This window comes from Achromobacter sp. T5-5, from assembly GCF_055397965.1.
This window is the reverse complement of the sequence record NZ_AP027919.1, coordinates 3,384,896-3,442,429: the sequence shown is the minus strand read 5'-3', so window position 1 is coordinate 3,442,429 and position 57,534 is coordinate 3,384,896. Positions and strand designations below refer to the sequence as shown.

Genomic DNA, 57,534 nt, shown 5'->3' with positions numbered 1-57,534 from the left:
GCCGGTCTGGTCCGTGACGCCCTGGCCGACGGCCCGACCGATCTGGTCGGTGGCGCTGCCCGCCGCGAACGGCACGATGAAGGTGATGGGCTTGGCGGGGAATTGCGCCATGGCCGAAAGGGGCAGGGCGGCGGCCAGCAGCAGGGCCAGCCGGCCCTTGGTAGCAATGCGCATGTGTGTCTCCTGTGGTGTTTTCTTATCGGAACTGCAGTCAGGCGGCCGCGGGGCGGTCGCCGGGTATGTCTGGCAGCCGGCTCGCCAGCTCGGGGCTGACCTCCACCGTCATGTCCAGCAATCTGAAAGACAGGCTCTTGCCGTGCGTGTCGAGGTTCAAGGCATCGTTGACGCCGCCGTCCAGGACGCCCTCCAGCACGAAATTCATGGCGTTCAGCATCGGCAGGGCGTAGCGGGTGACCCGCTTCGGATGGCGATAGGCAAACCATTGCGCCACGCGCGATTCGGTCACCTGCTCGGCCAGCACGTCATAGCATTCGGCGTCCCAGGCGATCAGGCTCAGGTTCGAAATGTCGCCCTTGTCGCCGGAGCGGCCATGGGCCAACCGGTACAACGGCACAGCGAGCAAAGTCTGGGTCATGGCGCGATTTCCTCCAGGAAATTCCAGCCGCTCCGGACGGCCTCGCGGGGAATGGTGCAGGACATCATGTTCAGACGCGGGCGCAAGGCGGTGCGCACGCCGCCGCCGCCGGCCGGACCGCAGGTATAGAGCGCGGTCACCTCGCGCAGCACGCGCTCGGCCTGGGCGCGGTCGGCGTTTTCCGTCGCCAGGCGTAGCCGCACGTCGCGGGCGTGGCTGTCGGGCGTTGCGCGCCGCATCGCGCCCGCGTCGTCGCCCAGGATGCTGATGGCGCCGATCAGGTCGGCGCGCAACTTGTAATCGGCGCCCAGGCGCTTTTGCACGATGTCGGCGGCGAGCCGGGCGCGGGCCTCGGCCTGCACGCCCGCGTACGAGATCTCGGCCTCGGCCAGCCACCCCCCGCGATAGCAGACGTTGACCTTCAATTCGTCGGGCCGCGCATGGCCCGTGATGCCGTGGACCGCGACGCGGTTGCCGCCCAGCTCGACCACGCGCGCCTGGCTCAGGTCGGCGACCACGTCCGGCGTCAGATAGCGCGCGGGATCATGGACTTCGTACAGCAGTTGTTCCTTGACGGTGCGCGCGTCGACAGCGCCGCCCGTGCCCTCGGCCTTGCCGATCACGAACTCGCCATCGGCCTGGATCTCGGCGATCGGAAAGCCCGCGGCGTGCACGTCCGGCACCTCCTTGAGCCCCGGCACGCAGAAATAGCCCCCGGTGACCTGCAAGCCGCATTCGAGCATGTGGCCCGCCATGGTGGCGCGCCCCAGCCGCGGCCAGTCGGCGGGATCCCAGCCGAAATGGGCCAGCGCCGGTCCCAGGGTCAGCGACGGGTCGGCCACGCGCCCCGCCACCACGATCTGCGCGCCGGCGGACAAGGCCTGCGCAATTTCCGCGGCGCCCAGATAGGCAGTGGCGCTCACGATGTCCAGGCCGTCCAGCGCGGCGCCCAGGCGCTCTTTGAGTAGGGCGCGATGTTCGGGCCCATTGAGCGCGTCGCCATGCACGACCGCGATGCGCGGGACGGGCAGGCCCTGTTCGCGCGCCAGTTCGGCGATGCGTCTTGCGGCGGCGGGCGGATTGGCCGCGCCGAAATTGCTGACGATGTTGATGCCATGGCGCAGGCAATCGGCCAATATCGGGCCGACCAGCTCGTCCAGCAGCGGCTCATAGCCGCGGTTGGGATCGTCATTGCGCGCCAGTTGCGCCAGCGCCAGCGTCCGCTCGGCCAGCGTCTCAAAAATCAGGGTGCCGCCGCCGCGGGCGGCAAGGGTGCGGACCACGGCAGCGGCGCCGTCGCTGCGGTCGCCGGAGAATCCGGAGGCGCAGCCTATGAGCAGGGGAGGTTGAGACATGAGCGGGTCCAGACGCGTTCAGGGTTGGAACGACTATAGGCAAGCCGCGATCATCCGTAAAATAGAAAAATCGGATCGATTAATCCAAGAAAGCCATGAATCTATCCTCTCGCCAATTGCGTGCCTTCGTGGCGCTTGCCGATGAAAAGCACTTCACCCGCGCCGCGCAGCGCTGCCACCTGACCCAACCGGCGTTCAGCGCGCTGATCCGATCGCTCGAAGACAGCGCCGGCCTGCGGCTTTTCGACCGCAGCACGCGCCACGTCGAACTGACCGCCGAAGGACGGGTGCTGGACGCTTCGGCGCGCCGCCTGCTGGCGGACATGGACCTGGCCATGGGCGACCTGCGCGACCTGGCCGACCGCCGCCGGGGCAGGGTGACACTGGCCGCGCTGCCCTCGCTGGCCGCCGGCTGGCTGCCGACCCTGCTGGCGCGCTTCAAGCAGGCGCATCCGGGCATCGTGCTGGACCTGCGCGACGCCTTGCTCGATCCCTGCCTGGACATGGTGCAAAACGGGGTGGTCGACTTTGCCGTGGCCTCGCGCCGTCCTGATATGACGGACCTGGACAGCGAATTCCTGCACGCCGACCGCTATTTCCTGGTCTGCCGCGCGGACCATCCCCTGGCGCAACAACCGCGGGTGCGGCTGCGCGACGTCCTGCGCCATCCCCTGATCCAGCTTGCGCGCGGCAGCAGTGTGCGCAAACATCTGGACGAAGCGCTGGGCGCCGAGGCCCCGCTGCCGGTCTTCGAGGTGGAACACCTGGCCACGGTCACCGGATTGGTGCGCGCCGGCCTGGGCGTATCGGTCGTGCCCGCCATGACGCTGTTCCATTTCCGCAGCGAGGACCTGCGCGTCGTGCCGCTGGCGGGCCGCGCGCTGACCCGGCCCCTGTACCTCGTGCGGCGCAAGGGCCGCAGCCTGTCCGTGGCGGCGCAGGCGCTCGCCGACCTGCTGATTGCGCACCGGGGGGACATCGGCGGCGCGGGCCATCGGCCCGTGGCGCACGACCCGTCCTAACCCATCTATACGGCGAACCGCCACTTTCGCAAACGTCTATTGCTGATTAAACTCCGATAGTTGTAGCTTCTATCCGTCACCAGAAGGATTCCGCCCATGAGCAAGCAAATCATTCATACCGACGCCGCGCCCGCTGCCGTCGGCCCTTACTCGCAAGCGGTTGCCGTCAGCGGCACCAAGACCGTCTATCTCTCGGGCCAGATCGGCCTGGAGCCGGGCACCGGCGACCTGGTATCCGAAAACTTCGACGCCCAGGTGCGTCAGGCTTTCGCCAACATGCAGGAGGTCATCAAGGCAGCAGGCGGTACGCTGGACAACGTGGTCAAGCTCACGCTGTTTTTGACCGACCTGGGCAAGTTCACGGCGGCCAACGCCATCATGGCCGAGATCATCCCTCAGCCGTTCCCGGCGCGCTCCACCATCGGCGTGGCCAGCCTGCCCAAGGGCGCGCAGTTCGAAGTCGAAGCCATCATGGTCCTGTAAGACGCGCCCGGACGTTTCATTCCAGGGGTTCGTTCCTACATGCCGGCCGCAGCAGTGGCCTCCAAACGCACCGGCGCCGACAAGAACGGCGCCGGCAAACCGATGACGGATACGGAGCGCAAGCTTCGTAACCTGGGCCTGGTGCTGCCCGAGGACTTCGTGCTGCACCTGCCGCTGCGCTACGAAGACGAAACACGCGTCATCCCCATCAGCGCGCTGCGGCCCGGCTTTGCCGGCCAGGTCGAAGGCGAAATCACCAAGTCCGAGGTCCTGTACCGGCCCCGGCGCCAGCTCACCGCCACGCTGGTGGACGACAGCGGCGAACTGCAATTGCGCTGGCTGAACTTCTATCCCAGCCAACAAAAGCAAGTCACCGTGGGCAAGCGGCTGCGCGCCCGCGGCGAAGTGCGCGGCGGCCTCTTCGGCCGCGAAATGGTCCATCCGCGGCTGACCAGCGCGGACTCGCCGCTGCCGACCGCGCTGACGCCCGTCTATCCCACCACCGAAGGGCTGCCCCAGCCGACCCTGCGCCGCGCCATCGCGCAGGCGCTGGACCGGGCGGACCTGTCCGACACGCTGCCCGACGAGGCGCGCGCACTCTACGACCTGCCGCCCTTCGAACCCGCGATCCGCGCATTGCACACCCCAGCGCAGGGTGAATCGGAACAGGCCTTGCTCGACCGCGTGCACCCCGCATGGCGCCGGATCAAGTTCGACGAATTGCTCGCGCAGCAGCTTTCGCTGGCGGCCGCGCGCGCGGCGCGCCGCATCAAGGAAGCAGAGGCGCTGCCCGCGCAGACGGGGGGCGGCGGCCTGGTCGCCCGGCTCTACGAGGCCCTGCCGTTCAAGCTGACGGGCGCGCAACAGCGCGTCGTGCAGGAAATTTCCGCGGACCTTGCCAAGCCGTATCCCATGCATCGCCTCCTGCAGGGCGACGTGGGCAGCGGCAAGACCGTGGTAGCGGCCATCGCGGCCGCGCAGGCCATCGCGGGCGGCGCGCAGGTCGCGCTGATGGCGCCCACCGAAATCCTGGCCGAGCAGCACTTTCGCAAACTCGTGTCCTGGCTGCAGCCGCTGGGCGTGAACGTCGCCTGGCTGAGCGGCAGTCTCACCGCCAAGGCGCGGCGCGAAGCCGCCGCCGCGGCCGCCGACGGCAGCGTGCAGCTCGTGGTGGGCACCCAGGCCCTGATCCAGGACCATGTCGAGTTCCATCGGCTTGGCCTGTCCATCGTGGACGAACAGCATCGCTTCGGCGTGGGCCAGCGCCTCGCGCTGACACGCAAAGGCGAGACCGTGCGCGGCCGCATCGTGCCGCACCAGCTCAACATGAGCGCCACCCCCATCCCGCGCACCCTGGCCATGACCTTCTTCGCCGACCTGGACGTCTCCGTGATCGACGAATTGCCGCCCGGACGCAGCCCCGTGGTCACCAAGCTGGTCTCCGACGCGCGCCGCGAAGAAGTCATCGCCCACATCGCCCAGGCCGCGCGCGGCGGGCAGCAGGCCTATTGGGTCTGTCCGCTGGTCGAGGAGAGCGAGGCCCTCGAACTGCAAACCGCCGTCGACACCTACGAAGGCATGCGAACCGACCTGCCGGACCTGCGGATCGGCCTCGTGCATGGCCGCCTGCCGCAGGCCGAGAAGGCCGCGGTCATGCAGGCCTTTCGCGACGGCGACATCGACCTGCTCGTCGCCACCACCGTCATCGAAGTCGGCGTGGACGTCCCGAACGCCTCGCTGATGGTGATCGAACACGCCGAGCGTTTCGGCCTGGCTCAATTGCATCAGTTGCGTGGCCGGGTAGGGCGCGGCACGGCAGAGTCCGTCTGCGTCCTGCTCTACCAGACGCCGCTGTCCCAGGTGGCGCGCGAACGTCTGCGCGCCATGTTCGAAACCTCGGACGGCTTCGAGATCGCGCGGCGCGATCTGGAGCAGCGCGGCCCGGGAGAATTCCTTGGCACGCGCCAGTCGGGCATGGCGCTGCTGCGCTTTGCCGACCTGGAAACGGACGCCGCGATCGCCGAAGACGCGCGCGACGCCGCCGTCTGGCTGCGCGCAGAACATCCCGCCGCCGTCGAGGCGCATCTGGCCCGCTGGATGCGCGGCCGCGAAGACTTTCTGCGGACCTGATCATGCGGCCCGACCACCACCTTGAATCCTCAAGCACCGGCCACGGGGCCGGCGCGTAACCCCGGGGGCGCAGTCCACCATGACTCTCACCGAACTGAAGTACATCGTCGCCGTCGCCCGCGAGCGGCATTTTGGCCGCGCGGCCGAAGCCTGTTTCGTCAGCCAGCCGACGTTGTCGGTCGCCATCCGCAAGCTGGAGGACGAACTGGGCGTGACGCTGTTCGAACGCGGCGGCTCCGAGGTCGGCGTAACGCCCATCGGCCAGCGCATCGTCGCGCAGGCGCAGAAGGTGCTGGAGGAGAGCGCAAGCATCAAGGAAATCGCCAGGCAGGGCCACGACCCGCTGGCCGGCCCGCTGCGCGTCGGCGTCATCCACACCATCGGGCCCTACCTGCTGCCCAAGCTGGTGCCCGTGCAGATCAGCCGCACGCCGCAGATGCCGCTGCTGCTGCAAGAGAACTTCACCGTCCGTCTCGTGGAACTGCTGCGCCAGGGCGAAATCGACTGCGCCATCATGGCCTTGCCGCTGCCCGAAGCCGGCCTGGTCATGCAGCCGCTCTACGACGAACCCTTCGTCGTCGCCGTGCCCAACGACCATGAACTGGCCCAGCGCAAGTCCATCGACGCGCAAGACCTGAAACAGCAGACCATGCTGCTGCTGGGCAGCGGGCATTGCTTCCGCGACCAGGTCCTGGAGGTCTGTCCCGAGCTGTCGCGCTTTTCGGCCGCCAGCGACGGCATCCAGCGCACCTTCGAAGGCTCCTCCCTGGAAACCATCCGCCACATGGTCGCCGCCGGCATCGGCGTCACCGTGCTGCCGGTCACCGCCGTGCCCGAACATCCGCCCGCCAACAGCCTGCTGCGGTACCTGCCTTTCGACGGCCAGGTGCCCGAACGCCGCGTGGTGCTTGCCTGGCGCCGCAGCTTCCCGCGCCTGGCCGCGATCGAGGCGCTGGCGCAGGCCGTCTACGAATGCGAGCTGCCGGGTGTGAAGATGCTGGCTGGCGAAGCCGCGGCCATGCAGGACTGACCACGCGTGACTGCACCCGTATTCGTCAGCGCGATGGTTTTTTGCGCCGCGTCAAACGGTCGCAGGCCATCTTGAGATCGGGCCCGCGACAACGCCCGTTCTGTCGTGTTTGCAGTGGTATTCTTATTCCCGCCTTTTTCCATAGGAGCTAGCAATGGCCAAGTCCACCAAGAAGACCTCGAGCGTTCCGCGCATCAACATCGGTATTTCGGACAAGGACCGCGCCGCGGTCGCAGGCGAACTGTCCAAGCTGCTGGCTGATTCGTACACGCTGTACCTGATGACGCACAACTTCCACTGGAACGTCACCGGCCCCATGTTCAACACGCTGCATCTGATGTTCATGACGCAGTACACCGAAGAATGGAACGCGCTGGACAGCATCGCCGAGCGCATCCGCGCCCTGGGCCACTATGCGCCGGGCACCTACCGCGAATACGCCAAGCTGTCGTCCATCGCCGAGCCGGACTCCGTGCCGGACGCGCTGGAAATGGTGCGCCTGCTGGTCGACGGCAATGAATCGGTCGCCAAGACCGCCCGCGCCGCCTTCGAAAAGGCCGACGCCGCCAACGACCAGCCCACGGCCGACCTGCTCACGCAGCGTCTGGACGTGCATGAAAAGAACGCGTGGATGCTGCGCAGCCTGCTGCAGTAAATTCAATTCGTAGTTCGCTTACAATAGCCGGCCGTCGCACCCGTCAAGGGCGACGACCGGACTTTGTGAACACTGACAATGGCCGCCGAGAGGCGGCCATGTCTATGCGACGTGCCACAGTTAACGCCCCAGACGCCATCTTCTGCCACCATCTCTTGCTCCGCGCATTCGTTGCGTTGGCTCCGCGCGTCGCTGTGCATCCTGTCGCAGCAAGCCAAAGACCTACCCCCCCAAGCCGTTCCATCCTCTAGCGCCCAGTCCCGCCTGTCGCCGCGCGCCTTCGCCCGGTCTCTGACGGACATGCGAGCCGGCACAAGCGCCGCCACGGCCGCGCTGCGCCGTCATCCGTCGCGGCCCCTTCATCCCCAACCAGGCAGGTCATGAGTAGCAGTAGCAGTAGCAGTAGCAGTAGCAGTGAAGTCCGTGAACCTGGTTTCCCGAGTTGTGTGCTGATTACTGGAGCGACTGGCGGCATAGGCGGGGCCTTGGCGTTAGAGTACGCGGCCGGCGGCACCCGGACTCTCATTTTGCAGGGCCGCAACGCTGCGCGCCTGAGCGAGTTGAGTGCAGCCTGCCAAGCCCACGGCGCGCGTGTCGTCACGCAAGAACTCGACGTGCGCGACCACGAGGCGCTGATGACGTGGTTGTCGGCCGCCTGCGAAGCCGACATGCCGGAACTCGTCATCGCCAATGCGGGCGTCAACATCAATACCGGCGAGCAACAACAGGGCGAGGCGTGGCAGGACGTGCACCGCCTGCTCGACGTCAACGTCAAGGCCGTGTTCGCCACCGTGCACGGCGTGTTGCCCTCCATGCGCGCGCGCGGTCACGGCCAGATCGCACTGGTCAGTTCGCTGGCCGCCTGGCGCGGCCTGCCGGAAACCCCCAGCTACAGCGCCAGCAAGGCTGCCGTAAAAGTCTACGGCGAGGCCATGCGCGATGCGTTGGCCGCTGAAGGTGTCCGGTTCAACGTCATCATGCCGGGGTATGTCGAGTCCCAGATGTGCTTCGACATGCCCGGCCCCAAGCCATTCCTGTGGAAGCCGGAAAAGGCAGCCCGAGTCATCCGACGTGGACTGCAGGTGAACCGTGCCCGGATCAGCTTCCCGTTTCCCTTGAATCTGGGGTGCTTTTTGCTGTCGGTGATCCATCCCGCGGTGTCTGGATGGATCTTGAGAAGGCTGGGTTACGGTGATTGAGGCTTTCTGGATACCGCTGCTGCCGCCGTATTTGATTGGGTTGGTGCTGTCGTGGGTAGTCGAGACGTTGCTGACGCCGCGTCCGGTCGCCCCATGGCGCCGGCCTGCGGCCGCGATCGGCGTGCATGTGGGGGTGTGGACGCTGGCGTTTGCTTTGGAACTTGCGCTATTCCGGCGGCCGTACTTCGGCGTAGCCAACGTGTTAGCCATCCAGCTGTTGATTGTGCTGGTCAGCAACGCGAAGTACCGCGCATTGCGTGAACCGTTCGTTTATCCGGACTTTGAATACTTCACCGATGCGATCAAGCATCCGCGGCTGTACCTGCCTTTTTTCGGCTTGGCACGAGCGCTGGCTGCCGGGGGAGGTTACGGTGCCGCGTTGTGGGCGGGATTGGCGCTGGAAGACTCGGTCACAGCGGGCGCCGGGCTGTGGCTGGTGTCGTTTGCCGACTTGCCGCAGGAGCATATGTTCGATCCTACGGCGCCGGTCGTGCTGTTTTTTGTGCATGCCTTCGGCCTCGCAGCCGCAGGATTGGCCCTCGCCATGGTGGTTGGCAGCCGCAATCCCGTCACCTTCGATGCCTCGGAGGATTTGCAGCGGCTCGGCATGGTGGGCGTACTCTGGGCATACGGCCGTAGCGAGCGGCAGCGTACGGACGCCTTGCGCGGCCAGGCGCCGTTCGCGTCGGCCAAACCCCCAGACGTGTTGCCCAATCCGCTGCCTGACCTTGTTGTGGTCCAAAGCGAGTCGTTCTTCGACGCTAGACGCGCCTATCCACGCGTAATGCGGCAGGATGTGTTGGCAAATTTCGACCTGCTCAAGTCCGAAGCCTCCATGCATGGGCAACTGAAAGTCGCTGCTTGGGGCGCCAATACCGTGCGCACAGAATTCGCGTTTCTTGCGGGCATGGGTATGGATGTCCTCGGTATTCATCAATACAACCCATATCGCAGGCTTGCTGCGCAGGAATTTCCCACGATGGCGTCATACCTGAAATCGCTCGGGTATCGGACCGTCTGCGTGCATCCTTACCATCGGTCTTTTTATCGCCGCGACAAAGCTCTGCCGTTATTGGGCTTTGATGAGTTTATCGGAATTGAAGCATTTCAAAATTCCAAACATGATGGCCCTTATGTGGGCGATCGGGCGTTGGGGGCGCATATTGCTTCCATATTGAAAGAAAAATCGATCCGACCCCTTTATTTACACGTGATCACGATGGAGAACCATGGTCCGTTGCATTTGGAAAATGTAATTCCAGGCAAGGTCGCGGATGTGCTTCAAGGTTCGATGCCGGCAGGAGGGCAGGACTTGGTGACCTATTGCCGGCACCTACGAAATGCAGACGCGATGTTTGGAGACTTGCGAGAATGTTTGCTGGCGCGTAAAGCGTCGTCTGTGTTGTGCATTTTCGGTGATCACGTACCCATCATGCCAGACGTATATCGGGAGATTGGTGTGCCGGACGGCACCACTGACTACGTGATCTGGCGGTCAGACAGACCTGCTTCACGTCAAAGTGCGGCGCCCCAGGATGTGGCCCTGCTGGGAAATGCGTATCTGAAAATCGCGGAGGTCATGGCGGGTTAGCCACGTTTTTATCGAAAGCCTGGTGTTATTAAACTTCTCAAGGGCGCCGCGATACATTAAGATATATGTAGTGACATTTAGACATAAAATGCAGAGTGTGGACGTGTTTGAGCCAGTGTGTGTAACGGCCATTTTCCTCGTTGGCGTACAATCCTGACGCTGAGTCGAGTGATGACCTGTGGACGCACGCGTCCTGCAATATTTTTAAAATAATTTGCTGCAGTTTGTAGTGCCCTACAACATTAGATGATGAATTTCGAACAACTAAAATCCAAGCGCCTGTTTTTATGGATCGTCGGAGTACCCCTCATTCTGGCAGTCGCGTATTACAGCTTTTTCGCGCTTGACCGCTATGTGAGCATGGCGCAGGTCGCAGTAAGGCAGGTTGGAAATAATGAAGCACCCCAGATGCCGGGATTGGCCGTCATGTTGAGTGGTCTGAATCCGACATCCAGGGAGGAAACGCTTTATTTGCGAGAGTTTCTGACCTCCCAAGATATGCTGAACGTGCTTCAGCAAAAGCTGAATTGGTCTTCTCACTATGCAGGGCGCTGGCAAGATCCGTTCTACTGGTTGTCCAGGGACGCGCAACGCGAGGATCTGCTTGAATACTACCAACGCATGGTCGATGCGCATTTTGATGAGCAGACAGGCCTGTTGAGTGTCCGCGTTCAAGCATTTGATCCCAAGTTCGCCGAAGAAGCCCTGAAGGTTATGCTCGGGGAAAGCGAGAGGTTTGTGAATGAACTGTCGCACCGGATGGCCCGGGAGCAGATGGCGTTCGCGCAAAGCGAATTGGCGAAAGCTCGCTCAGCCTATGAAGAGCGTCGCGAAGACATGCTGAAATTTCAAAGCAGCAATAATCTGCTGGATGCCGAGGCGACCGCTAAGGCGCGAGCCGAAATTATTGCGGAGTTGGAAGCCAATCTCACAAAAGAACGCACCGCTTTGAAGGGGCTTACCGGAACATTGAGCTCCGATACGCCGCAGGTACGGCAGCAGCGCAATCGTATTCGCGCCCTGGAGCAACAACTTGCGGCCGAGACACAACGACTGGTTTCGCATAAGGACGGCGACCGGCTCAATGTGGTTGCATCCCGATATCGCAATCTGACGATCGATGCCGCAATTGCGGAAGAGGCCTACAAGTTTGCCGTCAGCTCGGTTGAATCTGCTCGCATCGAGGCCAGCAAGAAATTGCGGAGTCTGGTCAGAGTGGTCTCGCCCAATGTACCTGATCGGGCTATTTATCCCGAGAGAATCTACGGCCTGGTAACCCTGTTTCTTGCGCTCCTGATGCTGTATGGCATCGCCCGCTTCGTCATTGCGACGATCGAAGACCATCGCGATTAATTCCCGCTAAAAAAAATGACCGTCTTATCTTCTCGCACGGTGGTGCGTAGTTCAGTGTTTTGCCTGTCGCTCCTGCTGAGCGGCTGCGGCAGCTTATTGTCTTCGGCTGGGCCGTCGCGTTTTGCCGTGATGAACAGTGAGAGCTCCCAGGACTACACGCTGATCGATTTGAGCGCTGAGACCATCGCGCCCTACATGCGGCCGATGGAACCACCCCTGAACCATTCGGTCGCGCTGCCCTCGATTCCGGAAATCCGGCTGGTGTCTGGAGATGTGCTGCGGGTGATGATCGCGGATTCCGCGACGGAGGGCGCGGTCTTTGCACCCTTGGCGTCCGGCGGGACCGTTTTCGATAACGTGCGTATTGATAGCAAAGGCGCGATTTCCTTGCCCTACGTGGGTAGAGAGGTAGTCGCGGGTAAAACCCTCGGCGCGGTGGAAGCCTTGATACGCCGAAAACTGAGGGGCATGGCAAGTGACGCGCAAGTGCAAGTCGCTTTGACTGGAGACCTGTCGGGATCGGTGCTTGTTGCCGGGGCTGTAAAGGCTCCCGGAAGGTTTTCTGCGCTTCAGGGACCGCTGACGTTGCTCGACGCGATAAATCGCGCCGGTGGACCCGTGCTTGAACCGCACCTGATTCGGGTGGTTGTGCGAACAGGAGACAAGTCCTATCAGTTCAATTATCACGACCTGTTGGCCGGCAATAATCAGGTTGTGCCGCCCGGCGCTGAGATTGTGCTGGAGCGCGCGCGCAAACGATTCGTGGCGATGGGTTCCGTTGGAGAGCCCGGGCTGCACGATCTGCCGTCGAACAATCCAAGCCTTCTGGAGGTGTTGGGCAGCGTTAAGGGGCTCAATGAAGTCAAAGCCGATGCTGCTGGGGTCTTTGTATTCCGTCTGGTTGAGGAGAAGGATGCCGTTACTGGCGAGGCGAAGGCGAAGGCGGAAGTTTTTCGTCTGAATTTGAAGGAGCCGGCCGCCATGTTCCTGGCCCGTCAGTTCCTGGTGCAGCCGGAAGATGCCGTCTACGTCACCAACGCGGCAATCTATGAGTGGCAGAAGATCATTTCGCCGATTGTGCAGGTGCTGGTTCTCGGTCGAACTATCAATTCAGGCTTCTGATGAGTAACAAGGCAGTCGTTAAGTTGTCATGAAAAAAAGAACGCCGCTCAAGATAGCTCGCGTCGTGACGTTTGCGCTTGTTCTCCGGGAGATCAAGGGCAAGTTCGGTGCGAATCGGTTGGGCGCATTCTGGTTCATTTTCGAGCCATTGGCCCACATTGTCGTGCTTATATCGATTTATTCGGTTCTTCGAGCAAACAACAATTACGGCGTGGATCTGCCGACTTTCCTGATCTCGGGAGTGATCCCATTCTTGTTGTTCAAGAACATTGCATTGAAGGGTATGGAGGCGGTGAGTGCCAACAGGGCACTTTTCTCGTATCGGCAGATCAAGCCATTCGACACGATAGTGGCAAGAACGATTGTCGAATGTGCCCTGATGGCATGTATTTATCTGGTTGTCGTGTTTGCGCTGGGTTTCTGGGGTGGGTATGACGTGGCAATCGTCCGTCCGTTGGAATGGCTTGGCTATCTGATTATTGGTGTCGTACTGTCGTTTGGATTGGCACTGATTTTCTGCATTATTGGTGAAGCTGCTCCCGAAACGAAGACGTTTATCCGCCTTGCGTACATGCCACTGTATTTCGTATCTGGAGTCATACTCCCCCTGTGGTTGATTCCCGGGCGATTCCTCGATGCGTTGTTGTGGAATCCATACCTTCACATCATCGAAGGGATGCGTGAAAACGCATTTGCCGTGTATCCCAAAATTCAAGGAATCAGCGTCCAATATTCGAGTTCCGTTGCCGTGCTCTTCCTGTTTGCGGGAGTTGCGCTGTACCGAGCGCGTCGTTTGAAACTGGTCGCGACATGATTGAGCTCAGAAATGTCTGCAAGTCGTATCGAACGAAGGCGGGGCGCGTGCCTGTCTTCGATAATCTTTCTCTGGTCATTCCCGAGGGTAAGAACGTAGCGATTCTTGGAAATAACGGGGTTGGTAAGTCCACTCTATTGAGGCTGCTGGGCGGTATTGACATACCGGATAGCGGGCGCATCTATACAAACAAGTCGATCTCATGGCCCGTCGGATTGAGTGGCGGTTTCCAAGGTTCGATGACGGGCCGCGAAAATGTGAAGTTTGTCGCCCGCGTATACGGCGCTGAAGGCCAGCGGATGAGCGAGGTTGTCCGCGAGGTCGAGGAGTTCGCTGAGATCGGAAAATACTTCGATCAACCGGTCAAGCAATATTCATCAGGCATGCGAGCCAGGCTGGCGTTCGGTCTGAGCCTGGCATTTGACTTTGACTATTATTTGATTGATGAAGCCATGTCTGTTGGCGACGCGCATTTTCGCGAAAAGGCTACGGCGGCCTTTCAGGAGCGGATCGACACCGCGAATGTGCTTTTGATTTCTCATGGAATGGGCCAGGTCCGCAAAATTTGCAATCATGTGCTCGTCTTAAAGAAGGGTGCAATCGAACAGTATGAAGACGTCGAGGCCGGAATTGAGGCGTATCAACGTGGTTGAGAAGAAGTGATCTATTCGCCTGGCGCTCGATTTCGCTTCTCCTGCATAGGGGCGAGCAATTGAAGGTCCTTGTGCTCTCCGACTATGACTCCCGCATCAAGTGGGGGATGGCGCTCGCCAAGAGGATTACGGACGTCGAGGATATCGATATCCTCATTGATCCGGTCGAGCGGAAGGCTTGCGAGCCCGATTTGGCCGGTGTTTCCGTCATTTATGAATCGGCCGATCCGATAGCATGGCTGACCAGTCGCGATCTTGCCGGTTATCAGGCAATCGTTGTCGCACTGGGCGGAAGAGCGAACGTCAAGGCTGTGTATGCGATTCATGCGAAGTGCGCGGACGGCATGCGGAGGCCATTGATCGTCGGCGGCTTCAATGGGGTGACGGACAGGAACGACCCGGATGCAATTTTGACCCGTGTCGGAATGGACCTCGTCTTTCTGAATTGCGCTGCGGACGAGGCTGCCTTTTCCGCGATCCTGCGTGATCTGAATGTGGATGCGCCTGCCATCGCCGTGGCGGGGTATCTGCGGGACTATGCATCAAGTGTCGGGACGTATCGCAAGGGCGATCACCGGCATATTCTCTTTGTGCAGCAACCAGGTGTTCCCAAGTCGCTGAAGGCGTACAGATTTCTCGTGGATGGCCTCATCGAATACCAGCGCAGCAATCCGGAAGTAAGCATTGGCATCAAGCTGCGGGACGAGGGGAAGCGGACGCTGAACAAAGCGCAAACATATTCAGCTTCGAAGGAAACCGAGGCTTGTCTGCGACGCGGTGGCGCTGAACGCATACGGATTGTGGATGGGCCGATAGAAGCGCTCATCGCGAACGCGGACGAAGTTTGGTCGATATCTTCCACTGCATTGATGGAAGCCATTTCAATAGGCAAGAAGGTTGTATGTATTGACGATTTCGGCATTGGCAAAAGCTATGGCAATCAGTATTTCGTTGGGAGTGGTCTGTTTAGGTCTCTCCGAGGCAAGACGCCGATTCGAGGGGAGATAGCAGAGATGGCATGGCGGGCCTTGAATGTCCCTGAGCCAGCCTCCGCATCGCAGACCAGGGAAACGGTCAAAAGGGCATTGCAGGATCTGCAATCCCAGCATTACCGGAAAAAATGTGTCTTCTACACGAACAATCCGTGGCTTGCGCGCACCCCTCAGCCTTATCGGGGCCGTGCCAGCCGATTGAGGGAGTGGGTAATGCGCAGTCTGGGTTTTTTGAAATAACAGGCCCGCGGAGGTGATTTTATGTTTGAGGATTCGAGTCGAGGATTTGAATGAGTAAAACCAGTAAGTTCTTCCGGACGCCGGGTTTGTTTTTCTCCGATCTGGTGAAGAAAAAGCTGGGAGTGCCCACTTCCGGGCAGGTTGCGGCATCGAAGGCGCGGGGTGGACCCGCCAATCCAGCGGGCAAGAAGCCAATTAGCTTCAAGACGCTGCCCCAGTATATGAGCGAAATCACTAATTTCGCGGCCAACTACAACGTCAATACCGTAAAGGTGGGCGATGAGTTTGTTTGGCCGTATTTGCGTTCGCATCTAGTCAGTCAATATATTGCCCTCAATACTCGCCGCAATCCGCATGCTGCAAGGATGCTGACGCCTTCCCGCGTGTCGATGGGCGGGCCGGAAAACTTGCCATATAGCCTGCGAAGCCATTTTTCGGCCAAGTATGACGTCAAGGAACTTGAGGAGATTCCGGACGGCGAGGGCGTCGACTTCCTCTTCTTCACGTTTACTAACGCGACTGAACAGGTTGAACTGGATGGGAAATACTTTTTCCGGGTAACGGATTCGGTTTACGAGTGCGCGAAAGCGGTCGGATCGGCACAGAAGATCGAAATTATCCGGTCAAATTCCCATGGAATTAGGAAGATCAAGGATTACTATCACAAACCTTTGCTGGTTTTTTCTCCATCGATGTACTCGTATGGTTATAGCAACAGGCTCGAGTTCAACCGTCATCTGTTCTCGGCCGCTGCTCGCTATCTGCCCTCCGTGGAATTCGACGTGGACAGCCTAGAAGCGGTCGTCGATTGGGAGATGAGCACTCGGGATTTCTACGTTCGATTGCTCAAGAAACTCAAGCCGCGCGTTGTTTGCGTGCCCGCGTTTCATATGTGCCCGCCCCTGATTTCTGCTGCGCGAAGTCTCGGTATTTCTACCGTTGATATCCAGCACGGTATCCAGGTTGGATGGAATCCACTCTATAACGATTGGAACGAGGCTCCGTCGGAAGGCTACAAGGCGCTACCCGAATACTTCATGGTCTGGTCTCGGAAGGAAGCGGAGAACATCTCGCGAGTGTTCCCCTGGGCAACCCCGTTGGTGATCGGACATACCTGGCTGGCGCGGCAATTGAAGTATGGTGCTGCGCTGCCGCATGGCATCAGCACGGCGTTGCACCGTCCGGGGCCAAAGATTCTTGTCGCCATGCAACTTGGAACAGAGATGCCAGCCTGGCTGAAGGAAATCCTAGAGGAGGCTCCGGCCGACGCCACGATACTTGTCAGAAACCACCCGAAAGCATTGAAAAGGTTCGATGCCGGCTCGTTTGCAGGCATCAGGACAGAAGCTACCGTGCTGTGTTCCAAGGAACTGGATGCAGCCCTTCTCGTGCCTGTTCTCCAGGCCACCGATGCAGTCATCTCGGAGGGGTCTTCCGTCAGTGCCGAAGCCAAACTTTTCGGGGCGACGGTTTTCCTTTGCGGCGAGACGGCCCAGAGCAATTATGCGCGTGAGGTCGAGTCCGGCGAATACCGCGTCTACTCGACACCCGAAGATTTCTTCGAAACGGTCGCTCGAGACATGGCAAATGGCGGAGAGGAACATAAAGAGAACATCGAGAGATCGCTTGATCATGCTGTCGAGTCTCTCAAGGTTTTGTTGAATGAAAGCAGGAAATTTGGAGAAGTTAATGGATAAGGTTCTGGTAACCGGCGCTGACGGTTTTATTGGCTCGCATCTGACGGAACTGCTGGTTGCTCAGGGTTACAAGGTCAGAGCCTTGTCCCAATACAACTCCTTCAATTTTTGGGGTTGGCTCGAAGATATCGAATGCCTGGATAAAGTCGAGGTTGTGACGGGGGATATTCGTGATCCGCATTTTTGCAAGGAAATCACGAAGGATATCGATGTGGTCTATCACCTGGCCGCGCTAATCGCCATTCCGTATTCCTATGTTGCTCCGGACAGCTATGTCGCGACGAACGTCACGGGCACCCTCAATATCTGCCAGGCAGCAAAGGAAAACGGGGTCCGGCGCGTTATTCACACGTCCACCAGCGAAGTTTATGGAACCGCGCAGTATGTTCCGATAGACGAGAAGCACCCACTGCAGCCGCAATCGCCTTATAGCGCATCGAAAATCGGTGCCGATGCGATGGCGATGAGCTTCTTCAACGCCTTCGGCTTGCCCGTCACGATCGCCCGCCCGTTCAATACTTATGGGCCGCGTCAGTCCGCGCGGGCCGTCATTCCCACGATCATCGGCCAGATTGCCAGCGGTCAGAGCTCCATCAAGCTCGGGGACGTCAGTCCGACGCGCGATTTCAACTACGTTGCCGACACGTGCCGCGGATTCATGGCATTGGCTGGCTGCGACGCGGCCATTGGCAAGACCGTGAACATCTCCTCAAATTTTGAGATCTCGGTTGGCGACACGCTTGAAGTGATCCGGGAGTTGATGGGACGCGACGTGGAATTCATCGTAGACGAACAACGTCTGCGGCCAGAAAAATCCGAAGTGTTCCGTCTCTGGGGTGATAACAGCCTCATTCGAAGCCTGACGAACTTCGAGCCTGCTTTCGATATCCGCCAAGGCCTGAAGAAGACGGTCGATTGGTTTGTGAAGGCCGAAAACCTCAAGAAGTACAAAACGGGAATTTACAACGTCTGATCGCTATGGAAAATATAATCGTCGATTTTGTCCGTAGCCATTACGGGTCGAAAGGCTTCATCCCGCTGCATGCGCCGGCTTTTGTGGGGAGCGAGCGCGACTATGTCGAGGACACGATTCGATCCACTTTTGTTTCGAGCGTTGGGGCATACGTGGATCGTTTTGAACGGGATATTGAGCGATTTACCGGTAGCAATCGCGCTGTCGCCACCGTCAATGGCACAGCTGCATTGCACGTGGCGCTGCGTCTATGCGGCGTGCAGCAGGGTGACCTGGTCATCACGCAACCATTGACCTTCGTCGCCACCTGCAATGCCATCAAGTACGTCGGCGCCGACCCCCTGTTCATCGACGTCGATCGGGACACGATGGGGCTATCTCCCTACGCAGTGGAATCATGGCTGTCCGAGAATGCAACCGTCGATGCTGACGGCAATTGCGTAAGCAACGAGTCGGGGCGGCGCATCAGTGCGTGCATGCCGATGCACACATTCGGCCATCCTGTCCGGCTGGAAGAACTGATGGCGGTGTGCAAGCGATGGAATCTTGCCTTGATTGAAGATGCTGCCGAATCGCTGGGTAGCTACTACCGGGGCCGGCATACCGGAACGTTTGGGCAGATTGGCACGTTGAGCTTCAACGGCAATAAGGTCATCACGACCGGTGGTGGCGGAATGATTCTGGCCTCTGAAGAGTTCGGTGCGCGCGCCAAGCACATGACCACCACCGCCAAAGTGCCTCATCAGTACGAGTACGTGCATGACGAACTCGGATTCAACTATCGGCTACCCAATCTCAATGCTGCGCTGGGCTGCGCGCAGGTGGAAATGCTGCCGGCGTTCCTTGAAGAGAAGCGCCAGCTGGCGGATGCATATGAAGCGCTGTTGGCAGGAAGCGGTCTCCAGTTTTTCAAAGAAGCGGAATTTGCGCGCAGCAATTATTGGCTCAACGCCATCATCTGCGAAGACAAGCAACAACGGGATCATATTCTCGCGTCTACCAATGGCGCCGGCGTGATGACCCGCCCGATCTGGCAGTTGATGAATCGTCTTCCGATGTATGCCAATTGTCCTCGCGGACCGCTCGACTCCGCCGAATGGCTGGTGGACCGTGTGGTCAATTTGCCCAGTTCTGTGAAAGCGGCAGTGAAGAATGATTAAAACCTTTGTTATTCGGAGGCCTGATCAGCTGCGCGACAACTACTCAGCGATTGCGCAGCTTTTCGAAGAATGCTTCAACGCGCCGCTCAGCGTGGAGCTCTGGCGCTGGCTGTATGTGGATGGACCTGGACGCCAGCCGTTTGTCGCATTGGCCATGGATGGCGACCGCGCGGTTGGTCATTATGGGGTTATAGCCATGCCCACCCGCGATGAACACGGCCAGGCATTGAACAGTTATCTGTCCATCACTTCTATGGTGGCCGCCAGCCATCGCAAGTTGGGCCTGTTCGCGAGCTTGGGATTGCTGGCGTACGAAGACGCTAAGCAGGCCGGCGTGGACTTCGTCATGGGTTTTCCCAACAAGTTGGCCATTCCTGGACGCAGGAAGAAGCTCGGATGGCAGATGCCGGAACCTGACTATGTTGCTCCGCTGGAGAAGGACGAGATTCTGGCCCTGGGTAATGAGCACGGCTTATTTGACTGCTCTGGTGTCCGTTTTGACTGGACCGACGAAACTCTGCGGAAATGGCGGCTTGCCAAGCCTGGCGTGAAGTACGTTTCAACCGATCGGGTTGCGTACAAGGATTTCGGCACCGCCATCGATCTCGTGTATTGCGACGGCCCCGATGGCCTGGCTGATGTGCCGGACGGAAAGTTAATTAATGTGCTGTTGCCAGGCGACGTGCAGGCGTACAAGTCTCGCTCCTTGTTTGAGTACCAGTATGGCGGTGTGGCCATATGCAAGGATTTCGATCCTTCGCGCGTCGAGCGGCAACTCATAATGTCTGATGTGTTTTGATTGATCAAAAAATGAAAGTTCTCGGATTCACCTCGATACGGTCTGATTACGATCTGATGTCGACTTTCTATCGCCTCTTGAATGAGGATCCCGAGATTGATCTGCGCTTGCTGGTCTCAGGAGCTCACCTGTCTCCTGAGAAGGGTATGACTGTGAGGGACGTCAGGCTGGATGGATTCTCAATTCTCGCGGAGATCGAGACGCTGATCAGCGGTGATTCGAGCGCGTCGCGTTTGAAGACGGCGTCAAATCTGCTTTCCGGCGGCCTTGACGTCGTCAAGGCGTTTGCGCCTGATCTGATCGTCTATGCCGGAGACCGGGAAGACGTTCTGATTGCTGCGATGATAGGCGGCTTTCTTGGCGTCGCGACAGCGCATTTCTTTGCTGGGGATCATGCGGTTGACGGGCATATCGACAACCCGGTCAGGCATGCCGCTTCCAAACTTTCCTCGCTTTGCTTTGCGAGCGTCGAACAACATCGGCAAAGATTGGCCGCCATCGGCGAGCCGCACTCCCGTATTCATGTCATCGGGAGTGTCGCGCTGGACAAATTTGTGGATGAGCCAGAGATCGAATTCGACGAAGTTCGCAGAGCCATCGGTTCCGGAGATGCTGGCATTGGGAAGAGGGCTGCATTGTTCATATTTCATCCGATAGCGGAAGAAATATCGACGGCGGATGAATTCATCATGAATGGTGTCCAGGCCCTGATCAACCGTGGCTTTCATGTCTACATCGGCTCACCGAATACCGATCCAGGTAATTCGCACATCGAGGCCGCCATAAGGCGGTTGGGCATGCTGCCCGACGTGACGGTTTATGGCAGCATAGAGCGATCGTTATTCATCAATCTGTTTCGCCACGTCGAAATCATAGTGGGCAATTCCTCCGCTGGAATTCTGGAATCACCCACATTGCGCATTCCCGCTATCAACATCGGACAGCGGCAACGTGGACGTCTGTGCGCGTCGAATGTGATTTTTTGCGAAGGCGACCGTGCTTCCATCGACTCTGCGTTGGAGGAGGCACTCTCCGAGAATTTTCAGGCGTCGCTCAAGAATCTTGCCAATCCGTACGGAGACGGAAAAAGCGCTCGCAAGGCTTACGACATCATCAAGAGATTGGATCTCGAGGCGCTGGCCGTCAAGTGGGAAGATCCGCTGCAAGTCGGAGATCGTCATGAATAAAGTAGTGCTGTGTGTCGCTCCTCATCCCGACGATGAGACGTTGGGGTGCGGAGGCGCGTTGCTCAGGCACCGCGCAGAGGGTGACTCGGTCCACTGGTTCATTGCCACGGCAGTTACGCCTGAAGGGGGGTTCAGCTCGGAGCGAATCGCTTCCCGGGCCCGGGAGATTGAAGACGTTGCAGCCAGCTATGGATTTGCCGGCGTGCATCGGGGCGGGTTCCCGACTGCACAGCTGGACCAGGTGCCGAAATCGGACCTCGTAGGTTCGCTGGGCAACGTCATCAAGGCGGTGCAGCCGAACATCGTGTATGTGCCGTACCGGAATGATGTTCACAGTGATCACGCCGCCGTATTCGATGCGGCGATGGCTTGCAGTAAAAGTTTCCGATACCCGTCCGTGCGGGCGGTGTACGCGTACGAGACGCTGTCCGAAACGGAATTCGGTATTCGGCCGGATGACGGCGGATTTCGACCCAATCTGTTTGTGGACGTTTCTCCGTGGATGGAGCGGAAGATCGAGATCATGAAGATGTTCGCGGGAGAAATGGGCGAGTATCCCTTCCCGCGTAGCGAAAGAAGCCTGCGTGCTTTGGCTACGCTCCGCGGGGGTACCGCCGGATGTGAAGCTGCGGAGGGGTTCATGATTCTGAAGGAAGTGCGCTAATTATGAGCAACGTATTTGTTATCGCCGAGGCTGGCGTCAATCACAACGGTGAAAAGGACAAAGCCTTTGAATTGGTTGATATTGCCGCGGCCGCGGGCGCCGATGCCGTAAAGTTTCAGACCTTCAACGCGGAAAGATTGGTCGCTTCGTCTGCGCCGAAAGCGGCGTATCAGAAGGAACGGACCGATGCGCAGGAATCGCAATTGGCGATGCTCAAACGTCTCGAGCTGCCGCTGGATTGGCATCTTGAATTGCAGGGCTATGCTCGTCAGAAGGGCGTGACGTTTCTTTCGACCGCTTTTGATCTGGGCAGTCTGGAGTTCCTCGAGACGTTGAATCTGCCCTGCTACAAGATCCCGTCCGGAGAGATCACGAACGGACCGCTGCTCTGGGCTTTCGCCAATACGGGAAAACCTTTGATCCTGTCGACCGGCATGGCGACTTTGGGGGAGGTTGAGCAGGCGCTTGCCGTGGTGCTGCACGGACGCACGCATTCCGCGGCGCCCGCCAGTATGGAAGAAGTCTGGCGGGGATGGCACATCGCGCGCATTCCCGAACTGCGCGACGCCGTGACCTTACTCCATTGCACGTCGCAGTATCCGACGCCGCTAGCCGAAGTCAACCTGCGTGCAATGGATACATTGGGACAGGCGTTTGATCTGCCCGTGGGCTATTCCGACCACACCGAGGGAACGGTCGTGTCCGTCGCAGCAGTAGCGCGCGGCGCGAAAGTCATCGAAAAGCACTTCACGATATCTCGCGCATTGCCAGGGCCTGACCATAAGGCTTCACTGGAACCGCACGAGCTGGCTTCGATGATGAAGGATATCCGCGCGGTGGAGCAAATGCTTGGCGCACCCTGGAAGTCTCCGCAAATCAGCGAATGGGACACACGAGGCGTCGGTCGGCAGGTATTGATAGCCACGCGGAACGTCACACGGGGAGAGCGTTTCTCTGTTGAAAACATGGCGTCCGCGCGCGCAGGGAAAGGGCGGTCGGCCATGGAATTCTGGGATGCTTTGAACGAGCTTTCGAATCGGGATCTGAAACCGGGCGAAGCGCTGTGAACGCCGCGCCGGTGATCATGCTCGGCGCCGGGGGACATGCAAAGGTCCTGCTCGAGGCGTTGCGCGGCTCGGGAGCCGATGTTCTCGGGGTTGTGTCTCCCGAATTGACCGGCCGCGGGATGACAACTTGGCGTGGCCTGGAAGTGCTGGGCGACGACGACGCCGTTCTCACGTTTGCAGCCGATGCCGTGCTGTTGGCGATCGGGATCGGGTCGTTGCCAGGCGGGGCTGCGAACGTTCGGCTCCGGCTGTACGAACGGTTCGCCAGCAGGGGTTTTACGTTTGCGACGGTCATTCATCCATTTTCCGCAGTCAGCACGGACGCAAGATTGGAGCGCGGCGTGCAGGTCATGGCTGGCTCGGTCATCCAGGCCGACACGGTTATCGGTGAAAACTCGATCGTGAATACCCGCTCATCCATCGATCACGATTGCGTGGTTGGCAGGCATTGCCACATCGCGCCAGGCGTCACGATATGCGGAGGCGTGACGGTTCACGACGGCGTTCATGTGGGCACCGGGGCCAACATTATTCAGGGAGTCACGCTTGGCGAAAACTGTGTGATCGGTGCGGGAATCACGGTTCGAAGAGATGTTCCCGCAGGAATGAAATTCCTCGGCACCTGAGTTGATAGCGAAGCATTGGGAAGAAGTAATGAAAAACTGGAAAGAAGCAGTTGTTTCGCCCACGGCAACACTGCAGTATGCAATTGAAGCAATGGACCGCGAGGCGTTGCGGATCGTTCTGATTGTTGATGATGAAGGAGTTTTGGTCGGTACGCTGACCGATGGCGATGTCCGGCGCGCGGTGCTGCGCAGGCTGGCGCTGGAGACGCCGGTTTCCGAAGTGATGCACAGGGAGCCTTCGGTTGCCACCAGTGATTGGAGCGACATGCGGATGCTTTCCTGGATGGAAAAGCATCAATTGCTGCAATTGCCTGTCGTCAACGCGCAAGGCCAGCTCATCGGGCTGCGGACTCTGCATGACCTTCTGGAACGGCCGGCACAGGACAACCCCGTCTTTCTGATGGCAGGCGGCTTTGGAACGCGCTTGCGGCCGCTGACCAATAATTGCCCGAAGCCGATGTTGAAAGTCGGCGAAAAGCCGATTCTTGAGTTGATTCTCGAGAGCTTCAAGAGCTATGGATTTCACCGGTTTTACATTTCCACGCATTACATGCCGGAAATGATCAGGGACTACTTTGGTGATGGCAAGGGCCATGGCGTGGAGATCACCTATGTGCATGAATCCGAGCCTCTGGGAACAGGGGGGGCGTTGGGTTTGCTGCCGCACGACGAAGTGGATCTCCCGCTGTTCCTCATGAACGGCGATCTGCTTACGACGACGAATTTTCTGGCGCTGTTGTCGCATCATGAAGAGCTTGATGGTGCGGCGACGATGTGCGTGCGCGAATACGAACACCAGATTCCGTATGGCGTCATCGAGGCTGACGGCCATCACATTACGGGCATGGTGGAAAAGCCGGTGCATCGATTCAATATCAACGCCGGCATCTATGTTCTTTCTCCTGAACTGGTACGCAGTGTCAAGCGCGGCACAAGGATTGACATGCCGACCCTGCTGGAGAAAGCGATCAAGAGCGGAAAGAAGGTCAGCCAGTTTCCTGTCAACGAATATTGGCTGGATATTGGCCGCCTGGAAGATTTTCAGCGCGCTCAACGTGATTTCATTTCCCTGGGCGGAATTTAAGCTCGGCCAAGCCAACATCGTGCTCGAATTGCGATTCTTCTCAGTTATATGATCGGCGTTTTTTCGAAAGGAATTCTGGACATTCCTTGCCTGCGTGTCTTCCTCCATTCGCCTGCGGTGCCATGCACCGCATGGCGGGTGCCATCGTCGGTGTCGGCGATAGCGGGATGGGGCAGAAGGCCGTCGACTGCCGTCGCCAGGAAGCAGGCGCAAAAGCGGGGGCTGCCGTTCATCAGTCTGGAAGACGGCTTCCTCCGGTCGTTTGCCGCGGGCAGTGCTTATCCGCCCTTGTCGATGGTGGTGGATCATCGAGGCATTTACTATGACGCGACCCGGGAGTCCGACCTTGAGCACATGCTTGAGAGCGGTGAAGACTTGATTGGCGATCGAGCCGATGAAGTCGCCTTGGCGCGGGTTTTGATAAAGCGGAATTCACTTAGCAAATACAACGACTTTCCGGCGGAATCACCGCCGGCCGGCGCTTGGCGCGAGAAGATCGTACTGGTGATTGACCAGACATTTGGCGACAAGAGCGTCGACTTCGGCCTGGCTGGACAGCAGACATTTGCGGCTATGCTGCAGGCGGCGCTGGCAGAGAATCCGGACTGTACGGTTCTAGTCAAGACGCATCCGGAAGTTTTGCAGGGCAGAAAGCGCGGATATTTCAGCGAGTTGGAAAGTGGCGGCAGAGTTGTCGTGCTACGCGACAAGATCAACCCGCATTTTCTACTCGAACAAGTATCCCGGGTCTACGTCGTGACCTCGCACCTCGGTTTCGAGGCGTTGATGGCCGGAAAGCCGGTGACCTGCTTTGGCATGCCATGGTATGCAGGGTGGGGCGTGACCGACGATCGGCAACACTGCGCCCGTCGGAGCATGCGGCGCAGTACGGATGAGCTTTTTGCGGCAGCCTATTTTCACTACACCCGCTACTTGAATCCGGACACGCACGACGCGGGAACCATATTCGACGTCATCGGATGGCTGGCGCGCCAAAGACATATGGCGGCGGCCGGCGCCGGACGGACCTTCGCGGTCGGCTACCGGCGATGGAAAGCGCGCAATATCGCCCCCATGCTCGCGTTTGACGGCCAACCTCCGATCTTCGTTCGTGATGCCTCGTCACCGGCGCTTGCGGATCTGCGGCCTGACGACCGCCTTGTGAGCTGGGGAGCCGAGCCACCACCGGCTCTGCGAACGATTGCAGAGAGTACGGGCGCCAGCCTGCTTCGCATGGAAGATGGTTTCGTGAGATCCGTGGGTCTGGGATCGGATTTCGTGCGGCCGCTTTCGCTGGTGCTTGACGGTCTGGGCCTGTATTTCGATCCGCGAGGCCCGTCGGGTTTGGAGAACCTGCTCAACTCACATCAGTTCAGTGATGATGACCGCGCTCGCGCAGCAGCAGTGCGCGCCTTCATCGTTGACAACGGGCTGACCAAATACAACATTGAAAGGCGTGACGCTCCCTGTTGGAACGCTGGGGGAAAGAGGGTCATCTTTGTTCCCGGTCAGGTGGAGGACGATGCGTCAATTCGCTTTGGCTGCGAAGGCATACACACGAACGTTCAATTGTTGAAGCAGGCCCGCCTCTCTAACCCGGATGCATACATCGTCTACAAGCCGCATCCCGACGTGATGGCCAAGAACCGGACTGGTCACATCGGGAAAGGTGCGGCAGAAGAGTTCGCGGACGCAGTGGAAACCGACTGTTCAGTCATAAGTTGCATTGATGCGGCAGATGAGTTGCATACGATGACGTCACTGAGCGGCTTCGATGCCCTGATCCGAGACAAGCCGGTGTTCGTCTATGGCAGGCCGTTCTATGCGGGATGGGGCTTGACTCATGACCATCTCCCCATGCAGCGCAGATCTCGCAGACTCAGTTTGGACGAGCTGGTCGCTGGGGCATTGCTGCATTACCCGATCTATTGGGATTGGACGCTGAAGGGCTATGCCAGTTGCGAAGGCGCATTGCGCCAGTTGGTGCTGGCGCGCGATGCGCGCGAATCCACCGGCATTCCCACGAATCTGCAGCGTTCCTGGACGCGTAGCCTGATGAAAACGCATATGTGGTTGCGCGCGCAGTTTCGTCTGGCTGGATAGCTTGCCAGACTTATCTTCAGTGCGTCGCGGCCGCGTTGGCCATGATTGTTGGGATGACGGAGATCCAACCCCGGTTGAAAAAATACTGAATGAAAAGATCTTTCTTGTTTTTGCAAGGAGTGTGCTCTCCTTTTTTTCGAACCCTGGGTAAAGCACTCCGGTTGGATGGCCACGCTGTCCATAAAGTCAACTTCACGATTGGCGACTCCGTCTCATGGTCGGCGGGCGGGGCTCGGTCATACCGGCGCACTGCCGAAGGTCTGCCTGCTCACTATGCGCAATTGTTCGACCGTTACATGGTTTCCGATATCGTGCTTTTCGGAGACTGTAGGCCGATCCATCGGCCCGCCGTGGATCTGGCCAAGGTGCGCGGCGTTCGCACTCACGTATTCGAAGAGGGCTATTTCCGGCCTTACTGGGTAACCCTTGAGCGCGGGGGAGTGAACGCCTATTCGTCGTTGCCCAAAGATCCGCGCTGGTACCGGGAATCAGCCAGAAGCGTTCCCAAGTACAAAAACGGCGATCAGTTCAAATCTCCGTTCTGGGTTCGTGCAACGCATGACGTCTTGTATAACTTCTGGGCGGGACTCAACCCTCTCTTCTATCCAGGCTATGTAAGCCACGTTCCGTACAGTCCGGCATCCGAGTACTGGCATTACGTGCGGCGGAGCATCAAGGTCATGCGCCGCCAGAAGCCTGATGCCGAAAGCATTCGTATTGTGGTGGAGAGGGCTAAAGATCGGCCGTATTACCTGCTGCCGCTGCAATTGAGTTCGGATGCGCAGATCAGGTTTCATTCGGAATTTAAGGATATGGAGGATGTGCTCGAAACCACGTTGCGGTCATTCGCGTCACATGCTCATCAGAACACCATTCTCGTCATAAAGAACCATCCGTTGGACCCTGGCTTTACCGATTACGAAGCGCTGGTCAAATCCCTGGCCCGTGAGTTTGCCATTGAAGATCGCGTTGTCTATCTTGAGACCGGCCACCTGCCCACGCTGCTGTCGCACACGAGTGGCGTGGTGACTGTAAACAGCACGGTGGGTGGTTCGGCGCTGGTGCACGATTGTCCGACGATCGCGCTGGGGCGGGCGATGTACGACATGCCCGGACTGACGTTTCAGGGGCCGCTGGATGACTTCTGGCGAAAGATCGAAGCACCGGACAAATCGCTGTTCCGGGACTTCCGTAACGTCGTGATCCACACGACGCAGGTCAATGGCGGATTCTATTGCCGGCACGGCATAGACATGGCGGTCCGAAACGCCATACCCGTCATGACCGCTCTGGATTCACAGTTGGAAAGGCTGGCCAAACGCGGTTGACAGAGCGGGCCATCTGGTCAACGGTTTAGCCGCCTGCGCTGCAAATTTTCTGTTCAAGCAGGCATCTGCTCAACTCAAAGTCGATGCCCGTATCGATATCGACCGACTTTTCCGGCGGCATCTTGTATGCGAACGCCGGAGAAGGCATGAAGCTCTTCGTTTCCATCAGTCGTTCTGCATTCGTAATGCAGATTGCGCCGTTGAGCCGGTATCGCTGGGGCAAATCCTGGCTTCTGGCTTGCCGTATCGTTTCGGTGAACTTGTCGAGGTTGGCATCCGCGCCAAGCTCCATGGTCCATTCCACAGGGTGCTCCACCGGTGAAACGCTTATCACGCAGTTTGCATTTGCCTGTTCGTACTTTGCATAGGCCCCCTGAATGTCGTGTGCGTCACGCATCGGCGATGTCGCCTGCAGGAGGGCCACACTGCCGAAATCCTGCCCTTCCTCATGCAGGTGGTGCAGCGCATGCAGGACGACGTCCAGGGTGCTGGCGGTGTCCGAGGCCAACTCTGGGGGCCGCAGCAAGGGTGATACGCCAAGGCTTGCCGCAATATCGAGCACTTCCTGGTCGTCGCTTGTGACAAGGATTACGTCAAATAGCCCGCATTCTTGGGCTGCTTCGATCGTCCATGCGATCAAGGGCTTGCCGCACAGCGGAAGGACGTTTTTCCGTGGCAGCCGCTTGCTTCCACCTCGAGCCGGGATGATTGCGATGGCCTTCTTGTGATCCGTCATGTCATAGTCCTGTCAAAACAGCCGCGCCAATCACGTCGCGCCCATCCAAGATTGTAGGCATTCCGAGTTCCACTGATTTCCTGGACCGCACTATTGTCGATGGCAGATGCTAGGCGAGATGCTGGCGAAGTGTCTTCAGCGTGGAGAGGATCTGTTCTTCCGTATGCATACAGGAAATGAAGAACCGCAGCCGAGCCGACTTCTCCGGCACCGCCGGATAGAGAATCGGTTGCACATTGATCCCTTGATTGAACATGGCTGCCGACGCGCGCGTCGCCTTCAACGAACTCCCCGTAATCGCCGGCACCACCGCCAGCCCGCTACTCGTACCGGTGTCAATCCCCGCCGCTTTCGCCTGTTCAAGAAAGAACTTCCCTCGCGCCTGCAAAGTCGCCACGCGTTCCGGCACTTCCTTCATCCGCCGCAATGCGGCCAGCGACGCTGCCGCGACGCTCGGCGGCATCCCCACGCTGTACAGGAACCCCGGTGCCAGAAACTTCAGATGCTCGACCAGCGCCGTTTCACCAGCGATATACCCGCCGCAGCCAGCGAGCGTCTTGCTCAACGTCCCCATCCAGATATCGACATCCTTTCCCGCGACGTCGAAATGTTCCCGAATCCCGTAGCCTCGCGCGCCCATCACGCCGAGCGAATGGGCCTCGTCGACCATCAGGAAGGCGCGGTGCCGGCGCTTCACTTCGATGAAGCGGGGCAGGTCGGGGTAATCCCCGTCCATGCTGTAGATGCCTTCCAGCACGATCAGGACGCGTTCGAACTGGTGGCGTTGCTCATTCAGGATCGTGTCCAGCGCTTCCCAGTCGTTGTGGGGGAAGGGCAGGCGGCGTGCGCCGGATAGCTGGATGCCTTGCAGCACGCTGTTGTGGATCAGTTCATCGTGCAGGACCAGGTCGCGCGGGCCGAAGAGGTAGCCGATGGTCGAGACGTTGGTGGCGTGACCGCTGACGAAGGTGATCGCATCGTCCACGCCGTACAGCGCGGCGATTTCGGTTTCGAGTTCGCGGTGGATGGGACGTTCGCCGGAGACCAGGCGGCTGGCCGATACGGACGTGCCATAACGGTCGATCGCTGCCTTGGCTGCGGCGGCGACGACCGGGTCGCCTGACATGTCCAGGTAGTTATAGCTGGCGTAGTTGATGTAGCCGGTGCCGCTGATCTGGGTGCTGGCGCCGGCGGTGCCGTCGTGCAGCTTGAAGAAGGGGTTCTTGACGCCCAGGCGGCTGGCGCCGTCGTTGATGATGCGCAGCTGCTGGTAGCCCGGATGGAGATGAAAGCGGTAATGCTCTTCCGGAATCTCGGCCTTTTTCTCCGCGGGGCGCGACAGCGCCTGGCCGCCTGTGCTGGCGGCCGCGCGCAGTTTGCGCTCGAGCGCCTGCTGGATGAGTTTGTCCTTGATGCCGGCGGCAAGGCCGGGCAGCTTTTTTGCGGTGCTCAATTCTGTCTACTGGATCATGCGTTGCTTGGAGAAGCTGCCGTTGAGCTTGAGCTCGTCGACGAACTCCGAGACCGAGATGGAGGTGACCTCCGCGGCGTGGCTCGCGACGACTTGCTGCACGCTGGCGGCGACGGTGTCGTCGTCGGCGCTGTCGTGTTCGTCGCGCAGCAGCACGACGAGCTTCTGGGCGAGCTTGGCGGGGGTGGGGCTTTCGTTGAGCGCCATGACGGGCAGGCGGATGCCGAAGCGGTTTTCAAGCGCGACGACCAGTTCCACGCCCATGAGCGAGTCCAGGCCCAGGTCGTAGACCGAGCGGGTGGGTTCGATCTTGTCGGGTGCGACGCGCAGGATTTCGCCGATCTCGGCCTGGAGCATTTCGACGAAGCGGTCGTGCAGGGCCTCGTCGTCCAGGGTGGCGATCAGGTGGGCGATGTCGTCCGAGCCGGTCTCGTCGTCTGCGGCATCGCCGGCGTGGCGGGCGATGTCGGAGAATTTGGGCAGGCCGGCGGAGGGCAGGAAGCGGCTGAGGGCGCGCCAATCCAGCTCCAGCACGCCCAGGCCGGACGCGTCTGCCGCCAGCATGGCGTCCAACGCGTCCAGCGCGACCTGGGAGGCCAGGGCGCCGCCGCCCATGCGGCTTTGGAGGGCGTTCTTGATTTTTTCGTTGCGAGCAAGGAAGCCGACGTCATCGATGGCGCCCCAGCGCACGCAGGTGGCGGGCAGGCCTTCGGCGCGGCGTTGCGCGGCCAGGCGTTCCAGCCAGGCGTTGGCGGCGACATAGTTGCTTTGGCCGGGGTTGCCGAACAGCGTGGTGGCTGACGAATAGCAGATGAAGAGGTCCAAGGCCTGCGTGCGGGTGAGCTCGTGCAGGTGTTGGGCCCCGAGCACTTTCGCGGCCAGTGTGCGCTGGATCTGTTCCGAGGTGGCGTTGCGCGCCAGTCCGTCGTCGATGACGACGGCGGCGTGGACTACGCCCTTGAGGGGCGGCAGTGTTTGCGCCGTTTCCTGCAACAGGCGCGCGAGCGCCGCGCGGTCGGTGACGTCGCAGGCGGCGGCGTGGACGCGTACGCCGCGGGCTTCGAACGCGGAGATGGCGGCTTGGGCCGACTCGGTGGCGGGCCCGCTGCGGCTGATGAGGATCAGGTTGCGCGCGCCGCGGTCAGCCAGCCATTGCGCGGTGCGCAGGCCAAAGCCGCCAAGGCCGCCGGTGACGAGGTAGGTCGCTTCGGCGGGCAGGGCGAGGCCGGGTGCCGTCCGGGCGTGTGGGTGATGGACGCCGCTGATGCCATTGCGATAGGTGACGACGATTTTGCCGATCTGGCGGGCCTGCTGCATGTAGCGGAAGGCGTCGACGATGTCGTTGGCGTCGAAGACGGCATACGGCAGCGGATGCAGCGCGCCCTGGCGGAACAGGTCCATCATTTGCCCGAACAGGCGCTGGGTCAGGTCGGGCCGCTCGTTCATCAACTGGTCGGCGTCGATGCCGAAGTAGCTGATGTTGTTGCGGAACGGACGCAATCCGATGCGGGTGTTCTCGTAGAAATCGCGCTTGCCCAGTTCCAGGAAGCGGCCGAAAGGCTTGAGCACGCGCAGATTGCGGTTGATGGCTTCGCCCGCCAGCGAGTTCAGCACGACGTCGACGCCGCGTCCGCCGGTGTCGGCGAGGATTTCGTCGGCGTAGGACAGCGAGCGCGAATCGTAGATGTGCTGCACGCCCAAGAGGCGCAGCAGATCGCGCTTTTCGTCGGAACCGGCCGTGGCGTAGATCTCGGCGCCGAGACATTGGGCGAATTGGATGGCGGCAATGCCGACACCGCCCGCGGCGCCGTGGATCAGGATTTTCTCGCCTTCTTCGACGCGCGCCAGGTGGTGCAGCGCGTAATAGACGGTGAAGAAGGTGCTGGGGATCGTGGCCGCGGCTTCGAACGAAAAGCCGTCGGGGATGTGGGAGATGGCATTGGGCCGCGTCAGCACGCGGTCACCGAAGCTGGCGGGGCCGAAGCCGACGACAGCGTCGCCCACCTGGTAGCCGCCTGCGTCGGGGCCGACGCGGGTAATCGTGCCGGAGAATTCCAGGCCCAGGGTGGGACCGGCGAAGCCGTTTTCGATGGCTTCGTCGGACAGCAGGCCCAGCGCGTACATGACGTCGCGGAAGTTCAAGCCGGTGGCTTCGATGCGCACTTCGAGCTCGTCGTTGACCGGGGCGGGCGCCGCGCAGGATTCCCAGCGCAGGTTGCGCAACTGGCCCGGGAATTCGAAGCCCAGGCGCACGGCCTGGCCTTCGGATGGCTGGGCGAGCGCAGGGCGTGGGGTGATGCGCATGCGGGGGGCATAGCGCTCGCCGCCCGGTGCAAGAAGGATTTCGTCCTCGTTGTCCGGGGTCGTCAGTTCGCGCGTCAGGGCGTTGGCCATCTGGCCCGCCATGGCCAGCGGCAGGTCGACCATGCGGACGCGGAAATTGGATGCTTCATTGGCCAGGGTGCGGCCGTAGCCCCACAGCGAGGCGTCGTTCAGGGCGTGCATGCCCGCGGTTTGCGGCGCTTGGCGCAGGTACTGCGCGGCGTCGGCGGTGATGAGCCACAGGGTGGCGGGCACTTGCGTGCGTTCGCACGCCTGGATGGCGGCGGCAGCCACGGCGCAGCGGCGCGTCTGCTTGGCGAGCAGTTCGTCGGGCGTCTCGTGCGCGTCGGCCCAGGCGAGGCCGTCCAGGTGCACGATGTGCTGCACCGGACCCGAGGCGTCGCCGGCCAGCAGGGCGTCAAGGGCCTGGGGTGCGACATTGGCTTCCAGCCGGACCTTGTGGCCCGCGGCGGCCAGGGCGTCCTTGAGCGAATGCGCAAGGTTCAAGCCATGCTCGGGGTTCTTGTCGCCAAGAATCAGCCAACGCGCCGGCTCGGCCGCGACCGCGGCGGGTTCGGCGCAGGCGTCGGCATTCAGGCGGGCGGTCAGGACATAGGCGCCGGTTGCCGGGGCCTGGGCAAAATCGAGCACGTCTGCGCATTGCAGGCCCAAGCCCTGCAATTCCTCTTGCCAGAAGGCCGCGGGCTGCTGGGTGGAAAGCCGTTCGCCGTGCTCGCCGCGCTGCCACCACTGCGCACGCGCGCCGAAGACGAAGTCGGCCCAGGCGGCCGGGTGCGCGCCGCAGAACAGCAGCAGGCCGCCATCGCGCAGGCTGCCGCGGGCGTGCCGGAGCGCGTTGCGGGCGGCGTCCAGGGTGTTGAAGTCGCAGTGGAAGATGACCAGGTCGTGGCGCGCGACGGGCGCGGCGCCGTTCTCGGTAATGCTTTCGGTGCGGGCGTGGGGATAGCGCTCGGCCTGTTGGGCGGCGACGTGATCCAGGGCGTCCGCGTCGGTCGACGCGTAGGTGTAGTCCGCCACGTCGAAGTCGAGCGCATCGCAGCAGCTGAAGTTGAACAGCGGCGTGGCCTGGCCGATCTCCATCACGGCAAGGCGCTGCCCCGGCAGGCGCGCCGCCTGAGCGGCTTCCAGCACGTTGCGCAGGGCGATGCCCAGGGTCTGGCCGCTGGCCGTGCCAAGCAGGCTGCGGGTGATGGTGGCCGGGGAAGTCGCGCGCGGGCAGATTTCTTCCACCGACGCCTCGCCGCGCAGCAGCGCGGGCAAGTGCAGGCCGATGCGGCCGACGGCGTGGACGATCTGCGCGTAGTCCGGGTACTCGCGCAGCAAGGTGTTCCAGATATCGGTCGCGCCGCTGTCGGCATCGGGGGCGGCGGATACGGCGATGCCCGACGCCTGCGCGTCGGCATGGCCGGCAGCGGACAGCCTGTCCACGAGATATTGCAGCAGCGGCGCGGCGCCGGGCGTGCGTCGGCCCATGTCAGCCAGCAGGGCCTGCGGAATCTGCCGTCCGTCCGGGGCAAGGGCGCGCAGGGCGTCCAACGCGAAGCTGTCGCACAGGCTTTCCAGCAGCGGGTCGACTTCTTCCGCGTAGCGGGCATGCGCTCCGCCCGTCCTGCATTGGTCGATCGCCTTGGCGAGCGCCGTGCGCAAGGCGCCGTGGTCGATCGGGTTGGCGCCAAAGGGGGCATGCGGACGCGGAACGGCGACCGTGTCCAGAAAGCTCAGGTGGTCGGCCGCCGCCTTGCGCAAGCGGATGCTTCGGAAGCGCGCTTGTTCCACGGCGGCGATCTGCTCGCCCTGGGCGTTGTACAGCTCGAAGGTGGCCGTGAGCGAATGCGGGGCGCGGCGCTCCAGCCGCACGCGCGCGGCGGTCGGCTGGCCAGCCTTGGCGCGCAGGCTCAGGCGCCCGATCTTGGACGGCACATAGGCGATGCCCTGGCCCATGGCCGCGTCTTTCTTGAGCAACTGGATGATGAGCTGGAAGGCACAGTCCAGCAGGGCGGGGTGCAAGTGCGTGGCGTCCAGCTCGGCGTCCAGGCAGGCGTCGGCCTCCAGCACGGCCAGCACGCTGGTCTCGGATTCCATCCAGCCATGCTTGACGGCCTGGAAGGCCGGACCGTAGTCCAGGCCCACCGCGCACGTCAGCGCGTTGTGGCTTTCGCGAGTGAAGTCGGGCGCGCGCGCCGGCAGGGTCAGCGCGGGCTGCGTCAGGCGAGCCAGGCGGGGTTCGCGCAACAGGCGGCCGCTGGCGTGCCTGACCCACGGCTCGGTGCTGCCGATGTCCTTGGCGTTGATGCGGAAGCGGCCGTCGCTGTTGTCGAGCTGCATGCGCAGCACCTTGCTGGGGGCGGCGCCGAGCAGCAGCGGACTGTGGATCTCCAGCTCTTCGAATTCGGCGCAGTCGGCGCTGCCACCTTGCCAGCGCAGCGCGGCGGCCAGTGCGACCTCGGCAAAGCCGGTGGCCGGAAACACCACGGCGTCGCCGACGACGTGGTCGGCCAGCAAGGGGTGCGAGTGTGTGTCGAGCTGGTTTTCCCAGGTGTGCTCATGCTGATGCATGGCGTAGCCCAGCAGGGGGTGCACCAGGCGGCGCGTAAGCAGGCCGAGCGATTCCGGCGTGGTCGGGTGCCAATGGCGTTCGCGTTGCCAGGGGTAGGTCGGCAGATCCACCGCGGGCGCGGCCCACGGAAAGAGCGAGGCCATGTCGAGCTGGCCGCCGGCCACGATGACCTGTCCGGCGGCGCCCCAGATCTTCTCCGGATCGTCGGCGCCACGCGTGGCGGTACTCAGCACGCTGCCCGGCATGTCGGCCGTCTTGAGCGTGTCGTTCAGGTACGAACGCAGCACGGGGTGCGGGCCGATTTCGACGTAGATGTTGTTGCCGTCGGCGGCCAGTTGATTGGCGGACTGTTCGAATCGAACGGCCTCGCGCACGTTGCGCCACCAATAGGCGGCATTCAGTGCGGCCCCGTCGAGCGGTGTGCCCGTGACGGTGGAATAGAACGGAACGTCGCTCGTGCGCGGCCGGATGTCGGCGAGCGATTCGCGGATGCCTGCCTCGATGGCGTCCATCGCGGGGCTGTGAAAAGCGTAGTCCAGGTCCAGGCGGCGGTAGAACACGGATTGTTCCGCCAGCGCGGCCTCAAGCACGGCCAGGGAGTCGGGCGCGCCCGCCACCGTGGCGCCGCGGCTGCTGTTGAAGCCCGCCACGCATACGCGCTGGGCCAGTCCATGCTCGGCGATCAGGGCAAGCGCCTGCTCGCCGCTGATGCCCACGGCGGTCATGCGGCCCAGGCCCTTGGTCTGCCCTTGAAGGCGGCTGCGCTGGAAGATGACGCGAACCGCATCGGGCAGCGTCAGGGCGCCGCAAGCCCAGGCGGCCGCGACTTCACCGACGCTGTGGCCGATGACGGCCACCGGGACGACGCCGCGCTGCGCCAGCATCCGGGTGATGCCGACCTGCAGCGCAAACAGGGCGGGCTGGGCAAATTCGGTGCGCTGGTAGCGATGATCGCCATTTTCGCCGGCCAGTTCCGCGCGCAGCGAGAAGTCGGCGTACTGCGCGAATTGCGCGTCCACGTCGTCGATCGCGGTGGCAAACACCGGGTCGGCCAGCAGGCGGCGTCCCATGTTGGCCCATTGCGACCCGTTGCCGGAGTAGACGAACACCGGGCCGCGCGCGTGCGCCAGCGCGCTGCCGGTCACCACGCCCGCCTTGGGATCGCCGCTGTCGGCGAATTGCTGGAGGGCTTCGGCGACCGTATCGCACTGCGTGCCGAACACGACGGCGCGTTCGCCGTGCCAATCGCGCCGCATGGCCGCATGGTAGGCGGCGTTGTACAGCAACCTTGCGGGCTGTCCGCGCAGGACCCCGGCCATCTGGCCGGCCGCGGCTTTCAAGGCGGGTACGGACTTGCCCGATACCAGCACGGGGATCGGGGCGGTCTTGACGATCTTGCCTTCGGCGGCGGGGCTGCGCGGCGGCGCGCTTTCCAGGATGACGTGCGCGTTGGCGCCGCCAAAGCCAAACGAGTTGACCCCGACCACCAGCTTTCCGGTGGGACGCAGTTTGCGGTTCTGCGTGACGACGTCCAGGTTCCAGTTCTGGAACTCGATCTTGGGGTTGAGGGTTTTGATGCCGATGGTGGCGGGCACCTCGCGGTGCTGCAGGACGTGCAGCGCCTTGACCAGCCCGGCGACCCCGGAGGCCGCCTCCAGGTGGCCCAGGTTGCTTTTCACCGAACCGATCGGCAGGGGGGCTCCCTTGTCTCGCTGCTGAGCCAGGGCCAGGCCGATGGCGCGGGTTTCGATGGGATCGCCGACGGCCGTGCCGGTGCCGTGGGCTTCCAGGTAGTCGATTTCGGACGGGGCAATGCCGGCCTGTTCGTAGACCTGGCGCATCAGCGCGGCCTGGGCCTCGACGCTGGGCACGGTCAGGCCGGATTTTCGGCCGTCGGTGTTGACGGCCGTGCCTGCCACCACCGCCAGGATGTTGTCGCCGTCGGCGACCGCCTGGTCGTAATCCTTCAGCAGGAACATGCCGCCGCCTTCGGAGCGGACATAGCCGTCGCCGGAGGCGTCAAAGACGTTGCAGCGGCCGCGCGGGGACAGCATGGACGCCTTGGAGAAGGTGATGAATCCGTAGGGATGCAGGTGCAGGCTGACGCCGCCCGCCAAGGCCTGCGTGCATTCGCCCGACAGGATGGCCCGGCACGCCTGGTGAAAGGCGACCAGCGAGGACGAGCACGCGGTGTCCATGGCGATGCTGGGACCACGCAGGTCTAAGAAATAGGACAGGCGGTTTGCGGCGATGCTGGCGGTGTTGCCGGTGGCCATCGACGCGTCGACGGCCCCCAGGTCCTCGGCCAGGCGATAGGCGTAGTCGCTGCTGGCGATGCCGATGTAGACGCCGCAGTCGGAGCCGCGCAGGGTGGAAGACGGGATGCCGGCGTGCTCCAGCGCTTCCCAGCTCATTTCCAGCAACAGCCGCTGCTGAGGATCCATGAGTGCGGCTTCGCGCGGAGAAATGCCGAAAAACGCCGCGTCGAATCCGGAAACGTCGCCGATGGAGCCGGCGGCAAACGTGTAGGCGGTGCCGGGATGGTCCTTCGCGGGATGCAGGTAGGCGTCGGCCGACCAGCGGTCTTTTTCGACACGGGTCACCAGATCGCGGCCTTCCAGGAGGGCCGGCCAATAGCTGTCATTGGTGGTGCTGGGAAACCGGAACGAAAGTCCGATGATGGCGACGCGTTTACGCATGCGAAGTCCTTCAAGCCCCGCAGCGCGGCGGCGGGTGAGTAAGCAATGGCGGTGGAGCGGATACGGGGATCGCAGGGGCGCCGATCAGGGGGCGCGCGTCATGCGCGCCTCGGCTGGCGGAAAGGCGAAAGCCCACGACGACAGTCAATCGCGGGCCGTTCAGCCGGGGATGACGGGACGATCCAGTCCGGAATGCGGTAGCAGCGTGGAGTCGCCGTGGAGCGGGGAGTTGCGCCGTAGCCGGGGCGCGAGGGTAATGCTCTGCTGATTCATTTTTTGATGCTGGTCTTGCGCCGGGGTATGGACTGCGCCGCTCGCACCTAAATACCAAGCAAAGCGGGGTAGTGTTGCGGCCCGGACGCCGTGACATTTGGATAAATAGGAGGCGATTTTACTATATGTATCGAATTCGACCGAATCGGGTTCTGCTGCGAGCGCGGTAATCGCCCGGATTGGGCCTGCAATAGCAGCAAATTCGCTTCTACGCGGTCAATGCGGGCGCCAGCATAACAACTACTTGTAACTGCATTGGCGCAAAATTCGACAAATCACTTCAATGATGCCCAGATTCGGACATTTCATTTGGCCGAATAAAGATAATCGCTAGCGTTTATTAACGAATATCGAAGCGCAGTTTCGATTTGCAGGGTATCTGCGAATAAATGTGTAATCGTATGCAATTGCGTGGCGAAATTGCCCCAGTCAGCGCGAGGGCGCTGGGGTGCGTATGGCCTGGCGGCGGCTGGGCGACGCCGTCGCGTGGCATGCATGACGCCGGGAGAATCGCTTACAGTCCGTACACCGGAATGGGCGGGATGCGTTTGGGGGGCGGGGGGATACGCCAGGAGGCTCTTCGCCGCAGGGCGCCCAGCAGTTTCAATCCTTGCGGCCAGTCGGCAAGGCCGCTGTCCGCATTGAGGTGGCCGGCGCCCGGGATGACGACGATGCGGCTGCCCCAGTCGGCCGCGAAAGCCATGGCGCGGTCCAGCGAGCAGTAGGGATCGTTATCGCTGGCGACCACCACGCTCTGGAACGGCAGGGGCTGGCGGGGAACCGGGGCGAAGCCGCGCAGGCATGGCGGGGTGTCGGGACGTTCGACGTCCGCGGGCGCGACGAGCAGCGCGCCGGCGACCTTGGCCCGAAGCGGCACGGGCAGGGCGGCGCTGATCAGGCAGCCGAGGCTGTGCGCGATGAGCAGTACCGGGCTGCGTGCTTCGTCGACGCTGGCGGTCAGGCTGGAAATCCAATCGGCGGCGCACGGGTTGTCCCAATCGTGCTGCTCGATGCGCCGGGCATGGGGCATGACGGCCTGCCAACGGGATTGCCAGTGATCGGGACCGGAGTTTTTCCAGCCCGGGACGATTATCGGTTGGAGTCTCATGCGGCACATGATGCCGCCGCGCTTTAGTAACTCAAACGAATTAATCGTCTTTTGCATATACGGCGTTCGGAATAAAGCGGGGCGCGGCGGCGATGCCGCGGCGCAATACGGAACGGCGGCAAAACCGCCCCGGAACCGGCCAAAAGCCGCGATATTTCAGTGTATGCTTGCCGTGCAAATGCACTGTCACGGGCGCGACATCAACGATATCCGGCCGTCCGCTCGTTGACGGATCAACGATTACAAGTCATTCGAGGAGTCCACTCATGAAGCCAGTATTCCGTCTGACCCCGGTCATCGCAGCGCTGGGCGTCGCCGCTGGTTTGGCGTTTGGCGCGGCCGCGCACGCCCAGACCATCAAGATCGGCGTCGTCGGCCCCACCACCGGCGCGGTCACGCAGTATGGCGATATGGTCCGTGAAGGGGTCGACACCGCGGTCGAGCGCATCAATGCCGCCGGCGGCGTCAATGGCAAGAAGCTGGAAACCGTCGTAATCGACGACGGCTGCGAGCCCAAGCAGGGTCCCGTCGCCGCCAACCGCGTGGTCAACAGCAAGATCGGTTTCGTGGTGGGCCACGTGTGCTCGGGCGCGACGATCGCCGCTGCCGACATCTACAACAACGAAGGCGTGGTGATGATCACCCCGTCCGCCACGTCGCCGGCCGTGACCGACGGCAAGAACTACGAGTTCATCTTCCGCACCATCGGGCGCGACGACCAGCAAGGCCCCGCCGCCGCCAAGTTCATCCTCGAAAAGATCAAGCCCAAGAAGGTCGCCGTGCTGCACGACAAGCAGTCGTATGGCCAGGGCATCGCCACCGCGGTCAAGAACGACCTCGAGAAGGGCGGCGTGACCGTTGCCGTCTTCGAAGGCATCAATGCCGGCGACAGCGACTATTCGGCGGTCATCACCAAGCTCAAGAGCCAGGGCGTGGACTTCGTCTATTACGGCGGCTATCACCCCGAGATGGGGCTGCTGCTGCGCCAGTCGGCCGAGCAGGGCGTGAAGGCCAAGTGGATGGGGCCGGAAGGCACCGGCAACCCGGACATCAATGCCATCGCGGGCGACGCCGTCGAAGGCATGCTGCTGACGCTGCCGGCGGACTTTACCCAGAACGCCGCCAACGCCGACATCGTGAAGGCGTTTGAAGCCAAGAAGCGCAATGCCGGCGGCGCGTTCCAGATGACCGCCTACACGGCCACCCAGCTCATCGCGGACGGCATCAAGGGCGCGGGCTCGGACGATCCCACCAAGGTCGCGAAGTACCTGCATTCGAACACCTTCGACACGCCGATCGGCAAGGTGTCGTGGAACAAGCAGGGCGACCTGACGAACTTCCAGTTCGACGTGTTCGTCTGGCACAAGGACGGCTCCAAGACCGTCTACAAGTAAACCGCGGCGCGACGGGTCCTGCGGGGCCCGTCCCGTGCACGGGCGGCGCCTGCCTGGCGCCCGAAAAAAAACCGGGCTGCAAGCGTTTCGCTTGCGGCCCGGTTTTTTTGTGCGGCAAAGAAGCGCGGCGTCTCGCTGCCGGCTTACAAGCCTTGCACGCGGCGGCCCGTGTCGGCCTCGAACCAGTGCAGGGGATGGCGGCCGTCGGGGCCGACATTGACGCGGGCGCCGACCTTAGCGGACGACTCGGACAACTGGCGCGTCGTGCAGCGCACCACCAGCGTGCTCTTGCCGCAGCGGCAGTGGACGAGCTGTTCCGAGCCCAGGGTTTCGACCATTTCGACTTCGGCGGGAATGCCCTGCGTATTGAGCAGCATGTGCTCGGGACGCATGCCCATGATGACCTTGCGGCCGCGCACCTGCGAAGGCACCTGCAGCGGCGAGATTTCGAGATCGTTGCCGTCGGCCGTCTTGACCGTGCCGTCGCCGGCCACCTGCACTTCCATGAGGTTCATCGGGGGCGAGCCGATGAAGCCGGCCACGAACGTGGAGGCGGGCTTTTCGAAGACTTCCATGGGGGTGCCGATCTGCTCGGGCACGCCCTGGTACATGACGATCATGCGATGCGCCAGCGTCATGGCCTCGACCTGGTCGTGCGTGACGTACAGGCTGGTGGTGCCCAGGCGGCGATGCAGCTTCATGATTTCGAGGCGCATCGCCACGCGCAGCTTGGCGTCCAGGTTGGACAGCGGCTCGTCGAACAGGAACACCTTGGGTTCGCGCACGATGGCGCGGCCCATGGCGACGCGCTGGCGCTGGCCGCCCGAGAGGGCGCGCGGACGGCGGTCCAGCAGGTGGCCCAGTTCGAGGATCTGCGCGGCGATGTCGACGCGCTTTTTGATCTCGTCCTTGGAGAACTTGCGGATCTTCAAGCCGTACGCCATGTTCTCGAACACGGTCATGTGCGGGTAGAGCGCGTAGTTCTGGAACACCATTGCGATGTCGCGTTCGGCCGGTTCCAGGGTGTTGACCACCTTGTCATCGATGACGATTTCGCCGCTGGTGACGGTCTCCAGGCCGGCGACCATGCGCATCAGCGTGGATTTGCCGCAGCCCGACGGGCCGACGATGACGATGAATTCACCGTCCTTGACGTCCATGTCGATGCCATGGATGACCGGCACGTTGCCGGCATAGGTTTTCTTGACGTTGCGGAAGCTGAGAGTAGCCATGAGTTATTCGTGTTCGGAGTCGTGTTCGGATGGGCGCGGCGTGGGGGTCATTTCTCAGTGTCGACCAAGCCCTTGACGAACCATTTCTGCATCAGGATGACGACCAGCGCCGGCGGGATCATGGCGAGCATGGCGGTGGCCATGGTGATGTTCCATTCGGTCACGCTGTCGCCGCCGCTGATCATCCGCTTGATGCCGATGACGACGGGGTACATGTCTTCCTGGGTGGTGACGAGCAGCGGCCACAGGTATTGGTTCCAGCCGTAGATGAACTGGATCACGAACAGGGCGGCGATGCTGGTCTTGGACAGCGGCAGCAGCACGTCGCGGAAGAACCGCACGGGCCCCGCGCCGTCGATGCGCGCGGCCTCGATCAGCTCGTCCGGCACCGTCAGGAAGAACTGGCGGAACAGGAACGTCGCCGTGGCCGACGCGATGAGCGGCAGCGTCAGGCCCGCGTAGCTGTTGAGCAGCCCCAGATCGGCCACGACCTTGTAGGTGGGCGCGATGCGGACTTCGACCGGCAGCATCAGCGTGACGAAAATCATCCAGAAAAAGAACATGCGGCCGGGAAAGCGGAAGTACACGACCGCGAATGCCGACAGCAGCGAGATGGCGATCTTGCCGAGCGAGATCGCCAGCGCCATGATCAGGCTCACGTACATCATGCGGCCGACGGGCGCGCCCGACGAACCGCCGGACGATCCGCCGAACAGGGCTTTCATGTAGTTGTCCACGAAGTGCGGACCGGGGATCAGGGACATCGGCGCCTGAGCGACTTCCTGCGCGGTCTGGGTGGACGCGACGAAAGTGACGTAGAGCGGAAATGCCACCATCGCCACGCCGCAAAGCAGAATGACGTGGGCCAGAATATCCAGCCAGGGACGGCGTTCAACCATTGTTATCAGCCTCGGACAAAATCAATACTGCACTTTGCGGTCGACGTAGCGGAACTGCACGACCGTCAAGGCAACCACAATGAACATCAGGACGACGGACTGGGCGGCGGACGAACCGAGGTCCAGGCCGCGGAAGCCGTCGCTGTACACCTTGTAGACCAGGATCGAGGTCGCCGTGCCCGGGCCGCCTTGCGTCGTCGTGTCGATCACGGCGAAGGTATCGAAGAAGGCGTAGATGATGTTGACCACCAGCAGGAAGAACGTGGTGGGCGACAGCAGCGGGAAGACGATGGTCCAGAAGCGGCGCGCCGGGCTGGCGCCGTCGATCGCGGCGGCTTCGATCAGCGAGCGCGGAATCGATTGCAGGCCGGCCAGGAAGAACAGGAAGTTGTAGGAGACCTGCTTCCAGACGGCCGCGATGATCACCAGGATCATGGCCTGGTTGCCGTCCAGACGAGGGTTCCAGTCCACGCCCGACTTGCGCAGGGCCACGGCCAGGATGCCGACGGAAGGCGAGAACAGAAACAGCCACAGCACGCCGACCACGGCGGGCGCGACGGCGTAGGGCCAGATGAGCAGGGTCTTGTAGAGTCCGGCGCCGCGGATCACGCGGTCGGCCATCACGGCCAGCACCAGGGACACGCCAAGGCCGACGCCGGCCACCAGCACCGAAAACACGGCGGTGACGCGGAAGGAATCGAGGTAGCTCTGTTGCGAGAACAGTTCGACGAAGTTGTCCAGGCCAACGAACTGCGAGGAAAGGCCGAAGGGGTCTTCAAGGCGCATGGACTGCCACATGGCTTGTCCGGCGGGCAGGAAGAAGAACACCACGGTAATGATCAACTGCGGCAGTAGCAGCAGATAGGGCAAGGTCTTGTGCCCGAATACAACGCGTTTTTCCATAGGGGGAACCCAAGGTACAGAAAAGCGGCGGTTGGAATAACCGCCGCCTGAAACCGCCAGCGCGCGTGCCGCGCGAGGCGCCCGGAGCCCGAAAAGCACCGGCACTCATAAAAACACGATAGGCTTAAAGCCCTAAAAAAACCAGGGCTTTAAGCCTCGTAAGTCCTTGTCGCGACATGGAAAATGCCGATTGACAAGGCGGCGGTCAGATCGCGCGAAAGGGCGTTACTTTACACTCTTCTCGAACTTTTCCAGCAACTCGTTGCCGCGCTTGACGATGTTCTCGGCGCCGTCCTTGGCCGAGACCTTGCCCGAAACGATGCGTTCGATTTCGGCGTCTTCGATTTCGCGGATCTGCGGCAGGAAGCCCAGGCGCAGGCCGCGCGATTGGGCGGTGGTTTCGACGTTGAGCTGCTTGACGCCGACCTCGGTGCCCGGGTTCTTGTCGTAGAAGCCTTCCTTCTTGGTCAGCTCATAGGCGGCCTTGGTGACGGGCACGTAGCCGGTCTGCTGGTGCCAGCGGGCGGCGATTTCCGGGCTGGCCAGGAACTTGAAGAATTCGGTCACGCCCTTGTAGACCTCGGGCTTCTTGTTGGCGAAGACCCACAGCGAAGCGCCGCCGATGATGGTGTTCTGCGGCGCGCCCTTGACGTCGGCGTAGTAGGGCAGCGTGGAGGTGCCGAATTCGAACTTGGCGTTCTTGGCGATGTTGGCGCGCAGGCCGGACGAGCCGGTGATCATGGCGCACTTGCCGCTGATGAAGAGCGAGTTGGGCTCGTCGCCGCGGCCGCCGTACATGAAGATGCCTTCCTTGCCCAGCTTGGCGAGGTTTTCCAGGTGGCGCACGTGCAGCGGGGTGTTGATGGCGATGCGCGCATCCAGGCCGCCGAAGCCGTTGTCCTTGGTGGCGTACGGCACGTTATGCCAGGCCGAGAAGGTTTCGAGCTGGGTCCACGACGGCCAGGACGTGGTGTAGCCGCATTCCTGGCCCGCGGCCTTCAGCTTCTGGCCGGCGGCGGCCAGCTCTTCCCAGGTCTTGGGGGGATTGTCGGCGTCCAGGCCGGCCTTCTTGAAGGCGTCCTTGTTGTAGTAGAAGACCACGGTCGAGCTGTTGAAGGGCATCGACACCAGCTTGCCGTCGGCCGACGAGTAGTAACCGGCCACGGCGCCGATGAATTCCTTCGGGTCGATCGGGTTGCCGGCTTCTTCGGACATCTGCTGCACCGGCTTGATGGCGCCCTTGGCGTACATCATGGTGGCGGTGCCGACTTCGAAGACCTGCAGGATGTCCGGGGCATTGCCGGCGCGGAACGCGGCGATGCCGGCGTTCATGGATTCACCGTAGTTGCCCTTGTAGATGGCCTTGACCTGGTAGTCGGGGTTCTTCTTGTTGAATTCATCGACCAGGCCATTGACGCGGTCGCCCAGGGCGCCTTCCATCGAATGCCAGAACTGGATCTCGGTGGCCGCATGCGCGGAAGCGCCGGCGAAAGCCGTCATGATGGCGGCAAATGTCAGGGCAATACGGTGGGATCGCATAAATGGGTTCTCCAGTTGGGCGTGTTGCGAACGGGGTGCCCGGCCGCATGAAACACGACACCTTATGAATTGTTTGTGACAAAACCGTGACTTTCACATCCCTACAAACGCCTGTCAAATTGCGCGTTTCAGGCGCGAACGAACATTTTGTATCCGCTTTGCCCGGGAATTCGACCGATTACAATCGCCGCCTATGAAAAACGAACTTTCGATTGCGTTCATCGGCAAGGGCGGCAACGGCGGCATCTGCGGCGCCCCGGCCCGTCGGGCGGCGGGCCGGCCCGGCAGAGTATGCGCCGCCGATGACCGTCATGTCATTGACATAAACCAGGATGCCCGGAGCGCCTGGACGGCCGCCGCCAGGGCTGCCGCCGCGGCCCGCGGCAGCGCGCTTGCGCGCTCGCGCGCGCGCAGGTTCGCGGTCACTGCACGGAACATCGAAGACGGTGTGGCTTGCGCGCGTCAGTCGCGGCAAGACGACACTTTGGCGGTCCGCGTGGCGGCGTGGACGGCGCTGGCCGGGGGGGCGGGCAAATGACCGCGGACGTTGCGCGCTTTCCCGCCATGACCCGTACCCAGTTCGGGGTCTCGGTGCTGTGCATGCTGGCCGTGGTGGTGGGCTCCAACATCCTGGTCCAGGTGCCGCTCAATGATTGGCTGACCTGGGGCGGGCTGTCATATCCCGTGGCGTTCCTGGTCACCGACGTGCTGAATCGCCGGTTCGGGCCGGCCGCGGCCCGCCGGGTGGTGTGGTTCGGCTTTGCGGCCGCGCTGGTGGTGTCGGTCTGGGTGGCGTCGCCGCGCATCGCGCTGGCCTCGGGCCTGGCCTATCTATGTGCGCAGCTCGTCGACATCCAGGTGTTCGACCGGTTGCGCGACCAGCGCTGGTGGCGCGCGCCGCTGGCTTCGGGCGTGCTGGGCGCGATCCTGGACACGGCGGTGTTCTTCAGCGTGGCGTTCGCGGCGAGCGGGGCGCCCTGGGTGACGTGGATGCTGGGCGACCTGGCGATCAAGCTGGCGGTCAATATCAGCATGCTGGCGCCGTTCCGCGCGCTGATGTGGAATCTGGCTCGGCCTGCGAACGCCTAGGCCCGCGTATCGTCTGGCGCCGTTCATGCGCGCGCCCATGGCATGTTTTCATGCCGGGGCGCGCGTTTTTATATTTGTGCGCGGCAAATGCATTGCATTATTAACGTGTGCATTAATCAGGCTCGCCGGGATTGAACTGACAGGGCGCGCAGATGCCCTGCAAATCGATCGTTGTGCAAGGGTTTCGGAAGAGCTTGGTAAGAGCTGTGTAAGACCCGCGTAAGTACTGTATTTAAATGCGAGATTAAACGACGTATTAATTACTGCGTATAACTACGTATAGCTACGTATATTTATTCGTCCACCCATGGCGCAAGCGGAAGACGCAAGCATAAATCTCGTTTTTTCACCAGTCATCGATGCAGGAATTTTTGCGATTTATCCAACGAATTCACGGACTTGCGGCCGCTATCCGTCCCGAATAAAAGGCCCTGACAAAATATTGGGGATTACACGCAGTGACAGTATGACGGCTTGCTTTCAGAATACCGCCCACACCGTGTTTTTGCCCAAGAAGCCGGCGACGGGCAATGCGGACAAAGGGGTACTCTCCCGATAACCCGTGTTGGACAGAGCCGCTCAAAACCTCGCTGGAGAACTCCGCATGAAGTTTCTGAATCGCCTTACCCCGGTAGCCATGGCGCTTGGGGCACTTGCCTTGGCTGGCGCCGCGCACGCCGCCGATACGATCAAGATCGGCATTCCCCAGCCCATGACCGGTCCCAACACCCAATACGGCGACCAGATCCAGGCCGGCGCGCTGACCGCCATCGAGACCATCAATGCCAAGGGCGGCGTCAAGGGCAAGAAGCTCGAACCCATCCTGATCGACGACGGCTGCGAACCCAAGCAGGCCGTGCCCGCGGCCAACCGCGTGGTCAATTCCGGCGCCAAGTTCGCCGTGGCCCATGCGTGCTCGGGCGTGACGGTCGCCGCCGTGAAGGTCTATGAAGAAGAGGGCATCGTCGGCATCACCCCGGGCGCCACGTCGCCGCTGGTCACCGACACCATCAAGCCGCACTTCTTCTTCCGCACCATCGGCCGCGACGACCAGCAAGGTCCGTACGCCGCCAACTACATCGCCAAGACGCTCAAGCCCAAGAAGGTCGCCGTGCTGCACGATAAGCAGACCTACGGTTCGGGCGTGGCCACCCAGGTCAAGGACGCGCTTGCCAAGCAGAACGTCAACGTCGCGCTGTTCGAAGGCATCAACGTCGGCGACAGCGATTACTCGGCCATCATCACCAAACTGAAGTCCGCGGGCGTGGACCTGGTCTATTTCGGCGGCTACCACCCCGAACTGGGCCTCTTGCTGCGCCAGTCGCGTGAACAGGGCCTGACCGTCCAGTTCATGGGCCCGGAAGGCACGGCCAACCAGGATCTGGTGGCCATCGCCGGCCCGGCCATCGATGGCCTGCTGGTCACGCTGCCGGCTGACTTCACCAAGCTGCCGGGCAACGAAGCCATCGTCAAGGCCTTCAAGGACGCCAAGCGCGATCCGGACGGCGCCTTCCAGATGCCGGCCTACGCCGCGGTCCAGATCCTTGTCGACAGCATCAACGCCGTTGGCGAAGACCCGGCCAAGGTCGCGGACTACATGCACAAGACCACCTTCAACACCGGCATCGGCAAGGTCGAATACGATGCCAAGGGCGACCTGAAGGACTTCGAGTTCGCCGTCTACAAGTGGGACAAGAACGGAAAGAAGACCCAGCTGTAAACACGCGATCCCGCCGGCGCGTTGCCGGCGTGTAGGGCCTGTCGTCTCCGTCTTGCCGTAATCCGCGTAGCGATGCGCCAAAAGCGCTGTGCGGCCGGCAAGGCGGCGATCACAGGCCCTTATGAAATACGCCCAGGTTTCCGGCTCCGGGTCTCACTACCGGGGCCGGAACCATTTGGAGCAAGAGAATCATGTCTGACCTCATACCCCAACTTACCCAGCAATTCTTCAACGGATTGTCCCTGGGAGCGATCTATGCGCTGATCGCCATCGGCTACACAATGGTCTACGGCATCATCGGTATGATCAACTTCGCCCACGGCGAAATCTACATGATCGGCGCCTACGTGGGCCTGGTCACTTTGACGGCCATCGGCACCGGCAGCGGCCTGCCCATGCCGTTCATCATTGCCACCATGCTGCTCGTGGCCATCGCCGTCACCGGCATCTACGGTTTTTCGGTCGAACGCGTTGCGTACCGGCCGGTGCGCGGCAGCCCCCGCCTGGTGGCGCTGATCTCCGCCATCGGCATGTCGATCTTCCTGCAGAATTGGGTGGCGCTCGGCCAGGGCGCACGCGACATGGCCGTGCCCGCGCTGGTGTCCGGCGCCGTGCAGTTCCAGATGGGTACCGATTTCGACGTGACGGTGCCGTACTCGCGCATCATGATCATCGTCGTGACGGTGGTGCTGATGGTGGCGCTGACGCTGTTCATCAAGTATTCCCGCATGGGACGCGCGTCGCGCGCCTGCTCGCAGGACATGCACATGGCCAACCTGCTGGGCATCGACACCAACCGCGTGATCTCGTTCACGTTCGTGATGGGCGCGATCCTGGCGGCGGTGGGCGGCGTGCTGATCGCCATCACCATCGGCAAGCTCAATCCCTTCATCGGCTTTCTGGCCGGCATCAAGGCCTTCACGGCGGCGGTGCTGGGCGGCATCGGCAGCATCCCCGGCGCCATGCTGGGCGGCGTGTTGCTGGGCCTGGCCGAAACCTTCGCGGCCGCCTATATCTCGTCACAGTACAAGGACATCGTGGCGTTCTCGCTGCTGGTCCTGATTCTGCTGTTCCGTCCCACCGGGCTGCTGGGCAAACCTGAGGTGGAAAAAGTCTGATGTCGAACAACAATCTCAAAAACGCCACCGTGGCCGCCGTGTTGACGGCGGTCATCGTCACGCCGGTCTTTGGCCTGCAGCTCATCCGGCAGGGGGCTCGCACCTCCATGGAATCGAACTGGTCGCTGGTGGCGCTTGCCGCCGCGGCGGTGTTCGTATTCCAGTTACTGCGGCCCTGGATCGCCATTCCATTCCAAAAGCTCAAGACCGGGCTGCCGACCTTGTCGGCGGCGCCCGCCAAGACCCACAAGCCGCTGATGTTCCTGCTGTTGGCCATCGCGGTGATCTGGCCGTTCTTCGCGGGCCGCAGTTCGGTCGACATCGCCACGCTGGTGCTGATCTACGTCATGCTGGGCCTGGGCCTGAACATCGTGGTCGGTTTCGCCGGCCTGCTCGACCTGGGGTTCGTGGGCTTTTATGCGGTGGGCGCCTATACCTACGCCTTGCTGTATCACTGGGGCGGCTGGAGCTTCTGGGAGGCGCTGCCGTTCGCGGGCGCAATGTCCGCGCTCTTCGGCTTTGTCCTGGGCTTTCCCGTGCTGCGGCTGCGCGGCGACTATCTGGCCATCGTGACGCTGGGCTTTGGCGAAATCATCCGCCTGCTGCTCATCAACCTGAATACGGTGACGGGTGGCCCGGACGGCATCTCCGGCATTCCCAAGCCCACGTTCTTCGGCCTGGAAATGACGCGGCGCGCCAGCACCGAGGGCGACCAGACGTTCCATGACTTCTTCGGGCTGACGTTCCAGAACCAGGACTTGGTGATCTACCTGTACATGATGGCGCTGTTGCTGGCGCTGGTGACGCTGTTCGTGTCCACGCGCCTGATCCGCATGCCGGTGGGCCGCGCCTGGGAGGCGCTGCGCGAGGACGAGATCGCCTGCCGCTCGCTGGGCCTGAACCCCACGCGCATCAAGCTGTCCGCGTTCACGCTGGGCGCCATGTTCGCGGGCTTTGGCGGCGCGTTCTTTGCCGCGCGCCAGGGCATGGTCAACCCGGAATCCTTCACCTTCATCGAGTCCGCGCTGATCCTGGCCATCGTGGTGCTGGGCGGCATGGGGTCGCAGGTGGGCGTGATCCTTGCGGCCATCCTGCTGACCGTGCTGCCCGAGCTGGCGCGCGAGTTCGCCGAGTACCGGATGCTGATGTTCGGCCTGGTGATGGTGTTGATGATGATGTGGCGTCCGCAGGGGTTGTTGCCCATGAAGCGTCCCCACGTGGAGCTGTCTAAATGAGCGAGGCATTGCTGAAAGTATCCGGCCTGACCATGCGGTTCGGCGGCCTGCTGGCCGTCGATAGCGTGGCCTTCGAGGTCAAGTCCGACGAGGTGTTCGCCATCATCGGCCCCAACGGCGCCGGCAAGACCACCGTGTTCAACTGCGTGGGCGGGTTCTACGCGCCCACGGCGGGCGAAATCATCATGGACGGCAAGCCCATCACTGGGCTGGCCAGCCACAAGGTGGCGCGCCACGGCCTGGTGCGCACGTTCCAGAACGTGCGCCTGTTCAAGCAGCTCACCGTGCTGGAGAACCTGCTGGTCGCGCAGCACACGCAGGTGGAGGCGCGGCTGCTGCCCGGCCTGCTCAAGCTCAAGGGCTACCGGCAGTCCGAAGCCGAGGCGCTGTCGCGCGCGGCGCAATGGCTCGATTTCATGGGCCTGCGCGAGTTCGCCAACCGCGAAGCCGGCAACCTGGCGTACGGCCACCAGCGGCGCCTGGAGATTGCGCGCTGCATGATCACCAAGCCGCGGCTGCTGATGCTGGACGAACCGGCGGCCGGCCTGAATCCCCAGGAAAAGCGGGACCTGCAATCGCTGATCGACCAGTTGCGGCGCGAGTTCGGCGTCGCGGTGCTGCTGATCGAACACGACATGAGCCTGATCATGGGCATTTCGGACCGCATCCTGGTCATGGAACATGGCAAGCCCATCACGACCGGCACCCCCGACCAGGTGCGCAACGACGAGCGCGTCATCAAGGCGTATCTGGGGGAGGAATGATGCTCAAGCTGGAAAACATACACACCTACTATGGCGCCATCCAGGCGCTCAATGGCGTGTCGGTGGAAGTCAACAAGGGCGAGATCGTCACGCTGATCGGCGCCAACGGCGCGGGCAAGACGACGCTGCTGATGACGGTCTGCGGCAACCCCCGGGCCCGCGAGGGCAAGATCACGTTCGAGGGCGAGGACATCACCCACAAGGAAACGCACCACATCATGCGCAGTGGCATCGCCATTTCGCCTGAAGGCCGGCGCGTGTTCAAGGACCTGACGGTCGCCGAGAACCTGATGATGGGGGGCTTTTTCGCCAAGCGCGACGAGATCCAGGCGGGCATCGACCATGTCTATGGCCTGTTTCCGCGCTTGAAAGAGCGTGCCAGCCAGCGCGCGGGCCTGATGTCGGGCGGCGAACAGCAGATGCTGGCGATCGGCCGTGCGCTGATGACCCGTCCGCGCCTGTTGCTGCTCGACGAGCCCACGCTGGGCCTGGCGCCGCTGGTCATTGCGCAGATCTTCGACATCATCCGCGAGATCCGCGAACAGGGCGTGACCGTGTTCCTGGTCGAGCAGAACGCGAACAAGGCATTGGGCGTGGCCGACCGCGGCTACGTGCTGGAAAACGGGCGCGTGGTGTTGCAGGACACCGGCGCGAATTTGCTGGTCAACGACCAGGTCCGCAAGGCGTATCTGGGCGGTTGACGTCTTCCCCGCGAAGGAAGCAGGCGCATCGGAAGATGCGCCTTTTTTTTCGTATGGCTCGCCAGACGGCGGCATTGCGCCGTCTTCAGGCCGCGATGCGTTGTTCCGGCTGGTCGGCCTGGTAATGCGCGATCGCGGCGCGGGCGAGGGCGTCGATGGAATCGGTCAGCGTCACGCCCAGGCTGGCGCGCAGGGCGTGCGGGACGGCGAGGGGCAGCTCGGTGCAGCCCAGCACCACGGCGTCGGCGCCGCGCGCCTTCAGGCGGGCGATGCATTCGGCGGCGGGCGCGAAGGCGTCTTCGAGCTGGTTGCCTTTGACGGCGCGGATCGAGCCCATGCAGTAGCGTTCGACTTCGTCGTCATCGGGCACGATGCATTCGTAGCCCTGGGCCAGAAGGTGGCGCTGGTAGAGGCCGAGCTTGAGCGTGGCGGCGGTGCCCATCAGGCCGATGCGGCCGCTGGGCAGGCCCAGGCGGCGCAGGTCTTCGATGACGGCTTCGATGATGTGCAGCACCGGCAGCGGCGTCGAAGCGGCGATCTCGTCGAACCACAGATGGGCCGTGTTGCACGGGATGGCGATGAGCTGGGCGCCGGCCTGCTCCAGGAAGCGCACGCCGTCCACCATGTGGGGCAGGGGGTTCTCGCCGCCCGCCATGTAGGCGCTGGAGCGGTCGGGAATGCGGGGATCGTTGCGCAACAGCGTGGGAATGTGTTGCTGGTCGATCGTGGCGGGGGTCAGCGCCGCCAGGCGGAGGGCAAAGGCCGCGCCGGCCATGGGCCCCATCCCGCCCAATACACCCAGGTAGCAGCCCTGGGAAAACGTCTTCACTTTATGTACTCCGTGCTCATGCATCACCGGGCGTCAGGACCTGGCCCGGGCGTTCGGCGCCCGTCCGTTCCCCGTCCCAGACCTGCCTGCCATTGACCCACACGGCGTGGATGCCCCGGCTTGCCTGAATGGGAGCTGAAAAAGTGGCCGCGTCAGTGACGGTGGCGGGATCGAACAGCACCAGATCGGCATGATACCCCTCTCGCAGCAGGCCGCGCCCGGCGACGCCGTATTGGGCGGCCGCCAGCCCGGTCATTTTGTGGATGGCGGATTCGAGCGTCAGCAGTTGCTGCTCGCGCACGAGGGTGCGCAGCACGTTGGTGAAGGTGCCCCATTGGCGCGGGTGCGGATGGGGATCGAAGGGCAGGCCGTCCGAGCCGACCATGGTCAGCGGATGGGCAAAGATGCGCTTGACGTCGGAGGGGTCCATCAGGAAGTAGATGGCGCCGGCGGGCGCCAGCCTGGCGACGGCCGCCTCGTCGTCCAGGCCCAGCTCGGCCATGACGTCGCTGAAGTCGCGGCCGGTTGCGTCCGGGTAGCCCTTGGACCACGTGATCATCGTGCGGCTGGCGAGCCGCGCGCGGTCCAGCCGCAGCATGGTCGACGTGGCGGGGTAGGGATGGCAGTCCAGGCAGACGGGCTGCGAGGCCGCCGCGCGGCTGATGAGGTCCAGCGTCTCGCGGGTGCGGCCGTGGTTGCGTTCGCCCGCCAGCTTGTGGTGCGAGAAGACGACGCGGCAGTCGATCTCGCGGCCGATGTGCAGTGCCTCTTCCATGGCGGGCACGATGTGGTCGGCCTCGTCGCGCAGGTGGGTGGCGTAGATGCCGGCGCGGCCACGCAGCGGCAGGCACACGTCGACGATCTCGTCGGTGGGCGCGGCGCTGGCCGGCGGATAGAACGTGCCCGTGGACACGCCGAACGCGCCGGCATCCAGCGCTTCCTGCAGCAGCGCGCGCATGGCGGCCCGTTCGGCGCCGTTGGCCGCGCGCGCGGTGTCGTCCATGACGGCGACGCGCAACGTGGTGTGGCCCACCAGCGGAATCACGTTGACGGCCGCGGGCGTGGCCCGCAGCGCGTCCATCCAGGCGCGGCAGGTGTCAAAGCGGAACAGCTCCGGCGGCCCCAGCAGGTCCAGCGGCTGCGGGATCTGGGTGCGGGACAGGGGCGCCAGGCTGATCCCGCAATTGCCGGTGACGACGGTGGTGATGCCCTGCGACACCTTGGGCCGCATGTCGGGATGGGCCAGGAGGTAACCATCGTCGTGGGTGTGCGAGTCGATGAAACCCGGCGCCAGGACCTGGCCCCGCCCGTCGATGACCGGTACGCCATCCGGGTGGGCGAAGCCGCCCACCGCCGCGATGCGCCCGCCGCGCACGGCCAGGTCGCCCTGGCGCGCGGGCCCGCCCGATCCGTCGATGAGCGTTGCGCCCGCGACGATGAAGTCAGCCTGCAAGGTGTCTGCCGTCATGACGCTGGCTCAGTCGAGCTTTTCGATGCCGGCCGTGTCGATGATCTGCTGCCATTTGGCGGTTTCACGATCGATCAGCTTCTTGAAGTCGGCGGGGGAGCCGGTGGCCGGTTCGGCGCCCAGCGTGGCCAGGCCCTGGCGCACTTCCGGCGCCTGCAGCGCCTTCTGGACGGCGGCGTTCAGCGAGGCCACCACGTCGTCGGGCGTGCCCTTGGGCGCCACCACGCCGCCCCAGGCGACGGTTTCATAGCCCTTCAGGCCGGCTTCGTCCAGCGTGGGCACGTCGGGCATCATCGGCAGGCGCTTCAGGCTGCTGACGCCGATGGCGCGGACCTTGCCGCTCTTGACCAGCGGCGCGGCCTCCGAGGTGTTGACGAACAGGTAGTCCAGGCGGCCGCCGAGCAGGTCCTGGATGGCGGCCGGGCCGCCGTTGTAGGGGATGAACATCACGTCCACCTTGGCCATGCTCTTGAAGAGCTCGCCGCCCATGTGGCCCGTCGTGCCCACGCCCGACGCGCCGTACGACAGGCGGCCCGGTTCCTTGCGCGCGCGATCGATCAGGTTCTGGACGCTCTTGACGGGCGAGTCGACCGGGACGATCAGCGCGTTGTAGAGATCGAACATGTGGGCGACCGGGGTCAGGTCTTTGTCGACGTCGTAGGGCAGGCGCTTGAAGAGCGAGCGGTTCACGGCCAGCGTGTTGATGTTGCCGTAGCCCACGGTGTAGCCATCGGGCGCGGCGCGCTTGATCAGCGCGATGCCGATGTTGCCGGCGGCGCCGGGGCGGTTTTCGATGACCATCGTGGCGCCGGTGTCACGGGCGATCTGGGTGGTGATCAGGCGCGACAGCACGTCGGGCGATCCGCCGGCGGCGGACGGGACCACGAAGGTGATGGGCTTGTCGGGATAGCCGGCCGCCGAGGCCGTGCCGCACAGGGCGACGCTGAGCGCCGCCACGGAAAGGCTGCGGAAGAACGTGTTGCGCATGGTGGATTTCCCCTGATGTTGTTTTGTGGAGCGGGCAGATTACACCCGGCCATGCGGCACTGCGTCATCGAAAAATGTCTCAAACCTATAATCCCCCGTTATTGGAAAAGGGGAAGAAATGGAAGCGGATGCGTATGCCGATGAGGTGGGTCCGAGTGCGGGGCGGCCGCTAAACCTGCGCCAGATCGAGGTGTTCCGCGCCATCATGATGGCCGGGTCGATCAGCGGGGCGGGGCGCATGCTGCATGTGTCGCAGCCGGCGGTGAGCCGGGTGCTGGCCCTGACGGAGAACCGCCTGGGCTATCGCCTGTTCGAGCGCGTGAAGAGCCGGCTGTCGCCGACGGCCGAGGCGCGGCGCCTGTATGCCGAGGTCGAGCAGGTGTACGGCGGCATCCAGCGCGTGAACGACCTGGCCGCCAGCCTGGGTCAGTCGGGCGCGGGGATGCTGAAAATCGTGGCCAGCGCCAGCTTCGGCCAGCGCCTCATCCCCATGGCGCTGGAGCGCTTCCGCGGCCGCAATGCCGGCGCGCGGGTGGATTACCGCAGCGTGACCTTCGACGAACTGGCGGCGTACTTTCTATCCGGCCAGGCGGACATCGGCATTTCCATGCAGCCGCCCGACCATCCGAACCTGACCTCCGTCCGTCTCGCGCAGGTGCCCGTGATTTGCGTGCTGCCGCCCGGCCATCCGCTGGCCAGCCACGATGCGATCCTGCCGGAGGATTTCTCGTCGGCGGCGTGGATCGGCTACCCGCGCGACACGCCGCTGGGGCGCGCGCTGCAGCCTTTCTTTGGCGAAGGTCCGCGCTGCGCGGCCGCCATCGAGGTGCATTCTCCCGTGACGGCCTGTTCGTTCGTGCAGCAGGGATTGGGGCCGGCGCTGGTGGACGCGTGGTGCGTGACGCCGGACCAGGCCGCGCACATGGCGCTGCGCCCGATCAAGCCCGAGGCCAGCGTCGAAATCTGGGCGACCCATTCCAACCTGACCGCGCCGCCTTTGCTGGCGCGGCGCTTCCTGGCGGCGGTGAAAAAGACGCTGGAAGGTCAGGTGCTGCCCGGCGTGACGCCGGGATGAGTGGCGCCGCGATATGTGGCGCCGCGATATGTGACGCCGGGATGAGGCGGCCCGGCAGCGCGGTGCGTTACAGCCCTTCGGCCTGCAGCGCAGCCTTGACGCCGGCGTCGGCTTCCATGCGCGCATGGAACGTGGACAGGTTGTCCAGGCCCGACAGGTTCACTTCCTTGGCGCGCGCCCAGCGCAGCACCACGTACAGGTAGGCATCGGCGATCGACGGCGCGCTGCCCACGAGATAGGACTTGCCGGCCAGTTGCGCGTCCAGTTGCGCAAACAGCTTCGTCAGCAGCGCCGAGGCGGACGCGGCCAGTTCCTTCTGCGCGCTTTCGTCCTGCAGGTAGCGTTGCGCGCCGAACAGCAGGGAGAAGGTCTTGTGGAGGTCGGAGTTGATGAAGCCGACCCAGCGGCGCACTTCGGCGCGCGAACGCGGGGTGCCGTCGCCGAGCAGCTGGCTTTCCGGAGCCTGTTCGGCCAGGTATTCCAGGATGGAGACGTTCTGCGTGAGGGTCCAGTCGTCCACCGTCAGCGCAGGCACGGCGCCCAGCGGGTTGATCTGCAGAAACTCGGGGCTTTTGAGGGCTTCGCGGCTGAGCTTGTGCGTTTCGTACGGCTTGCCGATCCACTCCAGAACGATGTGGGAAGCGAGCGAGCACGCGCCGGGCATGTAGTACAGTTTCATGTGATGGAGTCTCCTGACAGGAAGGACGGGAGAGCTCCCGTCGCTGGGCGCTATGGTACGCCAAGCGGGCGCGCCATTCGCCGGCACCCCGCGCCTCTCTGTCATGCCTTCCGCGCCCGCATTCCAACCTGTTGCCGCCGGAGATGTCCATGCCGTCACGCACCGCCGCGAGCACGCGCGCGATTCCCTTTTTCCTGTCCTTGACGCTGGCCTGCGCCGTAGCGCCCGCGATTGCGCGCGCCGCGCAGGAACCGCCCTCGGCGCCGGCGCGGGTAACGCCCGTGGTGGGCGGCCTGGACCATCCCTGGTCGATGGCCTTCCTGCCCGATGGCGGCATTCTCATCACCGAACGCCCCGGGAACCTGCGGCTGCTGCGCACGCCCGGCGGGCTGTCCAAGCCGCTGGCCGGCGTGCCCAAGGTGGCCGCGCGCGGGCAGGGCGGCCTGCTCGATGTGGCGCTGTCGCCGGACTTCGCGACCGACCGCTATGTCTATCTGGCCTATGCGGAAGCGGACGGCGGCAAGAGCGGGACGGCCGTGGGACGTGGGCGCCTGTCCGATGACGCCAGCGGCCTGGAGGATTTTCGCGTGTTGTTCCGCCAGGAACCCAAGCTGTCGTCCGGCCAGCATTTCGGGGCGCGCCTGGTGTTCGATGGCAAGGGTCACCTTTACATCGCGCTGGGCGAAAACAACCAGCGTCCCACCGCGCAGGACCTGGACAAGCTGCAGGGCAAGGTCGTCCGGCTCAAGGTCGACGGCACCGTGCCCGCGGACAATCCCTTCGTTGGCCGGCA

The 57,534-nt window shown here is 62.5% G+C and carries 48 protein-coding genes (2 of these 48 only partly in view); 33 read left to right on the top strand and 15 right to left on the bottom strand.

Annotated elements, in window-relative coordinates; genetic code table 11:
- The 3 genes in view from ACZ50Q_RS15620 to ACZ50Q_RS15610 are tightly spaced (at most 37 nt apart) and all read right to left on the bottom strand, a layout consistent with a single transcriptional unit that may run on beyond the window.
- Nucleotides 1-174 carry the start of a Bug family tripartite tricarboxylate transporter substrate binding protein gene (locus tag ACZ50Q_RS15620; RefSeq protein ID WP_464078903.1) on the bottom strand. 789 nt of this gene lie to the left of the window's left edge, so the window shows 174 of its 963 coding nt (coding positions 1-174); its start codon is at nt 172-174; its stop codon lies off the left edge, out of view.
- Nucleotides 175-211: 37 nt separating this feature from the next.
- On the bottom strand, nt 212-595 hold the full coding sequence (locus ACZ50Q_RS15615) for an AtuA-related protein (RefSeq protein ID WP_092575707.1): 384 nt from the start codon (nt 593-595) through the stop codon (nt 212-214).
- Entirely contained in the window at nt 592-1,950 is a 1,359-nt protein-coding gene (locus ACZ50Q_RS15610) for an acyclic terpene utilization AtuA family protein (protein ID WP_092575710.1), read from the bottom strand. Before ACZ50Q_RS15610 ends, ACZ50Q_RS15615 begins: the two co-directional genes overlap by 4 nt.
- A gap of 95 nt (nt 1,951-2,045) precedes the next feature.
- Between ACZ50Q_RS15610 and ACZ50Q_RS15605 the strand changes: the two genes are divergently transcribed.
- The 23 genes from ACZ50Q_RS15605 to ACZ50Q_RS15495 all read left to right on the top strand — a co-directional run bounded on the left by ACZ50Q_RS15605 (nt 2,046) and on the right by ACZ50Q_RS15495 (nt 27,922).
- Nucleotides 2,046-2,972 carry a LysR family transcriptional regulator gene (locus ACZ50Q_RS15605; protein ID WP_464078902.1) on the top strand — a complete coding sequence of 309 codons (927 nt, stop codon included), beginning with the start codon at nt 2,046-2,048 and terminating at the stop codon, nt 2,970-2,972.
- A gap of 96 nt (nt 2,973-3,068) precedes the next feature.
- Nucleotides 3,069-3,455, top strand: a complete 387-nt coding sequence (locus ACZ50Q_RS15600; RefSeq protein ID WP_076521003.1) for a Rid family detoxifying hydrolase — start codon at nt 3,069-3,071, stop codon at nt 3,453-3,455.
- Nucleotides 3,456-3,494: 39 nt separating this feature from the next.
- A complete protein-coding gene (gene recG, locus ACZ50Q_RS15595; protein WP_464078901.1) occupies nt 3,495-5,585 on the top strand; it encodes an ATP-dependent DNA helicase RecG in 2,091 nt (696 codons plus the stop codon).
- A 79-nt stretch (nt 5,586-5,664) separates the two neighbouring features.
- On the top strand, nt 5,665-6,615 hold the full coding sequence (locus ACZ50Q_RS15590; protein WP_076521001.1) for a LysR substrate-binding domain-containing protein: 951 nt from the start codon (nt 5,665-5,667) through the stop codon (nt 6,613-6,615).
- A gap of 154 nt (nt 6,616-6,769) precedes the next feature.
- Nucleotides 6,770-7,270, top strand: coding sequence for a Dps family protein (locus ACZ50Q_RS15585; RefSeq protein ID WP_063954941.1), 501 nt, complete (start codon nt 6,770-6,772; stop codon nt 7,268-7,270).
- Between the two features lie 380 nt (nt 7,271-7,650).
- Nucleotides 7,651-8,469: an SDR family NAD(P)-dependent oxidoreductase gene (locus ACZ50Q_RS15580; protein WP_464078900.1), complete on the top strand. Its 819-nt coding sequence runs from the start codon at nt 7,651-7,653 to the stop codon at nt 8,467-8,469.
- Nucleotides 8,462-10,060, top strand: a complete 1,599-nt coding sequence (locus ACZ50Q_RS15575; protein WP_464078899.1) for an LTA synthase family protein — start codon at nt 8,462-8,464, stop codon at nt 10,058-10,060. Before ACZ50Q_RS15580 ends, ACZ50Q_RS15575 begins: the two co-directional genes overlap by 8 nt.
- Nucleotides 10,061-10,306: 246 nt before the next feature.
- Nucleotides 10,307-11,413: a KpsE/RkpR family capsule polysaccharide export protein gene (locus ACZ50Q_RS15570; RefSeq protein WP_464078898.1), complete on the top strand. Its 1,107-nt coding sequence runs from the start codon at nt 10,307-10,309 to the stop codon at nt 11,411-11,413.
- Between the two features lie 15 nt (nt 11,414-11,428).
- A complete protein-coding gene (locus ACZ50Q_RS15565; protein ID WP_464078897.1) occupies nt 11,429-12,535 on the top strand; it encodes a polysaccharide biosynthesis/export family protein in 1,107 nt (368 codons plus the stop codon).
- Nucleotides 12,536-12,563: 28 nt separating this feature from the next.
- On the top strand, nt 12,564-13,349 hold the full coding sequence (locus ACZ50Q_RS15560; RefSeq protein WP_464078896.1) for an ABC transporter permease: 786 nt from the start codon (nt 12,564-12,566) through the stop codon (nt 13,347-13,349).
- Nucleotides 13,350-13,396: 47 nt separating this feature from the next.
- Nucleotides 13,397-14,002, top strand: coding sequence for an ABC transporter ATP-binding protein (locus ACZ50Q_RS15555; RefSeq protein WP_464078895.1), 606 nt, complete (start codon nt 13,397-13,399; stop codon nt 14,000-14,002).
- A 71-nt stretch (nt 14,003-14,073) separates the two neighbouring features.
- Nucleotides 14,074-15,234 (top strand): DUF6716 putative glycosyltransferase, encoded by a 1,161-nt coding sequence (locus ACZ50Q_RS15550; RefSeq protein WP_464078894.1) that lies wholly within the window; start codon nt 14,074-14,076, stop codon nt 15,232-15,234.
- Between the two features lie 50 nt (nt 15,235-15,284).
- The gene (locus tag ACZ50Q_RS15545; RefSeq protein ID WP_464078893.1) at nt 15,285-16,931 is read left to right on the top strand and encodes a hypothetical protein; all 1,647 of its coding nucleotides are present in this window, start codon (nt 15,285-15,287) and stop codon (nt 16,929-16,931) included.
- Entirely contained in the window at nt 16,924-17,904 is a 981-nt protein-coding gene (locus ACZ50Q_RS15540) for an NAD-dependent 4,6-dehydratase LegB (RefSeq protein ID WP_464078892.1), read from the top strand. Before ACZ50Q_RS15545 ends, ACZ50Q_RS15540 begins: the two co-directional genes overlap by 8 nt.
- A gap of 5 nt (nt 17,905-17,909) precedes the next feature.
- Nucleotides 17,910-19,064, top strand: a complete 1,155-nt coding sequence (locus ACZ50Q_RS15535; RefSeq protein WP_464078891.1) for a LegC family aminotransferase — start codon at nt 17,910-17,912, stop codon at nt 19,062-19,064.
- Nucleotides 19,057-19,863 carry a GNAT family N-acetyltransferase gene (locus tag ACZ50Q_RS15530; RefSeq protein ID WP_464078890.1) on the top strand — a complete coding sequence of 269 codons (807 nt, stop codon included), beginning with the start codon at nt 19,057-19,059 and terminating at the stop codon, nt 19,861-19,863. Before ACZ50Q_RS15535 ends, ACZ50Q_RS15530 begins: the two co-directional genes overlap by 8 nt.
- Before the next feature lie 11 nt (nt 19,864-19,874).
- Nucleotides 19,875-21,050, top strand: coding sequence for a UDP-N-acetylglucosamine 2-epimerase (neuC, locus tag ACZ50Q_RS15525; RefSeq protein ID WP_464078889.1), 1,176 nt, complete (start codon nt 19,875-19,877; stop codon nt 21,048-21,050).
- Entirely contained in the window at nt 21,043-21,714 is a 672-nt protein-coding gene (locus ACZ50Q_RS15520) for a PIG-L deacetylase family protein (protein WP_464078888.1), read from the top strand. Before neuC ends, ACZ50Q_RS15520 begins: the two co-directional genes overlap by 8 nt.
- A 2-nt stretch (nt 21,715-21,716) precedes the next feature.
- Complete coding sequence (gene neuB, locus ACZ50Q_RS15515; RefSeq protein ID WP_464078887.1) at nt 21,717-22,781, top strand: N-acetylneuraminate synthase; 1,065 nt, start codon at nt 21,717-21,719, stop codon at nt 22,779-22,781.
- The gene (locus tag ACZ50Q_RS15510) at nt 22,778-23,407 is read left to right on the top strand and encodes an acetyltransferase (protein ID WP_464078886.1); all 630 of its coding nucleotides are present in this window, start codon (nt 22,778-22,780) and stop codon (nt 23,405-23,407) included. Before neuB ends, ACZ50Q_RS15510 begins: the two co-directional genes overlap by 4 nt.
- A 28-nt stretch (nt 23,408-23,435) precedes the next feature.
- Nucleotides 23,436-24,491: a nucleotidyltransferase family protein gene (locus tag ACZ50Q_RS15505; protein ID WP_464078885.1), complete on the top strand. Its 1,056-nt coding sequence runs from the start codon at nt 23,436-23,438 to the stop codon at nt 24,489-24,491.
- Nucleotides 24,492-24,539: 48 nt separating this feature from the next.
- The gene (locus ACZ50Q_RS15500; protein ID WP_464078884.1) at nt 24,540-26,594 is read left to right on the top strand and encodes a capsular polysaccharide biosynthesis protein; all 2,055 of its coding nucleotides are present in this window, start codon (nt 24,540-24,542) and stop codon (nt 26,592-26,594) included.
- Between the two features lie 89 nt (nt 26,595-26,683).
- The gene (locus ACZ50Q_RS15495; RefSeq protein WP_464078883.1) at nt 26,684-27,922 is read left to right on the top strand and encodes a capsule biosynthesis protein; all 1,239 of its coding nucleotides are present in this window, start codon (nt 26,684-26,686) and stop codon (nt 27,920-27,922) included.
- 25 nt (nt 27,923-27,947) lie between these two features.
- Here ACZ50Q_RS15495 and ACZ50Q_RS15490 read toward each other — a convergent pair whose 3' ends face one another.
- The 4 genes from ACZ50Q_RS15490 to ACZ50Q_RS15475 all read right to left on the bottom strand — a co-directional run bounded on the left by ACZ50Q_RS15490 (nt 27,948) and on the right by ACZ50Q_RS15475 (nt 39,109).
- Nucleotides 27,948-28,658: an acylneuraminate cytidylyltransferase family protein gene (locus ACZ50Q_RS15490; RefSeq protein ID WP_464078882.1), complete on the bottom strand. Its 711-nt coding sequence runs from the start codon at nt 28,656-28,658 to the stop codon at nt 27,948-27,950.
- Between the two features lie 109 nt (nt 28,659-28,767).
- Nucleotides 28,768-30,111 carry an aminotransferase class I/II-fold pyridoxal phosphate-dependent enzyme gene (locus ACZ50Q_RS15485; RefSeq protein ID WP_464078881.1) on the bottom strand — a complete coding sequence of 448 codons (1,344 nt, stop codon included), beginning with the start codon at nt 30,109-30,111 and terminating at the stop codon, nt 28,768-28,770.
- Between the two features lie 6 nt (nt 30,112-30,117).
- A complete protein-coding gene (locus ACZ50Q_RS15480; protein WP_464078880.1) occupies nt 30,118-37,728 on the bottom strand; it encodes an SDR family NAD(P)-dependent oxidoreductase in 7,611 nt (2,536 codons plus the stop codon).
- Nucleotides 37,729-38,515: 787 nt separating this feature from the next.
- Complete coding sequence (locus ACZ50Q_RS15475; protein WP_092575740.1) at nt 38,516-39,109, bottom strand: RBBP9/YdeN family alpha/beta hydrolase; 594 nt, start codon at nt 39,107-39,109, stop codon at nt 38,516-38,518.
- A 266-nt stretch (nt 39,110-39,375) separates the two neighbouring features.
- Between ACZ50Q_RS15475 and ACZ50Q_RS15470 the strand changes: the two genes are divergently transcribed.
- Nucleotides 39,376-40,503: a branched-chain amino acid ABC transporter substrate-binding protein gene (locus ACZ50Q_RS15470; RefSeq protein ID WP_092575742.1), complete on the top strand. Its 1,128-nt coding sequence runs from the start codon at nt 39,376-39,378 to the stop codon at nt 40,501-40,503.
- Nucleotides 40,504-40,646: 143 nt separating this feature from the next.
- On the opposite strand, the gene ACZ50Q_RS15465 is transcribed toward ACZ50Q_RS15470, so the two are convergent.
- From ACZ50Q_RS15465 to ugpB, 4 genes are all read right to left on the bottom strand, one after another.
- Nucleotides 40,647-41,735: a sn-glycerol-3-phosphate import ATP-binding protein UgpC gene (locus tag ACZ50Q_RS15465; RefSeq protein ID WP_076520988.1), complete on the bottom strand. Its 1,089-nt coding sequence runs from the start codon at nt 41,733-41,735 to the stop codon at nt 40,647-40,649.
- 47 nt (nt 41,736-41,782) lie between these two features.
- Nucleotides 41,783-42,634 (bottom strand): sn-glycerol-3-phosphate ABC transporter permease UgpE, encoded by an 852-nt coding sequence (gene ugpE / locus ACZ50Q_RS15460; protein WP_076520987.1) that lies wholly within the window; start codon nt 42,632-42,634, stop codon nt 41,783-41,785.
- A 21-nt stretch (nt 42,635-42,655) separates the two neighbouring features.
- Nucleotides 42,656-43,537, bottom strand: coding sequence for a sn-glycerol-3-phosphate ABC transporter permease UgpA (gene ugpA, locus ACZ50Q_RS15455; protein ID WP_092575745.1), 882 nt, complete (start codon nt 43,535-43,537; stop codon nt 42,656-42,658).
- 225 nt (nt 43,538-43,762) lie between these two features.
- Nucleotides 43,763-45,076, bottom strand: coding sequence for a sn-glycerol-3-phosphate ABC transporter substrate-binding protein UgpB (gene ugpB, locus ACZ50Q_RS15450; RefSeq protein WP_076520985.1), 1,314 nt, complete (start codon nt 45,074-45,076; stop codon nt 43,763-43,765).
- A 193-nt stretch (nt 45,077-45,269) separates the two neighbouring features.
- Between ugpB and ACZ50Q_RS15445 the strand changes: the two genes are divergently transcribed.
- From ACZ50Q_RS15445 to ACZ50Q_RS15415, 7 genes are all read left to right on the top strand, one after another.
- The gene (locus tag ACZ50Q_RS15445; RefSeq protein ID WP_464078879.1) at nt 45,270-45,614 is read left to right on the top strand and encodes a hypothetical protein; all 345 of its coding nucleotides are present in this window, start codon (nt 45,270-45,272) and stop codon (nt 45,612-45,614) included.
- Nucleotides 45,611-46,165, top strand: a complete 555-nt coding sequence (locus ACZ50Q_RS15440) for a queuosine precursor transporter (protein WP_092575751.1) — start codon at nt 45,611-45,613, stop codon at nt 46,163-46,165. The genes ACZ50Q_RS15445 and ACZ50Q_RS15440 overlap by 4 nt, the downstream gene beginning before the upstream one ends.
- A gap of 604 nt (nt 46,166-46,769) precedes the next feature.
- Entirely contained in the window at nt 46,770-47,885 is a 1,116-nt protein-coding gene (locus tag ACZ50Q_RS15435) for a high-affinity branched-chain amino acid ABC transporter substrate-binding protein (RefSeq protein ID WP_076520982.1), read from the top strand.
- A 191-nt stretch (nt 47,886-48,076) separates the two neighbouring features.
- Nucleotides 48,077-49,003: a high-affinity branched-chain amino acid ABC transporter permease LivH gene (gene livH / locus ACZ50Q_RS15430; RefSeq protein ID WP_076520981.1), complete on the top strand. Its 927-nt coding sequence runs from the start codon at nt 48,077-48,079 to the stop codon at nt 49,001-49,003.
- Nucleotides 49,003-50,238, top strand: a complete 1,236-nt coding sequence (locus ACZ50Q_RS15425) for a high-affinity branched-chain amino acid ABC transporter permease LivM (RefSeq protein WP_175493063.1) — start codon at nt 49,003-49,005, stop codon at nt 50,236-50,238. The genes livH and ACZ50Q_RS15425 overlap by 1 nt, the downstream gene beginning before the upstream one ends.
- Nucleotides 50,235-51,002: a high-affinity branched-chain amino acid ABC transporter ATP-binding protein LivG gene (livG, locus tag ACZ50Q_RS15420; protein WP_092575756.1), complete on the top strand. Its 768-nt coding sequence runs from the start codon at nt 50,235-50,237 to the stop codon at nt 51,000-51,002. Before ACZ50Q_RS15425 ends, livG begins: the two co-directional genes overlap by 4 nt.
- Nucleotides 51,002-51,703, top strand: coding sequence for an ABC transporter ATP-binding protein (locus ACZ50Q_RS15415; RefSeq protein WP_076520978.1), 702 nt, complete (start codon nt 51,002-51,004; stop codon nt 51,701-51,703). Before livG ends, ACZ50Q_RS15415 begins: the two co-directional genes overlap by 1 nt.
- A gap of 85 nt (nt 51,704-51,788) precedes the next feature.
- Here ACZ50Q_RS15415 and cuyB read toward each other — a convergent pair whose 3' ends face one another.
- The 3 genes from cuyB to ACZ50Q_RS15400 form a co-directional block, all read right to left on the bottom strand.
- Nucleotides 51,789-52,478: a cysteate racemase gene (gene cuyB / locus ACZ50Q_RS15410; RefSeq protein ID WP_464082001.1), complete on the bottom strand. Its 690-nt coding sequence runs from the start codon at nt 52,476-52,478 to the stop codon at nt 51,789-51,791.
- Between the two features lie 70 nt (nt 52,479-52,548).
- Nucleotides 52,549-54,000 (bottom strand): N-acyl-D-amino-acid deacylase family protein, encoded by a 1,452-nt coding sequence (locus tag ACZ50Q_RS15405; protein ID WP_464078878.1) that lies wholly within the window; start codon nt 53,998-54,000, stop codon nt 52,549-52,551.
- A 9-nt stretch (nt 54,001-54,009) separates the two neighbouring features.
- Complete coding sequence (locus tag ACZ50Q_RS15400) at nt 54,010-54,987, bottom strand: Bug family tripartite tricarboxylate transporter substrate binding protein (RefSeq protein ID WP_464078877.1); 978 nt, start codon at nt 54,985-54,987, stop codon at nt 54,010-54,012.
- Nucleotides 54,988-55,105: 118 nt separating this feature from the next.
- On the opposite strand from ACZ50Q_RS15400, the gene ACZ50Q_RS15395 reads away from it, so the two are divergent.
- Nucleotides 55,106-56,062, top strand: a complete 957-nt coding sequence (locus ACZ50Q_RS15395) for a LysR family transcriptional regulator (protein WP_464078876.1) — start codon at nt 55,106-55,108, stop codon at nt 56,060-56,062.
- A gap of 67 nt (nt 56,063-56,129) precedes the next feature.
- Here the strand turns inward: ACZ50Q_RS15395 and ACZ50Q_RS15390 are convergent, their stop codons facing one another.
- Nucleotides 56,130-56,741 carry a glutathione S-transferase family protein gene (locus ACZ50Q_RS15390; protein ID WP_464078875.1) on the bottom strand — a complete coding sequence of 204 codons (612 nt, stop codon included), beginning with the start codon at nt 56,739-56,741 and terminating at the stop codon, nt 56,130-56,132.
- Nucleotides 56,742-56,890: 149 nt separating this feature from the next.
- Between ACZ50Q_RS15390 and ACZ50Q_RS15385 the strand changes: the two genes are divergently transcribed.
- A protein-coding gene (locus tag ACZ50Q_RS15385) for a PQQ-dependent sugar dehydrogenase (protein ID WP_464078874.1) crosses the window boundary here: on the top strand, nt 56,891-57,534 show its 5' portion. Its footprint extends 520 nt past the window's final position; only the first 644 of its 1,164 coding nucleotides appear in the window; it begins with the start codon at nt 56,891-56,893; its stop codon lies off the right edge, out of view.

What these genes read in the sequence shown, in the direction of transcription:
- ugpB (WP_076520985.1), bottom strand. Translation starts at nt 45,076, where the DNA reads ATGCGATCCCACCGTATTGCCCTGACATTTGCCGCCATCATGACGGCT.
- ACZ50Q_RS15560 (WP_464078896.1), top strand. Translation starts at nt 12,564, where the DNA reads ATGAAAAAAAGAACGCCGCTCAAGATAGCTCGCGTCGTGACGTTTGCG.
- ACZ50Q_RS15535 (WP_464078891.1), top strand. Translation starts at nt 17,910, where the DNA reads ATGGAAAATATAATCGTCGATTTTGTCCGTAGCCATTACGGGTCGAAA.
- ACZ50Q_RS15435 (WP_076520982.1), top strand. Translation starts at nt 46,770, where the DNA reads ATGAAGTTTCTGAATCGCCTTACCCCGGTAGCCATGGCGCTTGGGGCA.
- ACZ50Q_RS15405 (WP_464078878.1), bottom strand. Translation starts at nt 54,000, where the DNA reads ATGACGGCAGACACCTTGCAGGCTGACTTCATCGTCGCGGGCGCAACG.
- ACZ50Q_RS15425 (WP_175493063.1), top strand. Translation starts at nt 49,003, where the DNA reads ATGTCGAACAACAATCTCAAAAACGCCACCGTGGCCGCCGTGTTGACG.
- ACZ50Q_RS15615 (WP_092575707.1), bottom strand. Translation starts at nt 595, where the DNA reads ATGACCCAGACTTTGCTCGCTGTGCCGTTGTACCGGTTGGCCCATGGC.
- ACZ50Q_RS15540 (WP_464078892.1), top strand. Translation starts at nt 16,924, where the DNA reads ATGGATAAGGTTCTGGTAACCGGCGCTGACGGTTTTATTGGCTCGCAT.
- ACZ50Q_RS15565 (WP_464078897.1), top strand. Translation starts at nt 11,429, where the DNA reads ATGACCGTCTTATCTTCTCGCACGGTGGTGCGTAGTTCAGTGTTTTGC.
- ACZ50Q_RS15465 (WP_076520988.1), bottom strand. Translation starts at nt 41,735, where the DNA reads ATGGCTACTCTCAGCTTCCGCAACGTCAAGAAAACCTATGCCGGCAAC.
- recG (WP_464078901.1), top strand. Translation starts at nt 3,495, where the DNA reads ATGCCGGCCGCAGCAGTGGCCTCCAAACGCACCGGCGCCGACAAGAAC.
- ACZ50Q_RS15500 (WP_464078884.1), top strand. Translation starts at nt 24,540, where the DNA reads ATGATCGGCGTTTTTTCGAAAGGAATTCTGGACATTCCTTGCCTGCGT.
- ACZ50Q_RS15445 (WP_464078879.1), top strand. Translation starts at nt 45,270, where the DNA reads ATGAAAAACGAACTTTCGATTGCGTTCATCGGCAAGGGCGGCAACGGC.
- ACZ50Q_RS15570 (WP_464078898.1), top strand. Translation starts at nt 10,307, where the DNA reads ATGATGAATTTCGAACAACTAAAATCCAAGCGCCTGTTTTTATGGATC.
- ACZ50Q_RS15530 (WP_464078890.1), top strand. Translation starts at nt 19,057, where the DNA reads ATGATTAAAACCTTTGTTATTCGGAGGCCTGATCAGCTGCGCGACAAC.
- ACZ50Q_RS15610 (WP_092575710.1), bottom strand. Translation starts at nt 1,950, where the DNA reads ATGTCTCAACCTCCCCTGCTCATAGGCTGCGCCTCCGGATTCTCCGGC.
- ACZ50Q_RS15395 (WP_464078876.1), top strand. Translation starts at nt 55,106, where the DNA reads ATGGAAGCGGATGCGTATGCCGATGAGGTGGGTCCGAGTGCGGGGCGG.
- ACZ50Q_RS15495 (WP_464078883.1), top strand. Translation starts at nt 26,684, where the DNA reads ATGAAAAGATCTTTCTTGTTTTTGCAAGGAGTGTGCTCTCCTTTTTTT.
- ACZ50Q_RS15490 (WP_464078882.1), bottom strand. Translation starts at nt 28,658, where the DNA reads ATGACGGATCACAAGAAGGCCATCGCAATCATCCCGGCTCGAGGTGGA.
- ACZ50Q_RS15585 (WP_063954941.1), top strand. Translation starts at nt 6,770, where the DNA reads ATGGCCAAGTCCACCAAGAAGACCTCGAGCGTTCCGCGCATCAACATC.
- ACZ50Q_RS15605 (WP_464078902.1), top strand. Translation starts at nt 2,046, where the DNA reads ATGAATCTATCCTCTCGCCAATTGCGTGCCTTCGTGGCGCTTGCCGAT.
- livG (WP_092575756.1), top strand. Translation starts at nt 50,235, where the DNA reads ATGAGCGAGGCATTGCTGAAAGTATCCGGCCTGACCATGCGGTTCGGC.
- ACZ50Q_RS15440 (WP_092575751.1), top strand. Translation starts at nt 45,611, where the DNA reads ATGACCGCGGACGTTGCGCGCTTTCCCGCCATGACCCGTACCCAGTTC.
- neuB (WP_464078887.1), top strand. Translation starts at nt 21,717, where the DNA reads ATGAGCAACGTATTTGTTATCGCCGAGGCTGGCGTCAATCACAACGGT.
- ACZ50Q_RS15400 (WP_464078877.1), bottom strand. Translation starts at nt 54,987, where the DNA reads ATGCGCAACACGTTCTTCCGCAGCCTTTCCGTGGCGGCGCTCAGCGTC.
- ACZ50Q_RS15415 (WP_076520978.1), top strand. Translation starts at nt 51,002, where the DNA reads ATGCTCAAGCTGGAAAACATACACACCTACTATGGCGCCATCCAGGCG.
- ugpA (WP_092575745.1), bottom strand. Translation starts at nt 43,537, where the DNA reads ATGGAAAAACGCGTTGTATTCGGGCACAAGACCTTGCCCTATCTGCTG.
- cuyB (WP_464082001.1), bottom strand. Translation starts at nt 52,478, where the DNA reads ATGGCCGGCGCGGCCTTTGCCCTCCGCCTGGCGGCGCTGACCCCCGCC.
- ACZ50Q_RS15520 (WP_464078888.1), top strand. Translation starts at nt 21,043, where the DNA reads ATGAATAAAGTAGTGCTGTGTGTCGCTCCTCATCCCGACGATGAGACG.
- ACZ50Q_RS15545 (WP_464078893.1), top strand. Translation starts at nt 15,285, where the DNA reads ATGAGTAAAACCAGTAAGTTCTTCCGGACGCCGGGTTTGTTTTTCTCC.
- ACZ50Q_RS15505 (WP_464078885.1), top strand. Translation starts at nt 23,436, where the DNA reads ATGAAAAACTGGAAAGAAGCAGTTGTTTCGCCCACGGCAACACTGCAG.
- ugpE (WP_076520987.1), bottom strand. Translation starts at nt 42,634, where the DNA reads ATGGTTGAACGCCGTCCCTGGCTGGATATTCTGGCCCACGTCATTCTG.
- ACZ50Q_RS15590 (WP_076521001.1), top strand. Translation starts at nt 5,665, where the DNA reads ATGACTCTCACCGAACTGAAGTACATCGTCGCCGTCGCCCGCGAGCGG.
- ACZ50Q_RS15600 (WP_076521003.1), top strand. Translation starts at nt 3,069, where the DNA reads ATGAGCAAGCAAATCATTCATACCGACGCCGCGCCCGCTGCCGTCGGC.
- ACZ50Q_RS15580 (WP_464078900.1), top strand. Translation starts at nt 7,651, where the DNA reads ATGAGTAGCAGTAGCAGTAGCAGTAGCAGTAGCAGTGAAGTCCGTGAA.
- livH (WP_076520981.1), top strand. Translation starts at nt 48,077, where the DNA reads ATGTCTGACCTCATACCCCAACTTACCCAGCAATTCTTCAACGGATTG.
- ACZ50Q_RS15475 (WP_092575740.1), bottom strand. Translation starts at nt 39,109, where the DNA reads ATGAGACTCCAACCGATAATCGTCCCGGGCTGGAAAAACTCCGGTCCC.
- ACZ50Q_RS15470 (WP_092575742.1), top strand. Translation starts at nt 39,376, where the DNA reads ATGAAGCCAGTATTCCGTCTGACCCCGGTCATCGCAGCGCTGGGCGTC.
- ACZ50Q_RS15390 (WP_464078875.1), bottom strand. Translation starts at nt 56,741, where the DNA reads ATGAAACTGTACTACATGCCCGGCGCGTGCTCGCTCGCTTCCCACATC.
- neuC (WP_464078889.1), top strand. Translation starts at nt 19,875, where the DNA reads ATGAAAGTTCTCGGATTCACCTCGATACGGTCTGATTACGATCTGATG.
- ACZ50Q_RS15480 (WP_464078880.1), bottom strand. Translation starts at nt 37,728, where the DNA reads ATGCGTAAACGCGTCGCCATCATCGGACTTTCGTTCCGGTTTCCCAGC.